The organism is Bacteroides sp., assembly GCA_036351255.1.
Classification (GTDB): Bacteria; Bacteroidota; Bacteroidia; order Bacteroidales; family UBA7960; genus UBA7960.
Genome location: JAZBOS010000021.1, coordinates 1 through 57,671, shown reverse-complemented (window position 1 = coordinate 57,671; position 57,671 = coordinate 1). Strand labels below are relative to the sequence as shown.

43 protein-coding genes (1 of these 43 running past the window's edge) are annotated in these 57,671 nt (G+C 47.1%); 19 read left to right on the top strand and 24 right to left on the bottom strand.

Going from position 1 to position 57,671, the window contains the following annotated elements:
• On the bottom strand, positions 1-658 hold the beginning of the coding sequence (locus V2I46_01905) for a BamA/TamA family outer membrane protein (protein ID MEE4176243.1). 716 nt of this gene lie to the left of the window's left edge; only the first 658 of its 1,374 coding nucleotides appear in the window; it begins with the start codon at positions 656-658; its stop codon lies beyond the left edge, outside the window.
• A 110-nt stretch (positions 659-768) separates the two neighbouring features.
• Here V2I46_01905 and V2I46_01900 point away from each other — a divergent pair, with 110 nt between their 5' ends.
• The 4 genes from V2I46_01900 to V2I46_01885 all read left to right on the top strand — a co-directional run bounded on the left by V2I46_01900 (position 769) and on the right by V2I46_01885 (position 6,183).
• The gene (locus V2I46_01900; GenBank protein ID MEE4176242.1) at positions 769-1,236 is read left to right on the top strand and encodes a hypothetical protein; all 468 of its coding nucleotides are present in this window, start codon (positions 769-771) and stop codon (positions 1,234-1,236) included.
• Between the two features lie 85 nt (positions 1,237-1,321).
• Positions 1,322-2,143, top strand: a complete 822-nt coding sequence (locus V2I46_01895; protein MEE4176241.1) for a DUF1338 domain-containing protein — start codon at positions 1,322-1,324, stop codon at positions 2,141-2,143.
• A 37-nt stretch (positions 2,144-2,180) separates the two neighbouring features.
• Positions 2,181-5,126, top strand: coding sequence for an FAD-linked oxidase C-terminal domain-containing protein (locus V2I46_01890; GenBank protein ID MEE4176240.1), 2,946 nt, complete (start codon positions 2,181-2,183; stop codon positions 5,124-5,126).
• Between the two features lie 142 nt (positions 5,127-5,268).
• Positions 5,269-6,183: a tetratricopeptide repeat protein gene (locus V2I46_01885; GenBank protein ID MEE4176239.1), complete on the top strand. Its 915-nt coding sequence runs from the start codon at positions 5,269-5,271 to the stop codon at positions 6,181-6,183.
• Between the two features lie 289 nt (positions 6,184-6,472).
• Here the strand turns inward: V2I46_01885 and rpsA are convergent, their stop codons facing one another.
• From rpsA to V2I46_01845, 8 genes are all read right to left on the bottom strand, one after another.
• Positions 6,473-8,614 carry a 30S ribosomal protein S1 gene (gene rpsA, locus V2I46_01880; GenBank protein ID MEE4176238.1) on the bottom strand — a complete coding sequence of 714 codons (2,142 nt, stop codon included), beginning with the start codon at positions 8,612-8,614 and terminating at the stop codon, positions 6,473-6,475.
• Positions 8,615-9,032: 418 nt separating this feature from the next.
• Positions 9,033-11,489 (bottom strand): endopeptidase La, encoded by a 2,457-nt coding sequence (gene lon, locus V2I46_01875; GenBank protein ID MEE4176237.1) that lies wholly within the window; start codon positions 11,487-11,489, stop codon positions 9,033-9,035.
• A 281-nt stretch (positions 11,490-11,770) separates the two neighbouring features.
• Positions 11,771-12,958, bottom strand: a complete 1,188-nt coding sequence (locus V2I46_01870) for a GlmU family protein (protein MEE4176236.1) — start codon at positions 12,956-12,958, stop codon at positions 11,771-11,773.
• 113 nt (positions 12,959-13,071) lie between these two features.
• Positions 13,072-13,338, bottom strand: coding sequence for a type B 50S ribosomal protein L31 (locus V2I46_01865; protein ID MEE4176235.1), 267 nt, complete (start codon positions 13,336-13,338; stop codon positions 13,072-13,074).
• Positions 13,339-13,812: 474 nt separating this feature from the next.
• Positions 13,813-15,057 (bottom strand): DUF1015 family protein, encoded by a 1,245-nt coding sequence (locus V2I46_01860; GenBank protein MEE4176234.1) that lies wholly within the window; start codon positions 15,055-15,057, stop codon positions 13,813-13,815.
• 190 nt (positions 15,058-15,247) lie between these two features.
• Positions 15,248-16,171: a 3-phosphoglycerate dehydrogenase gene (locus tag V2I46_01855; GenBank protein MEE4176233.1), complete on the bottom strand. Its 924-nt coding sequence runs from the start codon at positions 16,169-16,171 to the stop codon at positions 15,248-15,250.
• A 183-nt stretch (positions 16,172-16,354) separates the two neighbouring features.
• Positions 16,355-17,428 carry a 3-phosphoserine/phosphohydroxythreonine transaminase gene (serC, locus tag V2I46_01850; protein ID MEE4176232.1) on the bottom strand — a complete coding sequence of 358 codons (1,074 nt, stop codon included), beginning with the start codon at positions 17,426-17,428 and terminating at the stop codon, positions 16,355-16,357.
• A gap of 225 nt (positions 17,429-17,653) precedes the next feature.
• Positions 17,654-18,601 (bottom strand): hypothetical protein, encoded by a 948-nt coding sequence (locus V2I46_01845; GenBank protein MEE4176231.1) that lies wholly within the window; start codon positions 18,599-18,601, stop codon positions 17,654-17,656.
• Positions 18,602-18,695: 94 nt separating this feature from the next.
• On the opposite strand from V2I46_01845, the gene V2I46_01840 reads away from it, so the two are divergent.
• Positions 18,696-19,778, top strand: a complete 1,083-nt coding sequence (locus tag V2I46_01840) for a hypothetical protein (GenBank protein MEE4176230.1) — start codon at positions 18,696-18,698, stop codon at positions 19,776-19,778.
• Positions 19,779-19,782: 4 nt separating this feature from the next.
• Here the strand turns inward: V2I46_01840 and V2I46_01835 are convergent, their stop codons facing one another.
• Together V2I46_01835 and V2I46_01830 are read right to left on the bottom strand one after the other, a co-directional pair.
• A complete protein-coding gene (locus V2I46_01835) occupies positions 19,783-22,197 on the bottom strand; it encodes a TonB-dependent receptor plug domain-containing protein (protein MEE4176229.1) in 2,415 nt (804 codons plus the stop codon).
• Positions 22,198-22,429: 232 nt separating this feature from the next.
• Positions 22,430-24,817 carry a TonB-dependent receptor plug domain-containing protein gene (locus V2I46_01830; protein ID MEE4176228.1) on the bottom strand — a complete coding sequence of 796 codons (2,388 nt, stop codon included), beginning with the start codon at positions 24,815-24,817 and terminating at the stop codon, positions 22,430-22,432.
• Positions 24,818-25,061: 244 nt separating this feature from the next.
• Here V2I46_01830 and V2I46_01825 point away from each other — a divergent pair, with 244 nt between their 5' ends.
• Genes V2I46_01825 through V2I46_01815 form a run of 3 tightly spaced genes read left to right on the top strand, consistent with a single transcriptional unit; the run spans position 25,062 to position 29,024 of the window.
• Positions 25,062-25,763 (top strand): protein-L-isoaspartate(D-aspartate) O-methyltransferase, encoded by a 702-nt coding sequence (locus tag V2I46_01825; protein ID MEE4176227.1) that lies wholly within the window; start codon positions 25,062-25,064, stop codon positions 25,761-25,763.
• Positions 25,764-28,190: a hypothetical protein gene (locus tag V2I46_01820; GenBank protein MEE4176226.1), complete on the top strand. Its 2,427-nt coding sequence runs from the start codon at positions 25,764-25,766 to the stop codon at positions 28,188-28,190.
• Between the two features lie 18 nt (positions 28,191-28,208).
• On the top strand, positions 28,209-29,024 hold the full coding sequence (locus tag V2I46_01815) for an RNA methyltransferase (protein MEE4176225.1): 816 nt from the start codon (positions 28,209-28,211) through the stop codon (positions 29,022-29,024).
• An 81-nt stretch (positions 29,025-29,105) separates the two neighbouring features.
• Here V2I46_01815 and V2I46_01810 read toward each other — a convergent pair whose 3' ends face one another.
• Positions 29,106-30,275, bottom strand: a complete 1,170-nt coding sequence (locus V2I46_01810) for a proline dehydrogenase family protein (GenBank protein ID MEE4176224.1) — start codon at positions 30,273-30,275, stop codon at positions 29,106-29,108.
• Between the two features lie 133 nt (positions 30,276-30,408).
• Between V2I46_01810 and aroB the strand changes: the two genes are divergently transcribed.
• Both aroB and V2I46_01800 read left to right on the top strand, forming a co-directional pair.
• Positions 30,409-31,491 (top strand): 3-dehydroquinate synthase, encoded by a 1,083-nt coding sequence (aroB, locus tag V2I46_01805; GenBank protein MEE4176223.1) that lies wholly within the window; start codon positions 30,409-30,411, stop codon positions 31,489-31,491.
• Between the two features lie 9 nt (positions 31,492-31,500).
• Positions 31,501-32,763 (top strand): 3-phosphoshikimate 1-carboxyvinyltransferase, encoded by a 1,263-nt coding sequence (locus tag V2I46_01800; GenBank protein MEE4176222.1) that lies wholly within the window; start codon positions 31,501-31,503, stop codon positions 32,761-32,763.
• A 2-nt stretch (positions 32,764-32,765) separates the two neighbouring features.
• Here the strand turns inward: V2I46_01800 and V2I46_01795 are convergent, their stop codons facing one another.
• The 4 genes from V2I46_01795 to V2I46_01780 all read right to left on the bottom strand — a co-directional run bounded on the left by V2I46_01795 (position 32,766) and on the right by V2I46_01780 (position 36,372).
• Positions 32,766-33,662: a universal stress protein gene (locus V2I46_01795; protein ID MEE4176221.1), complete on the bottom strand. Its 897-nt coding sequence runs from the start codon at positions 33,660-33,662 to the stop codon at positions 32,766-32,768.
• A 93-nt stretch (positions 33,663-33,755) separates the two neighbouring features.
• Positions 33,756-34,688, bottom strand: a complete 933-nt coding sequence (locus tag V2I46_01790) for a universal stress protein (protein MEE4176220.1) — start codon at positions 34,686-34,688, stop codon at positions 33,756-33,758.
• Between the two features lie 127 nt (positions 34,689-34,815).
• Positions 34,816-35,385, bottom strand: coding sequence for a TIGR00730 family Rossman fold protein (locus V2I46_01785; protein ID MEE4176219.1), 570 nt, complete (start codon positions 35,383-35,385; stop codon positions 34,816-34,818).
• Between the two features lie 18 nt (positions 35,386-35,403).
• Complete coding sequence (locus V2I46_01780; GenBank protein MEE4176218.1) at positions 35,404-36,372, bottom strand: TIGR01212 family radical SAM protein; 969 nt, start codon at positions 36,370-36,372, stop codon at positions 35,404-35,406.
• Positions 36,373-36,541: 169 nt separating this feature from the next.
• Here V2I46_01780 and V2I46_01775 point away from each other — a divergent pair, with 169 nt between their 5' ends.
• Genes V2I46_01775 through V2I46_01765 form a run of 3 tightly spaced genes read left to right on the top strand, consistent with a single transcriptional unit; the run spans position 36,542 to position 39,499 of the window.
• A complete protein-coding gene (locus V2I46_01775) occupies positions 36,542-37,966 on the top strand; it encodes a sodium:solute symporter family protein (GenBank protein ID MEE4176217.1) in 1,425 nt (474 codons plus the stop codon).
• A 9-nt stretch (positions 37,967-37,975) separates the two neighbouring features.
• Positions 37,976-38,413 (top strand): GNAT family N-acetyltransferase, encoded by a 438-nt coding sequence (locus V2I46_01770; protein ID MEE4176216.1) that lies wholly within the window; start codon positions 37,976-37,978, stop codon positions 38,411-38,413.
• Positions 38,414-38,425: 12 nt separating this feature from the next.
• Positions 38,426-39,499 (top strand): alanine racemase, encoded by a 1,074-nt coding sequence (locus V2I46_01765; GenBank protein MEE4176215.1) that lies wholly within the window; start codon positions 38,426-38,428, stop codon positions 39,497-39,499.
• On the opposite strand, the gene V2I46_01760 is transcribed toward V2I46_01765, so the two are convergent.
• Positions 39,500-39,970, bottom strand: coding sequence for a DUF4293 domain-containing protein (locus V2I46_01760; protein MEE4176214.1), 471 nt, complete (start codon positions 39,968-39,970; stop codon positions 39,500-39,502).
• Between the two features lie 352 nt (positions 39,971-40,322).
• Between V2I46_01760 and rho the strand changes: the two genes are divergently transcribed.
• Positions 40,323-42,251 carry a transcription termination factor Rho gene (rho, locus tag V2I46_01755; protein ID MEE4176213.1) on the top strand — a complete coding sequence of 643 codons (1,929 nt, stop codon included), beginning with the start codon at positions 40,323-40,325 and terminating at the stop codon, positions 42,249-42,251.
• 199 nt (positions 42,252-42,450) lie between these two features.
• On the opposite strand, the gene V2I46_01750 is transcribed toward rho, so the two are convergent.
• The 3 genes from V2I46_01750 to V2I46_01740 form a co-directional block, all read right to left on the bottom strand.
• Positions 42,451-44,577, bottom strand: a complete 2,127-nt coding sequence (locus V2I46_01750; GenBank protein MEE4176212.1) for a cation-translocating P-type ATPase — start codon at positions 44,575-44,577, stop codon at positions 42,451-42,453.
• A gap of 88 nt (positions 44,578-44,665) precedes the next feature.
• Complete coding sequence (locus V2I46_01745; protein ID MEE4176211.1) at positions 44,666-45,076, bottom strand: secondary thiamine-phosphate synthase enzyme YjbQ; 411 nt, start codon at positions 45,074-45,076, stop codon at positions 44,666-44,668.
• Between the two features lie 124 nt (positions 45,077-45,200).
• Complete coding sequence (locus V2I46_01740) at positions 45,201-46,580, bottom strand: hypothetical protein (protein ID MEE4176210.1); 1,380 nt, start codon at positions 46,578-46,580, stop codon at positions 45,201-45,203.
• A 281-nt stretch (positions 46,581-46,861) separates the two neighbouring features.
• On the opposite strand from V2I46_01740, the gene V2I46_01735 reads away from it, so the two are divergent.
• The gene (locus tag V2I46_01735; GenBank protein MEE4176209.1) at positions 46,862-47,251 is read left to right on the top strand and encodes a BlaI/MecI/CopY family transcriptional regulator; all 390 of its coding nucleotides are present in this window, start codon (positions 46,862-46,864) and stop codon (positions 47,249-47,251) included.
• Positions 47,248-49,203 carry a M56 family metallopeptidase gene (locus V2I46_01730; protein MEE4176208.1) on the top strand — a complete coding sequence of 652 codons (1,956 nt, stop codon included), beginning with the start codon at positions 47,248-47,250 and terminating at the stop codon, positions 49,201-49,203. The genes V2I46_01735 and V2I46_01730 overlap by 4 nt, the downstream gene beginning before the upstream one ends.
• A gap of 112 nt (positions 49,204-49,315) precedes the next feature.
• On the opposite strand, the gene V2I46_01725 is transcribed toward V2I46_01730, so the two are convergent.
• Together V2I46_01725 and arcC are read right to left on the bottom strand one after the other, a co-directional pair.
• Complete coding sequence (locus V2I46_01725) at positions 49,316-50,317, bottom strand: ornithine carbamoyltransferase (GenBank protein MEE4176207.1); 1,002 nt, start codon at positions 50,315-50,317, stop codon at positions 49,316-49,318.
• 134 nt (positions 50,318-50,451) lie between these two features.
• Positions 50,452-51,396, bottom strand: a complete 945-nt coding sequence (gene arcC, locus V2I46_01720; protein MEE4176206.1) for a carbamate kinase — start codon at positions 51,394-51,396, stop codon at positions 50,452-50,454.
• 529 nt (positions 51,397-51,925) lie between these two features.
• Here arcC and V2I46_01715 point away from each other — a divergent pair.
• On the top strand, positions 51,926-53,698 hold the full coding sequence (locus tag V2I46_01715) for an SLC13 family permease (protein MEE4176205.1): 1,773 nt from the start codon (positions 51,926-51,928) through the stop codon (positions 53,696-53,698).
• 79 nt (positions 53,699-53,777) lie between these two features.
• Here V2I46_01715 and V2I46_01710 read toward each other — a convergent pair whose 3' ends face one another.
• Both V2I46_01710 and V2I46_01705 read right to left on the bottom strand, forming a co-directional pair.
• Positions 53,778-54,743 carry a bile acid:sodium symporter family protein gene (locus V2I46_01710; protein ID MEE4176204.1) on the bottom strand — a complete coding sequence of 322 codons (966 nt, stop codon included), beginning with the start codon at positions 54,741-54,743 and terminating at the stop codon, positions 53,778-53,780.
• A gap of 54 nt (positions 54,744-54,797) precedes the next feature.
• Positions 54,798-55,871 carry a hypothetical protein gene (locus V2I46_01705; protein ID MEE4176203.1) on the bottom strand — a complete coding sequence of 358 codons (1,074 nt, stop codon included), beginning with the start codon at positions 55,869-55,871 and terminating at the stop codon, positions 54,798-54,800.
• A 123-nt stretch (positions 55,872-55,994) separates the two neighbouring features.
• On the opposite strand from V2I46_01705, the gene V2I46_01700 reads away from it, so the two are divergent.
• Complete coding sequence (locus tag V2I46_01700) at positions 55,995-56,375, top strand: LysR family transcriptional regulator (protein ID MEE4176202.1); 381 nt, start codon at positions 55,995-55,997, stop codon at positions 56,373-56,375.
• A 131-nt stretch (positions 56,376-56,506) separates the two neighbouring features.
• Positions 56,507-57,490 (top strand): tungstate ABC transporter substrate-binding protein WtpA, encoded by a 984-nt coding sequence (gene wtpA / locus V2I46_01695; GenBank protein ID MEE4176201.1) that lies wholly within the window; start codon positions 56,507-56,509, stop codon positions 57,488-57,490.
• The last annotated feature ends 181 nt before the right edge of the window (positions 57,491-57,671 follow it).

Here is a 57,671-nt window from a genome sequence, read left to right as displayed (position 1 = left end):
ATTTGTCATATAAGGAAGGGACATCCGGCAGGAGATCTTCTTCATCCTTTCCTTTATTCAGTTTCTCCAAATCAACACTGCCCGCCGAAAAATTGTAAGCTTCAAATCCGGAGACCCAGCGAAGGTTCTCACCACTAAGCCTGCCCTGCAAGTCAATCTTGGTACGGAACATTTTTCGGTCGTGAGCATAAAAGGCCCGGCTTATGTAGTTGTCCTCATCTTCATCATCCACAAAACCGGGGTGATAAGCTGATTCGTAGCCATTAAAACCATAGAAACTCATCAATGGGTCGGTAATATAACTCAGGTCAAAAGTGGTCCTGATGCCTTTGATGAGCTGATCGGAATCATAAAAGAAGCGGTTATAGCCACTTCCCTTGGTAAAGCGTGAAACTTCAAAATACAGGGAGTGGTCATAACGGGGGAACCTGGATCCATCACCATAGTTGAACAGGTTGACCAGGGCGCCGTACTGGAAACCCAGGTCGCTGTCGAAAGTGATCGTGGGCAAAACGCCTCCCAGTTTCCAACCGGTCTTAACGGGCGTGTCAGGTTGTGTCTCCCCGCTCTGGGCTATTCCTTTAAAGCCTGTCAGCAATACAAAGCACAGGAATAAAGACAGGAGAAGCATGCTGGCAGCAGTGTTTTTCTTTCTCATACTTAGTGGTTTTTGGTGATTATTTTAAAGAAGTGGTAAACCTTTAAAACCTGTTTGCAAATTAACTTTATTTTTGAATTGAATTTACACACCTTTAGATAATATTCGAGATGTCATTGAACCCATCGCCCTTAAATCTTCCTAAAGTCCTTGAAAGTCTGATAGAAGCAGCCGTAGGTAATTCTAACAATTACCAGCTGAATTTCTGGGGACAGGGTATCATGGGGGCGATTTACTCTCTCGGTTTATTGCCCTTTGGTGCCGTTGGGCTTCTGCTGGGTTTTATCTTGCCGGGTATATGGGTGTTTTGCACTTACAGGCTTGTGCGCAACGTTTCGGAACAAGAGCCCACACTGCCTTTCCCAAAATGGATGCGAAAAGACCCCGGCAATGTAATCCTGATTCTGGTGGACCTGGTATTCCTTGCCATTATATGGACTTTTATTCTGACAGGCATTCTGGAAAAGACTTGGATTAAACTGCTGTTTACCGTGGCTTTCCCCCTGCTGACCTTGTCATTGCTAAGGAACCTCTTATTGCTGCTGCAAACAGAAAACACTGAAGAAAAGGAAGACTAAGATTATTAATGTATGCGAACCAGAAAAGCGTTGGTGTTTCACACTTTTTTTCCGACTTTTGATTCAAACTAAAAAAGACCCAGATATGGATACGCAAGAAATATTCAACCGCTTCTGGATTCCTTATTCCACCCAGAACCCTTCAGCCATGCAAATCTATGAGATCTTCACGGGTATGGGCGAAAAAGTGATTCATGACCATATAGCCCTTCGCACCTTCAATGACCCCCGTATGAACATGGATGTGATTGCACGGGTGTTCACTGACAATGGATATGAAAAACGAGGGCAATATGAGTTTAAGGCAAAAAAGGTTTTGGGGCGTCATTATGAGCACAAGACGGATCCCGAGGCCCCCAAGGTGTTTATCAGCGAGCTCCTGCTGGAACAATGCAGCGATTCCCTACAGAAAATCATACGCGAAAAACTTGATGCCATCGACCAGAAAGTTTATGAAGATCCTTTGCTGGTATACCAGGGGAGCATATGGGGAAAAATACCTTTCCAGATGTACGACACCCTTCGGCAGGAAAGCGAATATGCTGCCTGGACCCTTGTATATGGTTTCCGTGCCAACCATTTTGCCATTAAGGTCAATGCGCTAAAAAATTTCAAAACCCTCCAGCAGGTCAACCAGTTTATCAGGGATTATGGTTTTATGATGAACGTGGTTGGTGGAAGTGAGATTTATGGTGCACCCGAAGAACTGCTTGAACAAAGTTCCACGAAGGCAGAGATTATTCCTTTTGAATTTTCCGACGGGGTATTCGAGATCCCATCGTGTTTCTACGAGTTCACCCTCAGGTACAATGATGCAAATGGAAAACAATACAGCGGTTTTATCGCTGCCAATGCCGACAAGATTTTCGAAAGCACCAATTTCTATAAAAAACAACCCGGCATGTAGGGTGTACCGGAATCCTTCACACACCGCCTGACTTAGTATGGCATCCTCCAAAGACCCATTTCCTTTTGATATTCTGGCAAACCAGCTGGAAGGCGATCTGCATTACGATCCTACCTGGCGAATGCTATATGCTACAGATGCCTCGGTCTACAGGGAGTTGCCATCAGGCGTTTGCCGGCCTAAAAACACCGATGATCTCAAGAAAATCCTGGCATTCTGCCGTGAGCACACCCTGCCCATCATCCCCCGAACCGCTGGGACCTCCCTTGCCGGACAAGTGGTGGGCCACGGCCTGGTGGTGGATTTCTCCAGATACATGACCAGCATTCTGGAACTTAATGTCGAAGAGCGTTGGGTAAGGGTTGAGCCCGGAGTCATCCTGGATGATCTAAACCGGATACTGGAACCCCACGGGCTGTTTTTTGGGCCGGAAACCTCTACCTCGAACCGTTGCATGATGGGTGGCATGGTGGCCAACAATTCGTGTGGTTCGCATTCACTGGTTTATGGCAGCACTCGCGATCACACCCTTTCCATAAAAGCCTTACTCGCCGATGGCAGTGAAGCCATTTTCGAGGCGCTGGACAATGAAGCCTTCCGAAAAAAGTGCATCGGAAACAGCCTGGAAAACAAAATATACAACCAGATTCAGGCCCTGCTCTCCCATCCTGAAAATCAGGAGGAAATAAAACGGCAATATCCTAATCCCCAGATTAAAAGGCGAAATACAGGATATGCCCTCGACCTGCTTCTCGACAATGCAGTATTTGGGGAGAGCCCTGAACCATTCAACTTTTGTAAGCTGCTGTCGGGATCAGAAGGATCGCTGGCCCTTTTTACGGAAATAAAGCTGAACCTTGTTCCTTTACCACCCGCTGAAAACGCACTGGTATGCGTTCATCTGAATAGTGTGGAAGAAGCGTTACACGCCAATCTGGTTGCACTTCAATACGGGCCGGTAGCCGTTGAGCTCATTGACAATGTGGTACTTGAATGTACCAAGGCCAATATTGCCCAGGCCCGCAATCGGTTCTTTGTGCAGGGTGATCCTGGTGCCATTCTTGTTGTGGAATTTGCGGCCGAGGAGCGGGCGACTATCCTGGCAGCAGCCGAAGCAATGGAAAGTGCCTTACGTGAGAAAGGCCTGGGGTATCATTTCCCACTGGTAACAGGAAAAGACATCAACCGTGTCTGGGCTTTGCGGAAAGCCGGGCTTGGGGTTCTCTCAAATGTTCCTGGAGATGCAAAACCAGTAGCTGTAATTGAAGATGCAGCTGTAAGTGTTAAGGATTTGGCTGAGTTTATCGGTAAGCTGAACCAGATTCTGAAAAAGCTAAACCTGAGCAGTGTTTATTATGCGCATATCGGCACGGGCGAATTGCACCTTCGTCCTGTCCTCAACCTGAAAAACCCTACCGATGTAGAGCGTTTCCACAAAGTAGCCCACGAAACCGCCCTGCTGGTAAAAAAATATCGTGGCTCACTCAGCGGGGAACATGGCGACGGTCGCTTACGCGGAGAGTTTATTCCCCTGATGCTAGGCGATAAGGTGTATAACTTGTTGCATGAGGTAAAAAAAACCTGGGATCCTCAATGCTTGTTCAACCCGGGGAAGATTACCAACACCCCTTCTATTAAAACTTTCTTGCGTTACCGGCCAGGCTATCCGGAACGCAAACTGAAAACATTTTTTCACTATGGGCCTTCAGAGAGTTTCTTAAGGGCAGTTGAACAATGTAACGGCTCTGGCGACTGCCGAAAACCTGCATCCATGGGTGGGGTCATGTGCCCCTCGTACCACGCCACGCTCAATGAGACCGATACTACCCGCGGAAGAGCAAATGTGCTGCGCGAGATTGTCACCAATTCTCAGAAAAAGAACCCCTTCGATCATAAGGAACTGATCAACGTTCTTGATCTTTGCCTGTCCTGTAAGGGCTGCAAAGCCGAATGCCCATCGAATGTCGATATGGGTCGATATAAGGCAGAAGTCTTGCAGCAATACTACCTAACCAATGGAACCCCGTTCCGATCGAGGCTGGTAGCAGCCTTTGCAACCCTAAACCAATTTGTCAGTCTGGTACCAGGCTTTTACAATGCCCTGGTTAGAAACCGCCTGACGTCAGCCTTGATAAAAAGTGCAGCGGGCTTTGCACAAAAACGAAGCATGCCCTTGCTTCATAAAACAACGCTGAAAAAATGGGCGGGGAAAAACCTTGAATCCCTCAACAGGCAAATCAAGGGGGGCAAAAAAATATGGTTATTCTGTGATGAATTTACCAATTTTAACGATACTGAAACGGGGATTCACGCGATCCAATTGTTGCACGGACTTGGCTACAGGGTGGAGATCCCTGAGCACTGTGAAAGCGGGCGGGCAGCCCTTTCAAAGGGATTACTCAGGAAGGCAGCCAGCCTTGCCAATGAGAACATCTCTCTTTTATCAGGAATAGTGACCGAATCGAGACCCCTTATTGGCATTGAACCCTCTGCCATCCTGAGTTTTCGTGACGAATATCCTGACCTTTGCCTTGAAGAAAAGCGGGAAGCAGCCCTGAGACTGGCAAAAAACACCTTCACCATCGAGGAGTTCATTTTCCGCGAATACGAAGCCAGCCGTATTGATGGCAGCCGTTTTTCGGCCGAAAAGCGGGATATCCTCTTCCACGGACACTGCCATCAAAAGGCCCTGTCGAAAAACGACTTTGCCCTCGCCATGCTGCGCATCCCGGCTGGCAACAAAGTTACACCTATTGAATGCGGATGTTGTGGCATGGCAGGTTCCTTTGGTTATGAAAAGGAACATTTTGAACTGAGCATGCAGATTGCTGAAATGAACCTGCTGCCTGCCATAAGAAAAGCCCCTGCTGATACCATCATTTCGGCTTCAGGCACCAGCTGCCGCCACCAAATCCTGGATGGCACAGGCAGAAAATCCCTCCATCCGGTGGATGTTCTTTTGCTTTCCTTGCGCGAAACTTAATGAATCTTACTTTTTAAGGGTGTTTTTCGAGTCGTCAAATTATTCTTTGCCTTTACTTTTGCGGGGCCATGAAAATGCTTAACTTTGCAGAGTCAAAACCCTGAAAAACAGTCTATTTATACATCCTCTCTTAATACGTTTCATGTCCCGTTTTTTTGTATTCATCCTAACCCTGCTTATCACTTTTCCTGCATTCTCACAGACCTCGCGCGACTATCTTCTCAAGGGGCTGCAATATTTTGCTGAAAACAATTACCAAGCGGCTTCCAATGCCTTCACCAAAGCCCTTGAAATAGATCCAAAGGCTTACGAGGCATGGTTTAAACGGGGCCAGACTCACCTGGAACAGGGGAAGCTTTCCGAAGCCCATCACGATTTCAGCAAGGTAATCGAAATCCAGCCCAATCATGGAGAGGCCTATTATTACAGGGCGCTGACAGGCATCCGAAAAGGGATGGAGAGCGAAGCCCTGAGGGACCTTGACCAGGCCCTTGAGGTCGACACCACCTTGGTTGAGGCTTACCTGTTAAGAGCAGAAATAGGCTACAATGCCGGGCGAAACGGAACCGTCATGAATGACCTGAACAGGGCTGCAGGATTAGCCCCGGGAAACCCAAATGTATTTCACCTCCGCGCAAAACATTATCTTAAGTCAGGAAAGGTGATGGAAGCGCTGGAAGACCTCTCGAAGGCAGTTGCCCTCGATCCGTCACACGCTGACATCAGGCTTGAGCGCAGCCAGCTTTTCATTAAGCAGGAGCAGTTCACTGATGCTATCGAAGACCTGAGCGTTGCCATTGAAAACGGTTGCAATTACGCCCATATTTACCAGTTAAGGGCTAACGCTTATGCCCAGGCAGGGATGTCAAGCCAGGCAATTGCTGATTACACGGTGTTGATCAACACTTTTAGTCTCCGCACCGACGAGAATTATTTCCAGCGTGGACTTCTGAGAATGGAAACCAACGATCTAAGGGGCGCTTGCGAAGACTTCCACAAAGCCAGCAGTCTGGGGCATCCCGAAGCTTCAAAAAAAGCGGCAGAGATCTGCAAATAATCTTTTACCAGGAATTCTTCCGTTTAGCAAAGGTCTTAAAGGCGCTGAATTTTTTAAATTCACGGAAAGCTTTACTTTAAGCGGGGATTATAGAAACCCGTAAAGGATTCTTTGTTAACATAAAATGCCTGGATAATATCATTCAGGAATACAATAAATCTCCAGATCAGGTATTCCATTAACCTGCAATAGCAGGCTCTTCCTGGCTCTTGTCTATAGATAAGAAAAACAAATGCCGTCCTGGAAAATTCCAGGACGGCATTTTTCTATCTGCAAAAAACAAAGGATCTTATTCCTTGGTTTCCTTGCTTTCTTCGTCAGCAGGCTTTTCTTCGTCAGCAGGCTTTTCTTCCGCAGCGGGGGTTTCAGCTTCAGGAGCCTCTTCCTTTTTCTTGCGGGTAGTTTTGGCCTTGGGTTTCTCAGCTTTGGGTTCCTCCTTGGATTCTTCATCCTTAGGCTCTTCCTTGGGCTTCTCGGCTTTGGGCTCTTTTTTAGGTTCCTCAGCTTTCGCTTCTTCCTTAGCCTTTTCTTTCTCGTCCATGGCAGCCAGCTTTTCCTTCAGAGCGGATTTTTCGGTCTTCTCAATCTCTGACTTCAGGTTGGCAAGAACGCTCAGGTCACCAAGAGTGGTTTTCTCAATGTTGTCCTTGATTTTCTTCACGGCCGTCTTGGTAGACTTCTCTTTAGCCTTCCGTTCGCTGGTCTCGGCAGCCCTTTCAGATGATTTCACATCCTGGAAAACCTTGGTGTGCGATACAACGATCTTCTTGCTTTCCTTATTGAATTCAATCACTTTGAAGTCAAGGGTTTCGTCCATCTTAGCAGGACTACCATCTTCCTTCACAATGTGGCGGGTAGGCGCAAAGCCTTCCACACCGTAAGGCAGCGAAACGATCACGCCCTTATCGGAAGTCCCAACAATGGTCCCCTGATGTACGGAGTCAATGGTAAATACGCTCTCGAATACATCCCATGGATTTTCTTCAAGCTGCTTGTGGCCAAGGCTCAGGCGGCGGTTTTCCTTGTCAACATCCAGCACGACCACTTCAATGCTTTCACCGATCTTGGTGAATTCGGCAGGGTGCTTGATCTTCTTGCTCCAGGAAAGGTCACTAATATGAATCAGGCCGTCGACACCTTCTTCCAACTCAACAAAGATACCAAAGTTGGTAAAGTTGCGAACAGTAGCGGTATGCTTGGAGTTAACGGGATACTTCTCAACGATGTTTTCCCATGGATCGGGAATCAGTTGTTTGATACCCAGTGACATTTTGCGCTCTTCGCGGTCGAGCGTCAGAATTACGGCATCCACCTCATCACCAACCTTCAGGAAGTCCTGAGCGGTGCGCAGGTGCTGAGACCATGACATCTCGGAAACGTGTATAAGACCTTCTACACCAGGAGCAATCTCAATGAATGCGCCATAGTCGGCAATAACCACAACCTTACCTTTGACCTTATCACCTACCTTCATATTCGGATCGAGCGAATCCCAGGGATGGGAGGTAAGCTGCTTCAGACCAAGGGCAATACGCTTCTTGTTCTCATCGAAGTCGAGAATAACCACATTGATCTTTTCGTCAAGATTGACGATCTCTTCAGGATGGTTAATGCGTCCCCAGGATAGGTCGGTAATGTGGATAAGACCATCCACTCCGCCAAGGTCAACAAACACACCGTAGGAGGTAATATTTTTAACAGTTCCTTCCAGAATCTGTCCTTTTTCAAGTTTGGCAATAATCTCTGCCTTCTGAATTTCCAGTTCGGCTTCAATCAGGGCTTTGTGCGATACGACCACGTTTTTGTATTCGTGATTAATCTTGACCACTTTGGATTCCATGGTCTTGCCAACATAGATATCATAGTCGCGGATAGGCTTAACGTCAATCTGTGAACCGGGCAGGAAAGCCTCGATACCGAAGACGTCGACAATCAAACCGCCTTTGGTACGGCACTTCACAAAACCATTAATGATCTCGTCGTTGTCCATGGCTGCATTGATGCGTTCCCACGAGCGCAGTGTCCGGGCTTTCTTGTGCGAAAGCACCAGCTGTCCACTGGTATCTTCCTGGCTTTCTACATACACCTCGATGGCATCGCCAATCTTCAGGTCTGGGTTGTAACGCACTTCAGCGGCAGGAATAACCCCATCGGATTTGAAGCCAATGTTGACCACCACCTCACGGTTGTTCATCGAAACGACCGTACCATCGATCACTTCACCTTCGCCAATCGACTTCAGTGTCTCATCATACAGGCTTTCCATGCGCTGACGTTCAGCGGGGGAATAAGCTTCCTGCTTCTTGCCTACGGAATCCCAGTCAAATTCGCCGGGAACCTGTTGGGTGAATGCGTCGGTTTTTTTCTTGGGGGTTTCAGGTTTTTCTTCAGCTTTAGGCGCTTCCTTTACTTCCTCAGGGGAAGTCTCCACTACCTCTTCAGCAGGGGTTTCAGCGGTTTCTTCAGCAGGAGATTCAGCAACTTCTTCAGCCTTAGGCTCTTCCTTAACTTCCTCAGCAGGGGGCTCCACTACTTCTTCAGCAGGGGTTTCAACATTCTCTTCAGCAGGGGTTTCAGCAACCTCTTCTGCGGGCGTTTCTACTGCTTCGGACTGGTTTTCGGTCTGCTCAACAGGCTTTTCTGCCGGCTGCTCTTCCGAAGGGTTCAGATTTTTGTTTTCTTCTGACATTTAAAAAGGGTGATTAAATACTGTGGTTTTCCGGAGTTTCTCAATCATTCTCCGGAACAACCGGGTTAAACAATAAGTGAATTACAGGCCCTCAAAAGGGATTGCAAAGGTAGAATTTTTTCTACAAACAACAAACTATAAATCAGATTTTAAGGCCACCTTAAACCTCAAATACCAAGGGCTTCTTTACCTTTCCCTTTCCAATGGCCAGGTCAACCACCTCGATCATCTCGCGGATATATACAAAATCAAGGCCTTTGAGATATAAGGGATTGATCTCAGCCACATCCTTTCGGTTCTCTTCAGAAAGAATAACCGTCTGGATACCAGCCCGTTTTGCAGCAAGAATTTTTTCCTTGATCCCTCCCACAGGCAACACTTTTCCCCGGAGGGTGATCTCACCTGTCATGGCAACACCAGGTTTTACTTTTCTTTGCGTGAAAGCTGATGTGAGGGCAGCAAACATGGTAATTCCGGCTGAAGGCCCGTCCTTTGGGGTTGCCCCTTCCGGGATGTGCATGTGCACATTGTATTTTTCGAAAACCCTCGAGTCAATTCCCAGTGTGGGCGCCTTCGATTTCAGGTATTCGTAGGCCAGGGTAGCCGATTCCTTCATCACATCGCCCAGATTCCCTGTCAGCGTCAGTTGCCCTTTGCCCTTGCTAATGCTTACTTCAATGTAAAGGGTTTCTCCACCGGCCCAGGTCCAGGCCAATCCGGTCATCACGCCGGCCAAATCATGCAGTTGCGATTGATCGCGGGTATAGGTCGGCGCGCCAAGGATCTTTTCCACATCCTCTACCTTCAGGTTGGGATCCACCGTTTCGCCCAGCACGATCTCACGGGCTTTGGCACGAATTACCTTGGCAATGCGTTTCTCCAGTGTCCTCACCCCCGATTCGCGGGTGTAATCTTCAATGATTTTTTCGAGCACCTTCTTACTGAATTTCAGCTGATCTTTTCTCATCCCGTGTTCCGTAAGCTGCTTGGGTAAAAGATGCCTGCGGGCAATCTCAACCTTCTCCTCCACAATATACCCACTAAGCGGGATAATCTCCATTCGGTCGCGCAGGGCAGGCTGGATGTTCGACAGACTGTTGGCAGTAGCAATAAACATCACGTTCGACAGGTCGTAATCAACCTCCAGGTAATTATCGTAAAAGGCCACATTCTGTTCCGGGTCAAGTACTTCCAGCATGGCTGAGGAGGGGTCACCTGAGAAAGTCTGGTAGCCCACCTTGTCGATCTCGTCCAGCACAAACACGGGGTTACCGGTTTTGGCTTTTTTCAGGTTTTGTATGATCCTGCCCGGCATGGCCCCCACGTAAGTCTTGCGGTGCCCCCTGATCTCGGCTTCATCGCGCAAGCCCCCGAGCGACATCCGGATATACTGGCGCCCCACGGCCTCGGCAATAGATTTTCCAAGCGAGGTCTTCCCTACCCCGGGAGGGCCTACAAAGCAAAGGATCGGCGACTTCATGTTGCCTTTCAGTTTTAGCACCGCCAGGTATTCGATAATGCGCTCCTTGATCTTATCCAGACCATAATGATCACGGTCAAGAACACGCTGAGCCTTTTTCAGGTCAAATTTGTCTTTCGAGAATTCATTCCACGGCAATTCCACCAAGGTCTCAAGGTAGTTCAAATGAATGGAAAACTCCATGGCAGCCGGATTGATCCGCTGCAATTTAAGGATTTCTTTATCGAAAACATCCTTCACCTGCTTGCTCCATTTCTTGTTCCTGCCCCGCTCCTTCAATTCGGCGATCTGCTGATCATAAGGATTCCCTCCTAGCTCTTCCTGGATGGTTTTCAATTGCTGGTTCAGCAAGTAATCGCGTTGCTGCTTATCAATATCTACCTTTACCTTCGACTGAATCTGGTTTTTCAGTTCCACCATCTGCAATTCCTTCGTCAGGTACTCCAGCACCTTATTGGCCCTTTCGTTCAGGTCAAGGGTCTCCAACAACTTTTGCTTATCAGCATTTTCTATGTTAAGGTTGGAGGAGATGAAGTTTACCAGGAAAGCCGGGCTCTCTATGTTGCGTATGGCAAAGGCTGCCTCACTGGGCACATTGGGCGAAAGCTTCACAATTTGAATGGCAAGGTCCTTTATGGTGGCAATCAGGGCCTTGAACTGCTGGTTGCTTTTCACCCGAAGCTGGCTGTCGAAGCCCGCTACCCGCGCCTTAAAATAAGGTTCACTGGTTACCAGTTCCTTGATTTCCAGGCGTTTCTTGCCCTGTATAATCACCGTGGTATTCCCGTCGGGCATCTGCAGGGTTTTGATAATATTGGCATAGGTGCCAATGCGGTTAAGGTCTTCAAACTCGGGTTCCTCCACTTCAGAATCCTTCTGTGAAACGACTCCGATGACGCGGTTCTTTTTATACACCTCGCGCACCAAACGAATGGACTTGTCGCGGCTCACCGTAATAGGGATTACCACCCCGGGAAATAAAACTGTATTTTTTAAGGGAAGTATGGGTAAAATTTCAGGGATCTGCTCTGCAGCCATTTGTTCCTCCTCCTCTGCACTGAGCAGGGGAATGAATTCACTGTCGGCATCCATAATCTCTGAAAAAAACATGCTTTCTCGTTCAAAAAAATTATCCATAACAAAATTTTACGTCAAAATGTCATTTATAATGATAAAAAGGCAGCCCACCCTCAACATTCGGTGAGCCTTTTCCTTAAAGCCACCAAGCAACTCCCCTCAAACCAGCTGGTTATAAATCGAAGCAATTCCTCGGCGACATTTATTCTTTCATGCTTTATAATGGCACAACAGCCGTGCCAAGCGGCTTTTTATTGAAAAACCAATCAATTTGTCAGCCATAAAACAAAAAAGGTGCTTTGCAGGTTCAGCAAAGCACCCTGTTCTTTAATTTGAAAGTGCTACAACCTGCGGTAATTAAACGATTGATTGTAAACATTGCGCAGGATTTGTTCGTCCTGCTCGCCAAATTCAAGGCCTTTGCGGGCAAACACCCTTTGAGCAACCTGTACTGCTTTGTTTATATCGACATTGCTGAAGCCCGCCACGCTGCCCCAAGAGAACGAAGGGATAAAGTTACGCATAAACCCAGCCCCAAAGATCTGGGCGTTGATGCCCACCACCGTACCGGTGTTGAACATGGTATTGATGCCGCATTTAGAGTGGTCGCCCATAAAGGTGCCGCAAAACTGCAGGCCAGTGTTCACGAAGCTGTGCTCGGCATAATCCCATAAGCGCACCTCGTCATAATTGTTTTTCAGGTTCGATGCATTGGTATCGGCACCCAGGTTGCACCACTCGCCTATCACACTATGGCCAAGATAGCCATCGTGAGCTTTATTGGTATATCCAAAGATGACTGAATGGCTCATCTCGCCTCCTATTTTACAATAGGGGCCAATGGAAGATCCAGGATAAATCTTGGCCCCCATTCTAATCTTCGAGCCTTCGCCCACGGCTACCGGTCCCCTGAGGATAGCACCGTCCATGACCTGGGCATTCTTACCAACATAAACAGGGCCTTCCGAGGCATTGATAAAAGCCATCTCAAGCACTGCACCTTCTTCCACGAAGACCTGTTCGGGGGCGATAACGCGCACGTGCTCACCCAGTGCTTGGCTCTTACGCCCTTTGGTGATCAGGGCAAAGTCGTCGGCAATGGCCTGTTCGTTGAGCACTACAATGTCCCAAAGGTTAGTCAGTTTTTTTACCTCGGCCTTGGTCTCCATAGGGCTGACTTTTTCCAGCACCTCGGCATCCAGGTTGTCGATGTCCACATCCCGCAAACGGTGGGCGATGAGTGTATCTCCAATGACCAGGGTCTGGTTGGGTTTCAGTTTGCCGATCTCCTTCACCAGTTGCGCATCAGGCAGCACACTGGAATTGATCAGCACATTGTCCTTTTCCTTTACAAGTGGGTATTTACCGCTTAGATATTCCTCGGTCAGGGTAGAGGTTTTCGCCCCGAGATGCCTTTCCCATTTCTCGCGAATGGTCAGGATTCCCACCCTGATATCTGCCAGGGGGCGCAAAAAGGTAAAGGGTAACAGGTGTTCCCTGGTTTGGTCACCAAAGAGGATATAATTCATATTTGTTTTGGTTTAAAGTTCTTTTTTCAGGCTCAAAGACGAATAAAGGTAGAAAAAATTTTAAAAAAAAAGCCCTTAAAAAGGGCTTTCCTAAAAAGTATCGTGAAGAAACGCTAGTTTTCTTTCTGCTTGAGATGCTTCTGGTATTTGGTACGGAACTTATCCACACGGCCTGCGGTATCCACCAGCTGCTGCTTGCCAGTATAAAAAGGATGCGAGGTATGCGAAATTTCCAGTTTCACCAGAGGATACTCCTTGCCGTCTTCCCAAACGATGCTTTCCTTGGTAGCTGCCGTTGAACGCGTAATAAAGGCGTAGTCGTTCGACATGTCTTTAAAAACGACAAAACGATAATCTTTTGGATGGGTATCTTTTTTCATAACACTTGATAATTTTTTGAAGATCACCCGCTGCCTGAAGTGTTGAATCCCATGGCCCGGGTGTGACTTCAAAAGTTCTTGTTAAACAGCCCTTTTAGATGCTTTATTCTTTTTCTTTTCCTGAAAGCCTTCACGGCTTGTTTTTTCAGGACTGCAAAGATAAAAAATATTTTCTGAATAAAAAATCCCGCGAAAAAAGTTTTTTCCTTTTATATCCTGTATGCCTCGCCAGCTAATTTAAGGGATTAGATAGGTCGCTTCACCTTTATGGTTAATACGGAGTTAATACGGAGTTTATACGGTTTAAACCGTATAAACTCCGTATTAACTCCGAAGATGGTATGAATCCGATAACAAAAAAGCCAGTCGGAAAACAGGTTAATGATACTTATTATCAATTACTTACACCCGAAAACAAAAAATTGGGGCCAGCCTTAACGACCGGCCCCATAAAGGGAAAGATAATAAAAAAACTTAATCAAGGGTATGTACCACCAGACCGCTGCGTAGCTTGGGTTCGAACCAGGTGGTTTTCGGAGGCATGATGTTGCCGGTATCGGCAATGTCGAGCAATTGCTTCATGCTAACTGGGTAGAGTGCGAAGGCCACGGCCATTTCGCCGCTGTCGACGCGCCGTTTAAGTTCGCCGAGGCCGCGGATGCCGCCTACAAAATCAATACGTTTGTCGGTACGCAGGTTTTTAATGCCCAGAATCTCATCAAGCACGAGATTGGACAGGATGGTAACATCGAGTACGCCGATTGGATCGTTGTCGTTGAAGGTGCCGGGCTTGGCCTCGAGGGCATACCAATCCCCATCGAGATACATGCTGAATTCGTGCAGTTTTTCGGGTTTGTATTCGCTGGCGCCCTTGTTCGCGATCACAAAATACTTTTCGAGTTTGGCGAGGAACTCCTCTTTGGTTTGCCCGTTCAGGTCTTTCACAACGCGGTTGTAATCGATGATGGTGAGCTGGTTGTCGGGGAACACCACGGCCATAAAGAAATTGTATTCTTCCTGCCCGGTATGGTTGGCATTGTTTTTCTTGTGTTCAGCGCCCACCAAGGCGGCCGCGGCTGTACGGTGGTGACCGTCGGCCACATAAAATGCAGGCACCTCAGAAAAGAGTTCCGAGAGGGTCTGTACAGTTTCCTGATCATCAATTACCCAGAATTTATGGCCAAAGCCATCATCGGCCACAAAATCATACTCAGGAGCGTTTTTGGTGATCTCTGCCACGATGGCATCGATCTGCTGCACGGCAGGATAGGTAAAAAATACGGGCTCGGCATTGGCATTAACCACGCGCACGTGCTTCATACGATCTTCCTCCTTGTCGGGACGGGTCAGTTCGTGCTTCTTGATGTTACCGTTCAGGTAATCCTCAACGCCGGCACAGCCTACAATGCCATACTGGACCTTTTCGCCCCAGGTCTGGGCATATACATAGAAGTTACGGCTAACATCCTGCTTCAAATAGCCCTTCTCGATAAACTTCCTGAAGTTTTCAAGGGCTTTGTCATACACCTGCTGTGAATGCAGGTCGATGTCTTCGGGGAGTTCAATTTCGGGTTTCACCACACGCAGAAAGCTGTATGGATTGTTGCCTGCTTCGGCGCGTGCTTCTTCAGAGTTAAGCACATCATAAGGGCGGGACGCCAGGCCCTTAACGATCTCCTTTGGAGGGCGGTAGCCCCGGAAAGGTTTAAAAATTGCCATTAATCATTTACATTTAAGGGTTTAACAATCTTGACGCTGTTCCTGCTGATACCGCCCATAAACAATCAACTGGCGGGTTTTTCAGGCCCCTTTGCAAAGCCCGGTGAAATGGTTTTCAAACTATTCCACCGGGCTAAGCGCAGGTGTTAAAATTTTTCCGAAAGGAAAAAACGAACAGCCTTTTATTTATTTACTTATTTACCTGGAAGGTCTTGTCGCCTTTTTCAAAGAATGACACGATTTGCTTGGCAGCTGCCAGACCTGCATTGATATTGGCTTCAGCAGTCTGGGCGCCCATCTTCTTAGCCGTAAACACAACCCTTTCGGGGAATTTGGCTTCAAAATCGGCCCGTGTGTCGGGGGCGATGTCCGACACATAGCGGATATCGCCGCGTTCTTCCATCAGCTTCATCAGGCCTTCCTCGTCAATCACTTCCTTGCGGGCAGTATTGACCAGCATGCCATTTTTGGGCATTTGTTTCAGGAGGTCGTAATTGATGGATTTCCTGGTCTTGTCGTTGGCCGGAATGTGCAAGGAGACATACTGGCAGGTCTTGTACAAATCTTCGATGGTGTTCACTGCATTCACCCCATCCTTTTCGATATCTTCTTTTTTTACAAAGGGATCGAAGGCATAGATTTTCATTCCAAAACCTTTGGCGATGATTGCCACGTATTTCCCAACATTTCCATAGGCGTGGATGCCAAGGGTTTTCCCGCGGAGCTCGGTTCCCGAGGCACCATTAAAACCATTGCGAATGGCGTAAAGCATCATGCCAAAAGCCAGTTCAGCCACGGCATTGGAGTTTTGACCTGGTGTATTCATGGCCACAACGCCCTTGTCGGTACAAGCCTGAAGGTCGATGTTGTCGTAACCGGCACCTGCCCTAACGATGATCTTGATGGAAGGAGCAGCCTCAATGACCTCGCGGGTAGCCTTGTCACTGCGGATGATCATGGCATCAGCCTTAGCGGCAGCTTCTTTCAGCTGGTCAACGCTGGTATATTTCTCCAGCAGAATCAATTCATAACCCGTTTCATCCAAAACGGACTTAATACCGTTCACTGCCACGGGCGCAAAAGGCTTTTCGGTTGCAACCAGTACTTTTTTCATGTTATAAATTTTTTGGTTTATATTTCACTCAGAGGCCTTTATTCTCTCACCTTGCGTCAATCGGCGCCTTCCTTGTCATTCTGTTTGTTATGTACTTCCTGTTATTGAAGTGCAATCGTCACAGGAAAGGCAACAGCGGCGCAAAGCTTTTAAAATAAAGGTTTTAAAAGCCCTTTTCAACCATTACTTCGCGTGGATTTTTTCGAAATCCTGCATAGCCTGGACGAGGGCCTCGACGCTCTCGCGAGCCAAGGCATTATAAGTGGAAGCCCTGAAGCCCCCTACCGAGCGGTGGCCTTTCAGACCACTCATACCCCGCTGGCCGGTAAATGCCAGAAACTCGGCCTGGAGTTCTTCGTATTCGGGCTTGAATACGAAGCAGATGTTCATCACCGAACGGCTATCTTTTTCAGCCGTACCGACAAACATGGGGTTGCGTTCAATCTCGTCATACAACAGCTGGGCTTTTTCATGATTCATTTTCTGCATCACCTTAACGCCACCCAGTTTCTTGAGCCAACGAAGGGTTTCCAGGCAGGTGTATATGGGCAAGCAGGGCGGAGTATTGAACATACTGCCGTTGTCAATGTGGGTTTTGTAGTTAAGCATGGTGGGGGTCACACGCTCGACCTGGCCCAGGATGTCTTCACGAATGATGACGAAGGTAACCCCAGCAGGTCCGAGGTTTTTCTGGGCACCCCCATAAATCAGGGCATACTTTGATACATCAATCGGACGACTGAAGATGTCGGACGACATATCGGCCACCAGTGGCACCGGGCTGTCAAAATCTTCGGTGATCTCAGTTCCATAAATCGTGTTGTTGGTGGTGATGTGAAAATAATCGGCGTCAGCCGGGATCTTCCATCCCTTGGGAATATAAGTGAAGTTTTTATCAGCGGAAGAAGCAACAACCTCTGCTTCGCCGAAGAGTTTGGCTTCTTTGATGGCTTTTTTGGCCCAAACGCCGGTTTCGAGATAAGCGGCTTTTTTGCTCAGCAGGTTAAAGGGCACCATGTTGAATTGCATGCTGGCGCCGCCGCCCAAAAATAGCACGTGGTAACCTTCGGGGATATTCAGCAACTCCTTGAATAAGGCTACAGCTTCGTCCATAACAGCCTGAAAATCTTTGCTCCTATGGGAAATTTCCATAATGGACAACCCGCTTCCATTAAAGTCAAGAACAGCTTTTGCAGTGTTTTCAATCACTTCCCTTGCCAATACGGAGGGTCCTGCGCTAAAATTATGCTTCTTCATTGCGATTGGGATTTAAGAGTTATTTAAAAACAGTACTATGTTGAAATTTACCATTAATTCTTATGCTGTCCTTCTTATCCAGAGCAAAAAGGAAAACGACCGATAAAGTAAAACATCAGGAAACAGGGACAAATACGTTGTCCAAACGAACACACTATCTCCTTGGCAAAGTTGGCAAAATTATACCATACAAAAAAGAAAAACCGGCTGATTTATTGGTTTTCTTTAGGGGTTTCGTGGAGGGTTGAGGGGCACGAGTGCGGGATCGATACTGACGCGAGCGTCGACATCAGGGACCAGGCTCCAGCGGCCCTTTTGAAAGCGAAAGCCATCGAGCACATTGACCTCTGGGACGTAATACTGGAAGTTGCCCTGGAAGGTCTCGTGGGTTGGCGCCAGCCGGTCAAAGACGATCATAGGCACTTTTCGCCTTTTCCCCTGGGAAAACTCGGGCTCATATTTCAGGGTCATGCTAACCCGGGCGGAATACTCGAAAATGATCCTGAAGGGTTTGCGCTCGCTGCCATCGAACACCTGGGCACCAAAGACAGGACCTTCCTCTGTTATATGGAAAGGTTCGATCACCCTTTTTCGGGAAGCAGGATTATCGCCCTTCCAGCCCAGGAGGGTGTAATAGTCCTTGCGTCGGTGGCGCTGGTGGATCAGCTCATAATACCAGGCACCATACCATTCGTCCTGCCCCAGTTGGCGCGAGGATACCTGCGTCAGTGCATTGGTTTTATCGTGAAGCGGAAACAATTTTCCGGATTGTTTCCTGGTAGCGGAGGTTTGAATAAACCCGAAATACTGATAAGTGCCGTCGACCAGAGGCACGTACCAGGTGATGATTCTAAAGTCGCCCCTGGGATCGGTAAGGAAAGACACGGTACGGACCGAATCGAAAGGATTGGCGAGGATACTATCCATCAACAGGGCTTGTTCCAAAGCTTTCTGAAACAAAGCATTTTGTTCTAACCTAGCCTTGTCATCCGTAGGTTCGATAATTTGCATGGCCATACGATGCAGTGAATCTTCAAGCGCGAGAAAAGGATTTTCAGTTGGTGCCGGAGATTTCTGTGAAAAGGCCGGAGCAGCACCAAGGCAAAAGACTGACAATGCAAGGCCGAGCCTCAGCATACTGCGGGAAATTCTTTCAGGAGAGTGAAAAAGCATCAGAGGCCGAATTTTAAAATATTAGGATAAACGCTTATCTTCGTTTGGTTGTTGCAAAGGTAACAAGCCAAAGCCAATTTTTCAACGTACGACCATGAAACTGACCCTTGAAAGACGCATACAGGCCTTCACCTTGCTTGGTAAGGAGTTAAAGGCCATTTCCGAAGCCCTTGGGCGTAATAAGGGAGCGGCATTCAACCGTCAGGCCGTTCAAAATCTTTTTCAGGCGGCCAGTGAAACCCCGAATCATAACCCCTGGTTTAGCCGGGATAATGTCATCCGATCGTTTTCTGCCCTTGCAGAGATGCTTGACCAGGGCAAACTTGAACAGTGGATCGGAACCTACCCTGCCCTGGCATCAGCAGAACCTTTGACCAGGCGCCAAGTGGCCGTGATCATGGCAGGAAACATACCCTTGGTGGGATTTCACGATTTTCTTTGCGTATTAATGGCGGGAAACCAATTCCTGGGCAAATTATCCTCGCAGGACCCAAAACTCCCCTTGGCTGTCGGTGAGTTGCTAACGGAGATCGAACCCTTATTTCTCGAACGAATTCGCTTTTCAGAAAATCCCATCAGCGGTTTCGATGCGGTGATCGCTACAGGCAGCAACAACAGCGCCCGCTACTTTGATCATTATTTTGGCAAGCACCCCCATATCATCCGCAGGAACCGAAATTCGCTGGCTGTGCTCAATGGGAACGAAAGCCCCGAGGAGTTGAAACTGCTGGGTGAAGATGTGTTCTCATTTTTTGGGTTGGGTTGCCGAAATGTTTCCAAGCTGATGGTCACTGAAGGCTTTGACATCAGCCAGCTGGAAGAAGCCTGGTCGGATTGGAGAGTCATTTCCGATCATCACAAATATTTTAACAACTATGAATATTTCAAGGCCATCCACCTGGTAAACCGAACCCCGTTTCTTGATATGGGGTTTTGCCTGCTCAGACAAGATGCGGCCCTGGCCTCTCCTGTTTCCGTGGTCCATTATGAACACTATCCTTCAGAGGAATTACTAGAACAACACCTTGAAAGGGAGAGGGAAAATATCCAATGCATTGTTGGCAGGCCAAACACAAAAGGCACAGTTCGGGTGCCTTTTGGAAACAGCCAAAACCCTGGGCTTGGGGATTATGCCGACGGTATTGACACCATGGAGTTTCTTCTGAATCTTTCCTGAGCGGTCAGAATTGCAGAAAATTGATTTGCCCAAGACGATCCACCCCCTCAAGCCTAAAATGCAATTTATCAGGATCCTCAGAATAAGGTATCCTTACCCTGACACGTCCGTAAGAATCAGGGACCAGGTTGGGCACCCATAAAATCGTACGGGGGACTTCCTGATCGAAGTATTTGCTGGTAGAAATCCTGGAAATAAAGAAATCGCGGGTAACGTGATATCCCCTAAGTTGGTATTCATAGGAGAATTGGTGCTGATGTTCAGCCCTGCGGGTGTAGATTAAAAGGGCGCCATTGGCTCCCCGGCTGCCGAGTATAGCCGTGCTGGGTCCACGAAGCACTTCGATTCTTTCAATTTCAGAAACAGAAATGGAAAGGAAGCTATTGGCGTTGACCTGGACCTCATCAACAAAGAATATAGGTTCATTACTCAGCCTGATGCTGGAAGGGCCCCTCAGGGTGATTTCCCCATTGATAACCCTCAGGCCTGTCACCCGGTCACGAATGATATCGAAAACATTGGTATAATTTACGTTGAGGTCTTCCATGTAAATCACCTGATCGGGCGCCCCAAACATACTGGGACTGCTCATTTCTTCACCGGTGCTTGGGCGGTTGAAAAGACGGCTGAAGAATCCAGGGCGATCACGGCGTTCCCAATCAGGGCCTCTTTCAAGGGTTTCGTAAGGCCGGGTGCCGGGCCCTTTCACATAGGATGTGGTTTCACGGGTACTCCCGAAAAGATTTACTTTGTAAATACGGCCCCTACGGTCTCGTTCCACAGAGAGAAGCGCCGAAAAGTCTCCCTCATAATTCAGACCGGTAAAGGCAAAAAATCCCTGGTTGTCCGTTTTCGTTCTGAGGGTTTTACGGTCGTCGGTGTATCCCACTGAAACTTCCACGTTGAGTTCACCTGTTTCTCTGGCGGAGGAAACTGGTTTAACCTGTCCAGCCAGGGTAAGGCCATGCAATTCTTTAAAAAGTATCTCGGGTTTTTTACCATCCAGGAGGTCTTTCCAAACAAACCTTCTCCAGCCGTGTGTCAGCATCAGCAAATCAAGATCCTGCCTCCTTTCGGGGGTATCTTCTGCAAAATAATACCAGGGATCGGAAAGGGTGGAACCAAAGTCACTTGAAAGCAACAGATAGGTAGCAATATTCTGCCCATTTTCAGGAAGGGATCCAAACTTTTCAACTACCGATAACGAATAGCTGGCCTCGGATGGGGAAAGGTCGCTTGCAGTGTCAAACAGCAAATCTACAACGACAAGACTGTCACCCGAACTGAGCTCGTAATCGACTTCAGGAGTATCTTCCGAATCCAGGGATCTCCTGACGAATACAAGCCTTTCGGCCACGGGGGTATCGTTGGGGTCAAAGAGGGTAAAGTGAGCAATGCCTTCAGGAAAACGTTCTGCGGGAACTACCGTCTGGAAGCTTCCGTTTTTGGGATCCGCCTTTCCCATATAGCAAACTTGCCCACGGGTATGTCCAAGTAGCAGAAGCTCGGAGGACATATTCAGACTATTTGGATCAAAATTTGCATTCACCTGAATCTGAATATTCCCAGGGTCAGAATCGACACGCAACAAGTAGCCCTGGGTTAATGCTGCTGGTAAGGGTGAGAAAAGCGTTTGCCCATTACCAAACTCAACCTGGGCCGTATATGATAGAGCTGCATTGGGGGTAAAAGTGAAAGCCCCCATGCCATCGTGGTCTGTGACAAACTCAAGCACCTTCCTGCCCTGATCGTCAAGCAGGGTACCTTTGGCCTCCTGCCCTGCCCCCAGGGCATCTGCGGCTTTAAAAGCCAGGCGGTTTTCAAGTCCGGCCACCAGGTTGCCTCCTTCGGGGAAAAAGGCAAACTGCATGTGTTCCTTTTTTTCTTCAAGGTCAGCGTTGAAACGGGTGTTCTGACGGATCTCAGCCCTGGTGATATAATTGGGTTCATCAGGATTATGAACATAAATCTCCCTGAGAAAAATAAAATCCTTATCAAAATTATTCATCCAATTGGTGTATGCTTTCAACTGGTAACTCCCACCCTTCAGGGAATCGGGCAATTGGATATAACCACTTGAAAAGCCATTATTCAAGCGGAGTATCATAAAATCAACGACCTCATTGCGGGCACTGATCAACTCAACGAAAAGATTGGTGGTTGAAGTATCGGGCACATGGGTTTTGGCCGAAACAACATAGGCCTTCAACCAAACGACCTCCCCGGCCAGGTAGTTCGTTTTATCGGTGTCGATGTAAGCCTTCTGCTGAGGAAATGACTCATAAAAACCATTGATAACCTGATATGGGGTGTAGGCTTCATAACCAGAAGGGATTAAGGGCCCTTCAGCCATGGCCTGCTGCGGCAAAAACAATCCTGTTAAAACGGCAAGGTTGATTAAGTATATTAACGATCGCATGGTAATTCCTCCTGCATTTATGTTAATGAATTTTCCCTTCTCGCCCCCCTATCACGAAATATGCGTTTAAGTTACGAAATTTAAACCATTTTTAAAAGATTCGTTAACCTCGGCCCCTGAAAAAAAGGGCATCCAGCCTGACTATTTAAATAATTATAGTCAAAAGCCAACAATAACAACTAATCAAATGAAGAAACCAGTGATAAGAACCTTCGGGTTTTCTGGGGTGGAATTAATAATTGAGATTCACCTCAGACCAGATCAGTTTCCCACTACTATGAATGCCCTGCACGATAACCCTGGCATGTTTCCATTGTTCCCTGATTGGAAAGCCCATTCCGAAACGACCTCGTTCATCAGGCATGATTCCAGGCTCCCAAAAAAGTGTGTGCGTAATACCCCTTTCTTTTTTGTAATCAAGATGGATGCGTGAATTAAAGAACTCTCTGGGCGTGGCAAACCCAAGCAGGTTGTACTGAAACTGGGGGCCTTGGGTTGCGCCTCTTCTGGAATAGGCAATGATGACGCCATTAGCACCACGGGCTCCAAAGATGGCTGTACTGGGGCCTTTGAGGATCTCAATACGGTCTAGTTCAGTGGGCCTCAAATTCAACAATACCTCAGGGGTGACCACCACACCGTCCATCATGAAAAGAGGTTCATTGCTTGAATTAATGCTTCCTTCACCCCTAATTCTGATCTGGTTGCCAACAAAAGTGACTCCCGTTGCCTTTCCCCTGAAGACTTCAAGCACATTAGAGTAGTTCACAGAAACGTCATCCATGTATATAGTCTGGTCGGGGGTTCCATAAATGCTTTGAGTTTCCTGGGCAATTTCCCTGGCTTTGGAAGCCACGGCAAACACATTGGGATTGGAAACCCTTTCCCAGTTTTCGCCTCGCTGCAGTACCGATACGGGTCGGGTAAAGGAATTCATAGAGAAAGTACGGGTAGCCGTTTCAGTTCCATCCACCCTTAGCCTGAAGCCCCGGGGGCGACTTTCATTGGGCAGCCTGAATTCAGCTGTATAATAACCATTGTAATCCAGGCCTTCCAACTTAAAGAACCCTTTTTCGTCGGTTTGCGTTGAATAAACATCACGGCCTTCCTGCACAATGGCAATCTCAAGGAGTACCGCGGAGGGAATCTGGTCGGTATTCATAGATGTCAACTGGCCAGACAGAACCTGTCCCTGTGGTTTGGTGTATTGCGGTTGGGCAAATTCACCACTCAGAATATCCTTCCAATGAAAACGGCGCCATCCGTGTGTCATCATAATCAGGTCAAGCTTTTCAGCTGAATTGCCCTGACCCGGGAATAATGCCTGAAGGTTGGGAAGGTTGATGGATAGGTCATTTCTAAGCAATAACTCGGTAAGGATATTGGGGGCAGGCACATAAAAGGGATTTTCTGAGCCTTCCACTGCCAGGGACAGGTGAGCCCATTCCCCGCTACCTTCAACAAAATCCAGTCTAAAATCAACCTGGAGGCCATTTTCGTTACCCACCCGAACCCTGTTCAGGTCAAGATCAGGTTGCAAATGGTCGTTGTGATCCACAAAAATTAAGCGTTCGGCCACAGGGGTAGCCACTGCATCAAAAGCTGTAATCTGGGTTACTCCTGTGGGCAAGCGACTGGTTGAGAAGGTTGTGCTGAATTGTCCGTCAAGTAATTTGCCTTCTTCAATAAAATGGGCTTTCCCGCCAGATTGTGCAATGATAAAAACGTCGGCAGGCAAATTGAAGGTCGCTGGGTCAAATCCTGCCCGGACTTGAACCGAGACCTCTTCAGCATCGGCATCAACCCTTAGGGCATAAGCCTGCTGAACCACTTCGGGAAAAGAAAACATTTTTACGCCTTTGCCAGGTACCTCCAACTCTACCTTGTAAGTTTGTCCGTTTAGGGGGCTAAGCGCAAACAAACCCATTCCTAATTCATTGGTTTTGAAGGAACCCAAAATTTGTCCATCCGCATCCATCACTTTCCCCGTGGCTTGCAAGGGAGAGCCTGTCCCATCGGCAGCAAAGAAAGCTACCCGGTTTTCAACGCCGGCAACAAATTGTCCCCCTTCAGGAAACAAACCAAGTTGCACTTCCTCCTTTTTTTCTTCCAGTTCTTCATTGAAATTGCGGTTTCGCCGGATGTCTGCACGCCGGATGAAATTTTGCTCCATTGGATTATGAACAAAAATATCTTGCTCAAAAAATAATAACTCCGGGAAGTTCTGCATCCAATTGGTGTAGGATCTGAGTTTATAATTGCCTTCAGGCAAGGAATCGGGGAGGGAGATTTGCCCATACCCCAAACCGTCCTGCATCCTCACCAGGTGCAAGGCAACAGCCTGACCGTTCACATTAAACAGTTCAACATTCAGGCTGGTGCTCGAAGAATCAGGGATGTGAGAACCAGCCTGGACCAAATAGGCTTTGAACCAGATGTTCTCACCCGCAACATATTCCTTGCGATCAAGATGCAGGAAGACCTTTTGCTGTGGATATTCCAGGGTATATCTCTGGAGATTTTCAAGCACACTTCTTGTGCGGGTGCTTACCTGGGAAAAGCCCTGAAAAAAAATGAACAACAGGCTGAATAAAATCAAAAAACGACGGGAGATCATCATGGTAAATTTGTTTTTCTGGTTTTCTTAAAATATAACAAGGATTAGGTATGTTTGGTTGAATGCTTTGCAAAGGCACATCAAACATCCGATTATTTTGGCAATTTTCAAAAAGTTTTTGACTGATAAAATGCCCTGGTAAAAATCTTGCCTGGTAAGGGCTATGATAAGCAACTACTCCCGTCCTTGGATTTTGGTTTTTAAATGAATAAATTTGTGTTATCTGCACAAAAACAGGGGCTAAGCTATGTACAGGAGAAAAATCTTTTTGTTTGTCTTTTTGACCATGCTGGTGTCGGTTTCTTTCCAGAGAAGCCAGGATCCTTATGCAATAGCCCGCATGCAAATGGTTGAAGCACAGATTAAAGGCAGGGGTATCCGTCATAGGGGCACCCTTGAGGCTATGGAACGTGTTCCTCGCCACCTTTTTGTCCCTGCCGATCAGCGACCAAATGCCTATGCCGACAGGCCCCTGCCCATTGGATACGGACAAACGATTTCCCAACCCTTCATGGTGGGGTATATGACCCAGATCATTGACCCCCAACACCATTTCAAAGTACTTGAAATTGGAACAGGTTCGGGTTACCAGGCTGCGATACTGGCCGAAATGGTCGAGCAAGTGTATACCATTGAGATCATTCCTGAGTTGGGCAAGTCAGCTGGGCGGCTTTTGAATGAGTTATACAACAATGTCAGCATCAAGATTGCCGATGGATATTTCGGATGGGAAGACAACGGTCCTTTTGATGCAATCGTTGTTACGGCTGCTTCCGGAACCATCCCTCCGCCTCTCATTGAGCAGTTGAAGGATGGAGGAAAAATGGTCATCCCTGTGGGCTCACCTTATTTGACCCAGCAATTAATGCTTATCGAAAAGAAAAAACGGGGATACACCACCAGAAGCCTTATGCCGGTGCGTTTTGTACCCTTCAGAAGGAGTGAATAAATGCAAGCCGGCAACCCATTCCCAAGCAATGAAAAATGGTTGTTGATAAGCCTTGGGCTTCACTCAGCAGCCATCATTGCTTTTCAGTTGTCGCTTATGCAATTGATCTCTATCGTTCAGTGGCATCATTTTGCCTATATGGTCATTTCCATTGCCATGCTGGGTTTTGGGGCCAGCGGGACCTTATTGTCACTGACCCGCAAAAGAATCCTTCGTCATGCAAAATGGATTGTACCTTCATCGATGGCCCTAAGCGGCATCCTGATGATGCTGGTGTTTCCATTAAGTCGTGGAGAGATCCTTCGCTTTGATGTATTCCTTTTGTTTTCGGGCGGAGGAGGCTGGCTGAACCTGCTACTTACTTATCTCTGGTTTTTCCTCCCCTTCTTTTCCGGGTCGCTGGCAATTGGCATCATTTTTATTCAGAAAAGCAGCCGGATCGGAAACTTTTATTTTTCAAACCTGCTTGGTTCCTCCCTGGGCGGCATTCTGGCCCTGGTGATCATGAACTATTTCTTCCCCACCAAGGGTCCATTACTGATCGGTTTGCTGTCATTGGTTTCAGGTGCAATTCTTGCGGGGCGGATGGGGAGGTTGTTTTCAATACCCATAGCTCTCATTGGGCTTTTGCTGACAGTTTGGACACAGCCTGCTGAACCTCAAATATCAGAATATAAAGCCCTTGCCAAAACACTCCATTTGCCGGAAGCAGAGGTAAGTCTGAGCAAGCCATCCATTTACGGGCTAGTGGAAGTTGTTCATTCATCTGCCCAGCGATATGCTCCTGCGGTTAGTCTTAAATATGGAAAAGAAATCCCCGGGGGGCATTCCGTATTTGTGAACGGGAACTATTATGGACCGGTAATACCTTATGAAGTGTCCCGAACTGATCATATTCTTGACTATACCACCCAAATGCTTCCCTATCTTAACGGAAAGAAGGAGAGGGTGCTCTGTATCAATGCCGGCACAGGAGTCGTTATTTCCCATGCCCTTTCAAATGGAGCCCAACAGGTGGATGCGGTCATTGAGAATCATGCAGTGACAAAATTGATGAAGGGTGAACTCAGGGAAGAATCCGGTAATTTGTTTCATTTACCCGAAGTCGAGATCTATCGCATGCAGTCAAGGGCTTTCCTAACCAGGGAAAGCACACCAGATTATGACTTAATCGTTCTTCCTCTTTTTGAGGGATTTGGCGGAACCTCAGGGGTAAATGCCTTGCGCGAGGAATACAGCTATACTCAGGAGGCCTTTATTGAAATGCTGGAGCACTTAAAACCGGACGGGATGCTGGCCGTGTCTACCTGGCAGGATTATCCGCCCCGTACCAGCCTGAAAATCCCTGCCACCCTCGCCCAGGCAGCCATAGCAACAGGTGTAGAGAATCCCCGGGATCATTTGGCAGCCATACGGTCGTGGGGCTCCACCACTTTCGTATTGAAACAGGGTATCATCAATGCAGGTGAGCGTGAGAACATCAGGGCATTCTGCCAGGAAATGTTTTTTGACCCACTTTTGCTGCCAGACCTCAGAGAAGAAGAACGGCAGCAATACAACCTTTTGGAGGACATTCAGTATTTTGAAAATCTGGACAAAATCGTTGAGGGTGATTTTAAAGCCCTGCCAAATTACGGATTTGCCATTGAGCCTTCAACTGACGACCAACCTTATTTTTCCCAGTTTCTGAGGTTGAAAAGCCTGAAACACATTGCCGGGGTGTTTGGATGGGTGCAGATACCCTTTCTTGAACTGGGATACCTGACCCTCCTGGTAACATTGCTGCAGAGCATTATCCTTTCGGTGATTCTGATCGTTCTGCCTTTGCTTGCCCTGAAAAAAGCTACCTCAGGAAAAACCGCGACCCTGGTATATTTTGGTGCCCTGGGGATCGGGTATATGTTCGCTGAGATTATCCTGATTCAGCGATTTGTACTTTATCTTGGAGAGCCAGTATTTGCGGTAACCGCCGTAATCAGCACCATGATGCTTTTCAGCGGTCTGGGAAGCCTGCTGTCACAGAAAAGGCAAGCCAGCATTAGCCTCATCCGAAGGCTGGCCTTATTGATATCAGCCTTGTTGCTTATGGTTGGCTTTGGGCTTACGCCATTAATACGTTCAACCCTGTCTCTGGCAATGCCCTGGAAAGCATTAATCAGCGTGATGGCCATTGGAACCCCTTCCTTTTTCATGGGAATGCTTTTCCCATTGGGCATCCGGCTTCTGAGCAAGAAAGGAGAAAGCCAGATTGCCTGGGCCTGGGGCATCAATGCTTGTCTCTCCGTTATCAGCACTTCGCTGGCAACCCTCATTGCTGTTGAAAAAGGATTCCAGATAGTCCTCATGGCTGCCGGCCTGGCTTACTTTTTTGCAGCCTTAGCTTTTTCGCTGCAATTAAAAATATTTCCGAAAAAATCCGTTTCTTAGCGGCAAGAATTTATATATATGCGAACCCATATCAGCAGTCTACAGAACCCCCTGGTAAAAAGCCTCGTTAAGCTTCAGCAGAAAGCAAACGAGCGGAAAAGCACCGGTACTTTTTTGGTGGAAGGCCGCCGCGAGGTATCACTGGCCTTACGGCATGGCATTGTTGTGGAAAAGCTGATCGTATGCCCGGAACTCTATGTGCCTGATCCTAATTATCCCATTGACATTAAAAGCCTGGATGACAACCTGATTTTTGAGGTTTCCGATTCCGTTTATCGAAAAATCGCTTATCGCGAAGGGGTTGAAGGAATTCTTATGCTGGGGAAGGGTCAACCGTTGCATTTGGAAGATTATAAACCTTCAGAAAATCCCCTGATCATAATCCTTGAAGGGGTAGAAAAGCCCGGGAACCTGGGAGCAATACTCAGGACCACAGATGCTGCAGGCGTTGAGGCCATATTTTTTTGTGATTCAAGGACTGACCTTTACAATCCCAATGCCATCCGGGCTAGCCTGGGTTGTGTGTTCAGTCAGACGATTGTTGAGTGCAGCAGCAAGCAAGCCATTGAATGGCTGAAGGAAAGGGGCATTCCATATTATTCTTCATCGCCAGATACTGCCCATCTCTATTTCGATGTGGATTTCTCAGAACCTGCTGCCATTGCTTTTGGCGCAGAAGACAAAGGCCTGAGCAAAGACTGGCTCAAGGAGGCTGATCGCGTGATAAGAATCCCTATGGGAGGAATAATAGACTCACTGAACGTCTCCGCTTCTGTGGCCATTGTTACCTTTGAGGCGGTCAGGCAGAGAAGAATTAATCCCAGGCCCAACTAAGCGATTTTTGGGCCTATCGGATATTCAGAAAAATTCGATTCCTTCCTTCCCGAATTCACCCCGGGAAATGAGAGACTAATCCTATTGACTCTTTTTTCTCCTTTCCAGTTCGGTGCCCAATAACAGGAGCTCCCTTGAAGTCTGCCCGGCAACAGAGGTATTCTCTTCAGCCCGTCTGATGAGATAAGGCACCACGGTTTTGACAGGCCCATAAGGTATATACTTGGTCACATTGAAATCTTCAGCAGCCATATTATAACTGATTTGGTCGCTCATCCCCAACAGCTGGGAAAAGGAAATATGCGGATGGTTTTTGGGCACACCCAAACTGATCATTTTCTCTGCACCTTTTTGACAACTTATTTCATTATGGGTACCAATACACACGGCAACATCCTTTACATTTTCAATGCAATAAGCCACAGCATCATCATAACCCTTATCTGTACCTTGCTTATCGGAATATATTGGCGAGGGATAGCCTTTTTCAGCAGCACGTTCTCTTTCCTTTTCCATATATGCCCCACGCACCAGCTTCACTGCTGTAAACACACCTTTTTCCCTTGCACGCCTGTTCAGGTCTTTCAGGTAATCCAGGCGGTCGTGCCGGTACATCTGAAGCGTATTGTATATTAAGGGCTTTTCGCGGTTGAAACGGAAGATCATTTCCTCAACCAGTTCATCAATGATATTTTGGATCCAGGTTTCCTCAGCATCTACCATTACGGGGATTTTCGAATCATGGGAACGCTGGCAAATTTTAAGAACCCGTCCCCTGACCCGATCCCACTCCTTCTTTTCATCTTCGTTCAGGCTTTCTCCAGCCTGTACCTTTTCCAACAAGGCAAAACGGGCAACACCTGTAGGTTTGAATACTGCATAAGGAATGTAGGGATTTGTCAGTGCCTTGTCCATGGTGGCCAGAATCTGATCTCGGGTATAATCAAAGTCCTCATCCCGTTCCTTGCCCTCGGCGGAATAATCAAGTATGGTTTTTATCTTAGATCTTCCCAGTCGTTCAATGGTGGCATCACATGAATCAATGGTTTCACCCCCGCAAAAGTGGCTGAACACTGTCGGTTTAAGGGCCCAGCTTATCGGCAGTTTGGCTGAAAGAGCAAAACGGGTAAACCCTGCACCAATCTTAACCAGCCAGGGATTCCCAATCAAACGGAAAAGCCAGTAAGCTTTTTTCAGCTCCCAATTGCTCTTGTCGTGAAAAGCGACACGGGTATTATCAAATGCGAACATAGAAAAAAAATTTGCTGCAAAATTAAGGAATTCCTAAGCGGAAAAATAACACAATAAGAAAGTGTTTGAAAATAAATGTATAAATTGTAAAAGATTTGGCAGTTATAATATATTTGTTAAAAATTTGGCAGCCATGAGTCAAGAAGAACGCATGCTGAACCATCCAGTATTCTTCGAAAGCAAGGAAGAAAAGTATTTTGCAAAGTTTCTCGATTTCCATGTGAAGTCAGGGGAATCTGTTTTTGTGTTAACAGATCAGAACACACGTGAACATTGCCTTCCCTTGTTGCGCAAAAAACTCCCCGATGGGTTTCCCCTCAAGGTTATTGAAGTTCCTGCAGGAGAGAAGCACAAGAACCTGGAAACCTGTCAATCGGTTTGGGAGATTTTGACCGACAAGCTTGCCGACAGGAATTCGGTATTAATAAACCTGGGAGGTGGAGTTGTTTGCGATCTGGGCGGATTCGCCGCCTCTGTTTTTAAAAGGGGCATTCGATTTGTTCATGTCCCGACCAGCCTTATGGCCATGGCTGATGCCAGTATTGGTGGAAAAACGGGAATCGACCTCCACGGTATTAAAAATGTTATTGGCACTTTTGCACAGCCCCTGGCTGTATTTATCGACACGGAGTTCCTCCAAACCTTGCCCGAAAGGGACCTCAACAATGGCTTCTCAGAAATGCTTAAGCACGGGCTTATCTCAGAATATTCCTTTTTCAAGGAACTTGCTGAAGGCGGCCCGGAAAATGTCACCTCAGAGCAGATCAGGATCTCGGTGGAGATCAAGTCTGACATTGTCCAACGCGATCCCCTGGAACGGAATATCCGGAAATCCCTTAATTTCGGCCATACTTTAGGCCACGCCTTTGAGACTTATTCTCTGCTGAACGACGCAAATCCCCTCTTACACGGTGAAGCTGTCATCCTGGGGATGATGGGTGAAATCCTCCTGTCCGAAAGGATGAACCTCCTTGACGAGACTTATGTGGAAGAAATCCTTTCGGCTCTCTTTGATTTTGCTGTGTATTATGACTTTACTGAGGCTTCCATCCATTCAGTCATGGAATTTGTTCAGCACGATAAAAAGAGCCAGCGAGGCATTCCAGGTTTCAGCCTGTTGCGACGACCAGGACAGGTCATCACTGGTCAAGAATGCAGCGAAGAGGATATAATTAGTGTTCTGGTGGAGTTGAAAGAGATCCTTCAGGATCAGTAAGCCTGCATCATGGAAAATCTTTTGTTAGTCACAGCCCCGGAAGGGAACATTGTAAATGGCAAGGTATCTTTGCCGGCTTCAAAAAGCATTGCGAACCGGGTGCTGATCATCCGAGCATTATCCGTTCAAGGTTTCAATGTTCACAACTTATCGGATGCTGAAGATACCCTGATTCTGACCCGGGCCCTCGAATCCCTTGGCATCACACCTGACATCAATGCTGGCCATACAGGAACTGCCATGCGTTTCCTTACCGCTTTTCTTGCGACAAGACCAGGAACCTATTACCTGACAGGGTCCGAACGGATGAAAGAGCGCCCCATTGGCCCGCTGGTCAGCGCCCTGCAGCACCTGGGAGCAGATATTGAATACCAGGGAAAGGCTGGCTTCCCCCCACTCAAAATCAAAGGAAAGAGGCTCACTGGAGGTAAAGTCGACATAGATGCAGATACCAGCAGCCAGTTTATCACCAGCCTGTTGCTTATTGCCCCTACGTTTCAGGAAGGGCTGGAAATCACCCTGAAAGGCAAGCCGGTTTCCACTTCATATATTAAAATGACTTTAGGGTTAATGAGTTACTTTGGAATTGAAACACGCTGGGAACGTAACGTAATACAGGTCAGCCCTGGCCTCTACCAATCAAAGGACATCACTATTGAACCCGACTGGTCGGCCGCTTCCTATTTTTACGAGGCTTTGCTGCTGTCAGAAAAAGGGAAGATCTTCTTCCCGATGCTATCTAACGAAAGCCTTCAAGGCGATGAGGTCGTCTGGCAATGGTTCGATCATTTAGGAATTACAACTACTTTTTCGGCAGAAGGAGCAACAGCTGAGAAAACCAGGGGGCACCCCGAATTTGTTTCCTTTGGTTTCAATGAAAATCCCGATCTTGCACAGACCATGGCCATGGCATTTGCCGGCAGGAATATCCAAGCCGTGTTCAGGGGATTGGAAACCTTGCCGCTAAAGGAAACGGACCGCATCAAAGCCTTGCAGACAGAACTCGCCAAACTTGGATATATCCTTGCACCCCGTGAAGAAGGTATCTGGCAGCTTCGAAAGACCTCCTGGCCAGTGCTGCCAGGGGAGATTACCTTCCAAACCTATCACGACCACCGTATGGCAATGGCTTGCGCACCCCTTGCCCTTGTCAAAGGGCAGGTTGATATCCGGGATCCGGAAGTCGTGGGTAAATCCTTTCCAAAATTTTGGGAATGCCTGAGGTCAACAGGATTTAAACTGGTATACGAACCCAGACCAGCAAAAAAATAATGCTACCTTTTTTCGGTTAATCCCAAGGGGTCAATAAAAGAACGGACCGTGAGGGTCTTTTCATTTTCAGAATCCCCGTCATCAGGACTCGGAACAACGGTTAGAACAGGCACATCGGCCTTATCAATGATCCGTTCAGTGGAATTTGATGAAAAAATATCGGGGACCTGGATGTCTTTTTCAGCCACAATCAGAATAAGATCTGCATCAATCCCATCAGAAAAGTGCATTAATGCCTCTGCCCAGTCTCTATTAGGGTCTACACAAAGGTCTGTAGTGACCTCCACGCCGAGATCTGCAAAAGTGTCTTTCACCTTTTTCAATAAAGCTTCCTTTTGAAAAATTGTGGCCTTATTACGGGTCCCCAGAAATCCGAAGACCCGGATGGATGCTCCAAAATAATTGGAAAACCTGACGGCTTTCAGGATTTTCTGGGTGCTCTCCTGCATGAAATCAATGGGTAAAACAATATTTTTATAACCCACGTGATGATGAAGGTGTTTAACCACCATCACAGGCACATTGGCACTGCAAACCACCTTATAGGCATAACTCCCCATCAGGTGCTGAACCCCTTTCTTGCCATGGATACCCATGACAATAAACTCTGCCCTGATCCGGTCAGCTACCTCACTGATGGTGTTAAAAATGCTTCCCTCTTCTATCAGGTAGCTTACATTAAGCGCGGCGCGGCTTTGGATAAGCTTTATGTTCTCTTTAAGTTTTTGGGTGATTTGCTCTTCCTTGGGAGTCCCCAGCACATTTTTGCTCACAACGTGCAGCAAGACAATCTTATGATTGAATATTCGGGCAATTTCTGTTGCATGGTCTATGGAATAATTGGAAACCTCGGTAAGGTCTGTGGGAACAAGGATATGATAACGGGAAGAATCAGTCATCCAATTTGGGATTTGGTTTAAAAAAACTTATAAAAATAAAAAAAATGAGGGAAATCTTCAGGGCCCAGGGCAAAATAATCTAAAAAAAACAGTTTATTCCTTATCTTGCTTGGTATTCATTACGTTCAAAGGATCGATAAAGGAAGTGATTACCTTTGGATTAAATTCTGCCTTCGGAGTAATGCTCAGCACCGGTACGCAAGCCTGAAAAATGATCTCCTGGGCAATGGATCCAACAAAGAACTTCGGGAAATTCTTTTTTTGCTGGGTCATGATGATGACCATATCTGCCTCTATGCGTCTGGCAACCTGACAAATATCATGAGGAATATCTTGCCCTATCCCAATCAGGATTTCACTGGTGCATTTCACCCCGTGGCGTTCGATGGCATTCCTGACCTGGTTGATCTGGACATTTTTCTTAAGCTTCCTTATTTTTCCTTCTCCTGACATGACCGAAAGGAGGTGAATCGTTGCGCCAAAAAAGGTACCAAATTCCAATGCTTTCTGAACCTGTTTCTTCGTTTGCCCTGTGAGGTCGATGGGGACAAGGATGTTACGGAATGCCGTATAAACTTTGTCGCCCTTCAGTGTGATCACTGGGCAATTGGCTTCACGCACCACATTAAAGGTATTACTGCCCATAAAGCGACGGACGCGTTTGGTGTCACCGGCATCCCGCCCCATAATAATCAGAATGACATCCTGCTCAAGAGCGGTTTCAATGATCTTATCGTAAACTTTGCCTTTTTTTATGATATAAGAAATGGGGATACTGGTTCCTTTGCCTGAACGAGCCACCAGTTGGTCGATCTGATCAAATTGTTTTTTGGCCTGGTGCATTAAGCGGTTGAGGTATTCATCAGGAGAGATCAGCTTGCTGAATCCGGCTTCATCCTCAATAACAAATAGCATAAGGATCTCGGCATCAAACACCCGGGCAATGGGATAGGACTGTTCAAGAACGACCTCGGCCTGTTCTCCGAAGTCAACAGGAACAAGAATTTTGTTTCTCGCGTGGCTCATGATACCTCCCGCTTTAGAGACTTATCCTGCACATGGGGATGATTTTACCTCCTAAATAAGTCGTTCACCTTTACAAATATAGATATTTTTTCATTATGTTATTCTTTTTAACCACATTATTTTCTTCCTACGGAGTCCATTTATCTGCAATAAATTCTGGTTTATATTCGGAGATATATTGAAGAGATTTTGCCGGATTATCAGCAACATATATTAGATTTCTAAATCGATCGGAGGCAAAGCGCTCCTTGAACAGGCGCTCGAAAAAGACAATCAGTTCATCAAAATAACCCAGGGTATTGATGATCACCAAAGGTTTAAAATGAACCTGTAATTGTTTAAGGGTCACCAATTCAAAAAATTCCTCCAGGGTGCCAAATCCACCAGGAAGGGCAATAAAAGCATCGGAAATCCTTTCCATGGTGGCTTTCCTTTCGCGCAAATCGCGGGTAACAATAAGTTCATCAACACCATCATAAGCAATCCCCTTATTAAAAATCAGTTGGGGAATGACCCCGGTGATAAGCCCCTTCTCCTCTTTGACTGCAAGGGCAAGTGCCCCCATTAAGCCAACATGGGTACCACCATAGACTAATTTAAACTTCTCTTTCCCGATGAGGGTCCCCAGCAGGCGGGCTTCCTCATAAAACCTTTCATCCAGAAAATTACTTGAAGAGCAAAAAACGCAGATTCTCATAAGACTTCTATTTTACTATTATGTATGGCCTATTTCAACTGCCTGTTTTCCCCATAACTTCCCCTGCCAGGTATCCTTCTCTTCCAGCTTTGCCTCAATCATGGATATGATGTGGTCACTCCTGACCTTACCCCATCCGGGGCTTACCTGGAAAGGTGGGGGTACTTCGCCCGAAAGCCGCTCGAGGCTGATATCCGGCCTGAGGCGTTCAATAAACGACACGATGAATTCCACATACGATTCAAGAGAAAAAAGCTGAAAATGTTCCGGATACCCTTTATATTCATCCGCCATGGGGGTATCTCTGACGATCTGAAGCTGGTGAAACTTCAATGAATTCAGGGGCAGTGCTGAAAGGGTTTTAGCCTGCGACAGCATCTGTTCGCGCGTCTCTCCGGGAAGGCCAAATATCAGGTGCGCACCGGTATGCAAACCTTTGGAGGCAGTCATTTCAATAGCCCTTACTGAATCTTCGAAGGTATGCCCACGGTTGACCCGTTCCAATGTGGCATTATGACAGGACTCTATGCCATATTCAATAGAGATAAACCTATCGCGCGACAAGGCTGCAAAATAATCCAGTTTCTCTTCGTCAATGCAATCGGGGCGGGTACCAATAGCCAAACCCCTGATCTCTGGATGAGACAAGGCTTCCCCATATAGTGCTTTCAGATTGTCTAGCGAGGCGTGAGTATTGGTGTAGGCTTGGAAATAGGCAAGAAAAATCTCCGGGTTTTTGTAGCGTTTTTTAAGGAAAGCAAGCCCCCGATCGATCTGGGCAGTCACCGACAATCCTGTCTGGCAGTAGGACGGGCTGAAGGCTTCATTGTTGCAGAAGGCGCAACCTCCCAAACCAATGGTCCCATCCCTGTTGGGGCAACTGAAACCCGCATGAATGGAAACCCGCTGCAAACGGCTTCCATACATCTGCCGGCATTGATCGGCCCAGGAATTGAAACGCCTCCGGTTACCCCACGGAAAATCCATTGTCCTTTTTCAGGCAAAATTAAAGGAAAAAAAATCCTTTTTTTAAATAAATTATTTTTGATTATACATTTTCCTTAATTATTGTATTTCAATTATTTAGGATATTAATTTTGTTTTTTACATATATTTTTAGTACATTTGCATCCTTAATCACCTGTAAAAAAACTCAATGCATTTTATTGACATCCTGGTGTTTTCTGCATATATGCTGGTAGTCATTGGGATTGGTGTCCGGTTTCTTCTACTGAACCAGGGAGTGGAGGACTATTATGTTGGTGGCCGTAAGATCGGCAGTTGGCATATAGGTTTATCGGTGGTTGCCACCGATGTGGGCGGAGGATTCTCCATTGGATTGGGAGGCCTGGGATTTATCATGGGCCTGGCAGGCTCGTGGATGCTTTTTACCGGCTTGATAGGTGCCTGGCTGAGTGCAGTATTACTTATTCCAAGGGTCAAAAAACTTGAACAGACCCGCAAGTTCTACACCTTCCCCCAGTTCCTTGGCAGTTTTTACAACAAGCGTGTGGCGCTGGTGGCAGGAGTTATTTCTGCCATTGGATACCTTGGTTTTACCAGTTCACAGATCCTGGCAGGAGCAAAACTGGCTTCTGCCACCTTTATTCAGCTTAATATGCAAACTGCCCTGATCATCATGGGCGCTATTGTCATTCTTTATACCGCCATGGGAGGTATTAAGGCCGTGATTTACACCGACACGGTTCAATGGATTATTCTCATGGCAGGGTTAATCTTCATTGGGATTCCCATTGGTTACATCAGCGTTGGAGGGATGGAGGGAATACGGGCCGCGCTTCCGCCGCAATTCTTCAGCCTGGGAAACATTAGCTGGCAGCAATTGCTCAACTGGGGCGTGACCATCATTCCAATCTGGTTTGTGGGCATGACACTTTATCAGCGCATTTATGCTTCCCGCAACAGGCGTGAAGCTCAGAAAGCCTGGTTTGTGGCAGGGCTTTTCGAATGGCCGACTATGGCATTTATGGGCGTGCTATTGGGATTATTTGCCAGGGTGGCCATTTTACAGGGAATGTTCGAATATCTGGGCTATTCGGCCATCAGTGAAATCGATGCTGAAATGGGTTTGCCCCTGCTCCTGAGAACAGTTCTCCCTGTGGGATTGATGGGGCTAATGATGGCAGCTTATTTTTCGGCCATTATGTCAACTGCTGATAGTTGCCTGATGGCATCCTCGGGAAACTTCCAGACCGACATTCTTTCGCGCTGGACACGACATATTACAGGCAAAAAAAGTTTCCTGATCCTGTCACAGATCCTTACCCTTGTTTTGGGGGTTCTGGCCCTGTTGCTTGCATCGGTGATGCCCAACGTGCTTGAGTTAATGCTTTACAGCTATGCATTTATGGTCTCCGGACTTTTTGTACCAGTCATTGGGGCGCTGTTTATGAAAAATCCCTCCAGCAGGGCCGCTTTCTGGGCCATGCTTTTAGGCGGCGGGACTACCATTACCCTCATAGCCGGTAACTGGGATCTGCCACTTGGGCTGGATGCCAACATTTTTGGAATCAGTATTTCACTGGTCACTTTTTTAATTCTTAACTTGCATAAAAAATAAAACGGTATTATGGACTATTCAATTTACACTCCAAAAGATCAGATCACTTACGAACAGAAAAAAGAAGTCGCTGATTTCCTTTTCGAACATCTCGACGAATTTGGCGATGAGCACGATGCCATCATGCGTTGCATTGACTTTGCCATGGATGAAAAAACCAAGTTTGGCGGTTTTATCGTCCTTTCCAGGGACAAGGGCCAAATTACTGGCGCTGTGATAATCAACAAAACCGGCATGGCAGGTTATATTCCCGAAAACATCCTTGTTTATATTGCCGTTCATAAGGATTACCGGGGTCAAGGCTTGGGTAAAACCCTCATGAAGAAGACTTTTGATCAGGCCGAAGGAAGTATCAAACTGCATGTTGAGCCCAACAACCCGGCCCGCTTCCTTTATGAGAAACTCGGATTCACCAGCAAATATCTTGAAATGCGCTTAATGCGCTAACAACAAAGAATCATGGCAGAATTAAGTTTAAGCCGAAGCAAACTCCGGCACAATTTTGAATTCCTGCAAAACCTGCTGGAAGAAAATAATATTGAATGGGGTATTGTTTCTAAACTGCTCTGCGGAAACAAAATCTTTCTCAAAGAACTGATTGATATGGGTGCCAGGGAGTTGCATGATTCCCGCATCAGCAATCTCAAGCACATCAAGCAAATCGACCCCACTGTACAGACGGTGTATATAAAACCCCCTCCCCGCCGAAGTATCCGCAGCCTGGTCAAATATGCAGACATTAGCTTCAACACTGACTTTCACACCCTGGAGCTGATATCTCAGGAAGCAGTGAAGCAAAACAAAAAGCACAAGGCCTTAATCATGGTTGAGATGGGCGACCTGCGCGAAGGGGTGCTGGGTGAAAAACTGGTCGAGTTTTATGAAAAGGTCTTCCGTCTGCCAAACCTCGAGATCATCGGGCTGGGCACCAACCTCAATTGTTTGTATGGGGTCATGCCCTCGCACGACAAACTGGTGCAGTTGAGCCTTTACAGACAAATCATTGAATTGCGGTTTAACAGGAAGATGCAGTGGATCTCAGGGGGTTCCAGCGTCACCATTCCCCTGGTCTTTAAAAAACAGATTCCAGCGGGTGTCAACCACCTCCGGGTGGGCGAAACCCTCTATTTCGGTGCCAATCTCTTTACCGGAAAAACCATCAAGGGGATGAAAGATGACGTCATTACCCTGAAGGCAGAGATCATCGAACTTCAGGAAAAGCCCAAGGTGCCTGAAGGCGTGATGCAGGAAAATCCTTCCGGTGAAACGTATGAAATAAAAAACGAAGATTACGGAAAGACCTCGTTCAGGGCCTTGCTCGATATTGGACTACTCGATATTTCGCCTGACTTTCTGATCCCGATGGACAAAAACCTTCAGATTGCCGGTGCCAGTTCTGATATTCTGGTCATTGATCTGGGCACCAACCCCAAAAAATACAGAATGGGCGACTTTGTTCACTTCAAGCTGAAATATATGGGGGCTTTGGCCCTCTTTAACTCCGATTATGTAATCAAAAAAGTGGAGGACTGATCAGCGAATCCTGTCAGCCGAACGAACCAGTTCATCATCCTTCTTTATGGCGCGATTGGCCAAGAGGATCAGCACCATCGAAACCAGTGGCAGAAAAATGCCTGCACCATAACGGAAAGTCCCGCTGGTTAAACTCCCTGACAATTGATCAATAAAAAGGAAGGCTGTGACAATAAGGCCCATGTGAAGCAGGGTATTGAATTTCCCCAGCTGAATCTGATAACGGCGGCGTTTATACTGAAAAATGGTATAAAAGGTTAAAACCAGAATAACCAGCACCAGTGCCAGCAAAACAAAAGCCTGCCAATGGCCGGGAAGTTCTCCTGGAAAACCCGGGGCATAACCCAGCCCCAGAATGCCGAGAGACACGCGTACTTCCTCAGAAGAAAAACTTCCCAAGGGAAGAAAAATCAATAAGATGGCAAAAATGCCCACCAGCAATAAGTACAGGGTTTGAATGCGTTGCAGCATAGGTTTAAGGTTTTAAGGGGTTTCTGCAAATGCAAAATTAAAAAATTGATTAACATAAGGCCCCTGTTCCTGTCAAAACAAGAAAATTAAGCTCAGCGGCCAGGAAAAACGTTTATTATTTTTTTGTTATTACAATAATATTTATATTTGCACTTCAATTCCTGCATTCGTTTCAGAATTTTTCTTTTATATAATACCAATTGCCTTTGTTTAAATCAGGTTGCAGCCCAAGGCTGATGCACATCAAGTGTGCATGGCCAGTTTTCCTGCTAAGCCCATTTTCATATAAATAGTCGGATTGAAGGTTTCGGGCAATCCTGAACAAGGCAAAAACAACTTATTTATTCATATGATGTACGACATTGTTGCATTAAACAGTAAGCTGCTCACTGAGCTCCGAGAAATCGCCAAAGAACTGAAGATCAAACGAGTAGAGTCTTACAAAAAGCAAGACCTTATTTACAAGATCCTGGACGCCCAGGCGGTGATCCCTTCCGGGGAACCCCCCCAGGAAGATAAAAAACCCGGGAATTCAGGTCAGCGTCCCCGCAAACGTATCCCTGCTGGTTCCTCCACTGCTGAAAGGCGCGAGGAAAAAGACAAGCGTGAACAGCGCGAGCCGAAGGAAAAGGCTGAAAAGCCTGAACAACGTGACAAACAGCCCCCCCAAGCCAAAGCTGATCAGCCCGGCAAGCGTGACCAGCGCCAGCCGTCACGCGATCAACGGGATCAGCGCGAACAGCCCAACCGGGAAAACAAGCCCCGCGAAAACCAAACCCGCGAGCAGCGACCCGATCAACGCAGTCAGCGCCCACACTGGGAAAAACGCGATCAGCAAAAACCACGTGACCCGCAACGTAGCGGTGACCAGAAACCCGGGACGCCTTTTCAAAAGCGCGACCAGCGCCCCGGCGATCAGGATAAACACAACAAAGTCCGTCTGGAGGACGAGCTGACCAAGGAACCCACAACCCTGCTGGAAGAAGGGGAACAGAATAACGAACCCCGTGAAAAAGAAACCCGGGAGACACCACAGGAAGTGGAAAACCAACAACCGCAAAAGGAAGAACGCAAGCCTGAAAACGGTGAAAACCAGCAACAGGAAAAAGAAGTTTACAGACCCAAAGGATTTGACCGCCGCACGGGTGAACCCATTTATGAGTTCGATGGCATCATCATTGCCGAAGGCGTGCTCGAAATCATGCCCGATGGTTATGGTTTCCTCCGTTCCTCCGACTACAACTACCTGAACTCGCCTGATGATATTTATGTTTCTCAAAGCCAAATCAAACTCTTTGGGCTAAAAACCGGCGACACCGTTCGCGGAGGCATTCGCCCCCCGAAGGAAAATGAGAAATATTTCCCGCTGATCAAGGTTGAGAAAATCAACGGCCGCGATCCTGCCGAGGTACGCGACAGGGTGCCCTTCGACTTTCTGACGCCCCTGTTCCCCGATGAGAAGTTCAACCTTACAGGCCACTCCTCCGAGACGCTATCCTGCCGGGTAATTGACATGTTTTCACCCCTGGGCAAAGGACAACGCGGCCTCATTGTGGCACAGCCCAAAACCGGTAAAACAATCCTGCTTCAGGATGTGGCCAACGCCATTGCTGCTAACCATCCCGAAGTTTACCTTATTGTCCTGCTTATCGACGAGCGCCCGGAAGAGGTAACTGAAATGGCCCGCAACGTAAAAGCCGAGGTAATTTCTTCCACCTTCGACGAGCCCGCCGAAAGGCACGTAAAGGTTGCCAGCATCGTCCTGGAGAAAGCCAAGCGTATGGTGGAATGCGGCCATGACGTCGTAATCCTGCTTGACAGCATTACTCGTCTGGCACGCGCCTTTAACACGGTGGCCCCAGCCTCGGGCAAGGTACTTTCTGGGGGTGTGGATGCCAATGCCCTGCACAAGCCCAAGCGCTTCTTTGGCGCCGCACGTAACATTGAAAATGGCGGCTCGCTGTCAATCATTGCCACGGCCCTGATCGACACCGGATCGAAAATGGACGAGGTAATCTTCGAAGAATTCAAGGGTACCGGTAATATGGAGCTTCAGCTCGATCGCCGACTGTCGAATAAGCGCATCTTCCCCTCTATAGATATCGTTTCATCGGGTACCCGCCGCGAAGATCTGCTCCTGGACAGGGATATGATGAACCGCATCTGGGTATTGCGCAAATTCATCAACGACATGACCCCCATGGAAGCCATGGAGTTCCTGCTCGACCGCATCAAACACACTCAGAACAACGAAGAGTTCCTGATGTCGATGAACGGATAAAACAACCCCATCCAAACAAAACCATACCGCCCCGGGAAGCATCCCGGGGCGGTATTTTTTTATTGCAAGCCCTGACCAGGTTCATGGTTAATACGGAGTTCGAACGGAGTTTATACGGTTTAAACCGTATAAACCACGACCATGGTACCTCCCTGGTACGAGAATGTTATGAGATCACTGGAAGAAAAACAAGAAATAATTATTTAAGCTTACGCTTCTTTAAACGAAGGGAGTTCCCCACAACCACAATATCGGAGAAGGCCATGGCAGCCGCAGCCACGATGGGTGTGAGCAACCCGGCCATGGCAAGCGGGATAGCAGCTACATTGTAGAAGAAAGCCCAGAACAGGTTTTCCTTTATGGTCCGCAAGGTGGTTCGCGAACCTGTAAAAGCACGGGCCAGCAGGTCGAGGTTGCCCTTAAGCAGCACCACCTCGGCCGATTTCACAGCCACCTGTGTGGCATCGCTCATACTGATACCCACATCAGCGCGCGCCAGGGCCGGGGCATCGTTGATACCATCACCAACCATTCCCACGCGTGCTTTTTTGGATAAGGCCGTGATGACCTCCAGTTTCTGGTCGGGCAGTTGCTCGGCATAGATTTCTTCGATACCCAAAGCACTGGCTACTTCTTCGCATCGCTTGCGGCGGTCGCCACTGAGCAATACGGGATGTACACCTTTTTCCTTGAGGGTCCGAATGACTTCGGCGGCACCCGGTTTGATCTCATCCTCAATATCAATCCAGGCTGCAAGTTTATCATTGACCAGCAGGTAAACGTTGTGTTCATCCTCTTCGGTGACACCGGCGGCAATGGCATAGGATCCGGCCTGGAAGGTGGTGCCATCCTCAGCGGTGGCTTTCATTCCAAGCCCTTTCTCCTCTTTAACCGATGAAAAGGCGATCTCACCATTGTTACCAAAATGCGCCACCAGGGCTTCTGCAATGGGATGTGAGGAATGCTTCTCAAGGCTGTACAGAATTATGGCTGCTTCCTTTTGGCTGATGCCAAAAGTTTCCATTTTCTTAACAGAGAATTTCCCGGTGGTAAGGGTACCCGTCTTGTCAAAAACGATTGTTTCTATTCCGGCAAACTTATCAATGGATGCCCCCCCCTTCACAAGGATCCCGTTTTTTGCCAGTCGCCCCAAACCTACTACGACTGCAGTAGGTATGGCCAGTCCGAGGGCACAGGGACAAGCAATGACCAGGACAGCTACGCCACGCATCAGGGCATCACGGAAAGGCAGGTCGCTGAAAATCAGCCATCCTCCCATGGTCAACAGGGCAAGCACAACGACGGTGGGAACAAAAATGGCGCTGATCTTGTCGGCGAGGTTCTGCAATTTTGGCTTGTCCTGCTGGGCATTGCGCACCATTTCGATGATCTGCGAAAGCACCGTGTCCTTACCGGTGGCGGTGGTTCTGACCTTGATGTTTCCTGACACCAGGATGGTTCCTCCCACCACCTTGTCCCCTTCCGACTTATCCACGGGAAGGCTCTCACCCGAAATCATCCCTTCGTCAATACTTCCGTGACCCCAGTAAATCTCCCCATCCACCGGAACCTTATCGCCTGAGTTGACCAGCACTTGCTGTCCGGTCTCAATGAGCGAAGCATCCACTTCTTCTATCACTTCCCCGGATCCGTTGCCACCCATAACGATGCGCTTAGCGGTGTTTTTTTGCAGGCGCACCAGTTCATCCACTGCACTTGTGGTTTTCTTTACCGAGCGATGTTCGAGCATATTACCCAAAAGTACAATGGTAATGATGGATGCCGAAGTTTCGTAAAACATATAATCGTGGCCAAGGCCGTTAATGGTCCCGATCAGGCTGTACACAAATGCAGCGCTACTTCCAAGGAATATCAGCACATCCATATTGGTCACGCCTGCACGCAGGCTATTGAAGGCACTTCGCCCGAAATGCCAGGACCCCACGGCAAAAACCGGAAGAGTGAGGGCAAGTTGAAACAAGTCATTGTGCAGGATAGGCACAGGGATGAACATCGCCAAGATCAGTGGTACGGTAAAAATAAGGCTGAACCAGAATTTTTTTTCAATAGAGGAAAGTCCGTCTTTTTTCTTTTCTTCTCCTTCCTTTGGGCGCACCACAGAGTAGCCCAATGATTCAATCCTTCTGACTGCCAGCGGCAACCGGCCTTCATCAGGGAGTTCAAAGCGGACGGTATCGGTGGTGAAATCGGCCGACACATTGGCAAAGCCTTCCTTCTCAAGAGACTTCTTGATTCCGAGGGCACAATTGGTGCAGCTCATGCCTTCGACCTTCAGTTCGATATTTTTAAAAAGTTGTTCAGCCATACAGGTATTGAAATAAGGAGATATATGAATATAGAACAAGCCCAAAAGCTTATTGTTTGTTTACCGTATTTACAGATAAGGCCAGTTGTTAACTGTAAACGGTCAGGGTCAGCCGTCGCGGGCCACCGTGATTGCGGAATTCAGCAAGGCAGATGCCCTGCCAGGTGCCAAGCTTCAGGCGTCCGCCGCTGATGGGGATGGTCAGGGATACCCCGGTTAGGGCCGACTTCACATGAGCGGGCATATCGTCATCGCCTTCCAACGTATGGGTAAGGAAAGGCAAACCTTCGGGTACGATATGATTAAAAGTGGTCTCCAGGTCATCCATTACGGAAGGGTCGGCATTTTCATTGATACAAAGGCCTGCAGAAGTATGGTGGATAAAAACATTGAGCAAGCCGGTTTCAGGCATCGTGTCAAGGGCATTGACAATATGGCGGGTAATCAGATGAAAGCCCCTGGGATATCCAGGAAGCTGCATTTCTATTTGCTTGATCATTTTTTCAGGTTTATGGGATCTGATAACTCAAATTTCGAAAAAAATGCCGATGAATCAAAGCAATGCAGGACATAAAAAAAGGCACCCGGAAAAGGTGCCTTTGAAATTATACTTTAAAGACCAATTAACGAACGGGGATTTTAAGATCGAGGCCAATAGCAAACACCATATTGTTTCTTGCATAGGACTCAGTATGACTGCCAATTCCTTCGCCGTAATTGATGCTGATCTCGTCATCTTCGTACATGGTGTAAAGGAAGCCCAGGTTGATGTCGAGGTTGGGGGTAATGGAATACATTCCGCCAAGACCAACAGAATTGGTATTGAGGCTATGGCTCAGATCGTTCTGGTACAGCTCGTTCACACCGGTTTGTGTGCGCAGGTATCCAATGCTGAAAAGAAGCTCAGGGGTGATGTTGTATTCGGCACCCAGGGCAAACTCCATATAGTTATTGTCCATCAGCTCTTCGTTAGGCAGTGCCCTTCCATAGTCGGCATCTTTATCAAAATAATAATGTACGCCCCCGGTTAGGTTAAGGCCATCAACAGGCCGGAAACCAGCTCCAACGGAAAGCATAGCAGGCATATCGCTGCGGGTTTTTTCGCCATCGGGAAACATTCCGGTTCCATCTACCGCGGTTTCGTTTTCAAGTTCCAGTTTGGTTTTGAATTCATACTTGATTCCAATGTTGAAGCGCTCACTGGGGATCAGGCTGAATCCAATGACCGGGGTGAATCCGTTGCCGGTTTGCTTGGCATCCACTTCTGCATCGGCCGTTTGTGAATCCAGTACACTGGCAGTACCGATTACAATAGGTTGCTGTGCAGGTGGCAGGGTCGGGGCAATGGCGCGAAGGTAATCTCCAGGCTTCATCCAGCCAATGGGTGTATTGACCTCGATGTTTTTAAGATAGCCATTGTAAGTATTGTTGGCCATCACATAACGTCCACCACCAAAAACTGAAATCATATCGGTGAGAGCAAAGGAAACGCCCAATTGACCAGCAAAGAAAATAGAGCTCCCTTCAAAATAAATGTCATTCCGGTAACCCGTCACCCCAAAGGGCTGAAGAAGCGGAACCAGGGAGGCCACAGGAGCCTCAAAAGAAGGCAGGCCATTCTCGTATTCGGCACCGCCGCCACCACCAACAGGATTAAAGCCAAAGGAAAAAGCAAGCCTGTCGTATTTATACACAGCATAAACGCTGGGAAACAGGGGAGCCATTACTTTCCCTTCGTAAACAGAAGAATTTAACAAAGGATTCTCATTGGTAATTTCACGATTTTGCATAACTGTCTGGTTGCTCAGCGACAGGTAGAAACCATTGTTGAAGCTGGTGAGGCCGGCCGGGTTGAAATAAACAGCGTCAATTCCAAGGGAGGCATCACGGGCAAGCAAGCGTACGTAAGAAGCACTCTGGTTGGTATTGGTCATAATACCACCGGCAAGAGCCGTGCTTGAAAAAAGCACAACGGCCATCAACATGACAAGGATCTTTCTCATAGTTTTAATGTCTTTTGGTTTTTATTAAAACGGAGCGCTAAATTAGGACATTTTTCTGCATTAAACACGACAACAAAGACAATTTTAAAACAAATGTTGAATTTAAAAGTATCCATGATCGCTAATTCATTCAATAAATTTAAGTTTCGTTGATAAATACCAAATGCATAGCAAGGAATTTATTGCGTTTATTGTAATATTTTAAAAAAATAAAAAAAAGAACAAAAAATTTGCATTACGAAAACTTTCGTATTACATTTGTCTACGAAAACAATCGTACTATGACCCTTGAAAAGAAATTTCAACCAACAGAAAGTGAGCTGGAAATCCTGCAGGTGTTATGGGAAAAAGGAGAAGCTACCGTTCGGGAGGTGTATGAGGTGCTCGAGCAAACCCGTGACATTGGATATACCACCACACTGAAAACTATGCAAATCATGACTGAAAAGGGATTGCTTGGGCGCAACACCAGCAGCCGGACCCATGTTTATATCCCATTGATCACTCGTGAGAATACCCAACGGCAGTTTCTGAATAAAATGATCGACGGCCTTTTCCATGGGTCTGCCAGTCGCCTTGTGATTGGGGCGCTAGACGGAAGCAAGTTATCTACGAAAGAATTACGAGAAATACAAGACTATTTGAAGCAATTTGAAAACGGTGAAAAATGAGCCTGGTTGAAAACTTATCCCATCCGCTGATCAGTGCCCTTGGGTGGACCCTGTTTCATGCCCTCTGGCAGATTTTGCTCATTGCCCTTTTGTGGCGCAGTGCACTATTTATTGCACGCAGAGCATCAGCCAGCATTCGTTACAACATAAGCCTGATCGCCCTATTAAGCATCCCGGTGATCTGTGGTTTCACATTTTTTCGTCAATACGAGATTTATCAGGCCGCCTCACCCATTGTTTCCCTCGAATTTACGGATGGTGTTTATGCGGCCTCCAGCACAAACAATAATTATTTTTACCTGGTTCAGAAAAACTACCCTGGTTTTCTTTCTGGGCTTGATAACATCACCCCTTTTCTGGTATGGTTTTATTTTGCCGGGTTACTGGTCCTTTCGTTTTACACCATGGCAAGCTATGCCCGAATAAACCAGTTAAAAACCCGACAAATCAGCCCTATACCTAAGCAATTGCAGCTAAAGGCACAGTCGTTCAAAGCGCGGATGGGCTTAAAGCGAAGGGTGAAAATCTTTCAAAGCAGCAAGGTCAGTGTGCCGATGATGGTAGGATTATTCAAACCAGTCATCCTCTTACCCCTGGCTATGCTCAGCTCACTAAGCACTGCGCAGGTTGAGAGCATCCTGCTGCATGAATTGTATCACCTAAGGCGTAACGACCATTTTGTAAACATGCTACAAAACATCCTGGAGATCCTGTTCTTTTTCCACCCGGCCACCTGGTGGATCAGCCACCGGCTTAGGGAAGAAAGGGAGAATTGTGTGGATGAATGGGTGGTGGAATTTACCTCCACCCCACTGACATATGCCCAGGCCCTGATGACACTTGAAGAAAACCGCAGCACGACTATGCAACCGGTCGTTGCTGCGACTCAATCCAAAACCCTTTTATTAACAAGAATTAAAAACATTATGACCATGAAAACAAGAAACTTCAACCCAGGCCAAAAACTGGCCGCATTTTTGGTAATCCTGACTGCTGTCTTTTCGGTGGCTTGGATCAACCCTGGAATGAGCATTAATTACGGACAGCCGGGTATCGATTATGATCCGGACACTTCCATGGTACCTTACTACAGCAACATTGGCAGCATGGCACCCCAGGAAGAAGCCCCCGACACCCCCCCTGTCCTGAACACAGGCACAGAAGAGGCTAAAACATCGACGGATAACACTCAACCACGAAGGATTTACACAGAGGATGGCCAAGTTATAAGTTGGAATGAACTTTCTGAAAAAGACCGGGAAAAGATTCAGGTCGCCATGACAGAAGTCAGGCTTGCCATGCAGGAAGTGAACCAGGAATTGGTTGAGAAATTCAATTCCGGGGAATTCCAGCAACAAATGTTAAAGGTCCAGCAAGAACTGATAGCCAACCGGGATGTCTGGCGCCAGGCCATGGGAGAGGCAAATCTGGATACTAACGTTTACTTTAACCACGAAGAATTTAAGAAAGAGATGGAGCTTGCCCGTGAGGAAATCAAAAAAGCCATGGAAGAGGTAGGGCGTGAAATGGAATATATCGACTCGGAGGAGTTCCGTCAAGAGATGGAGAAAGCCCGCGAGGAGATCAGGAAAGCCATGGAGGATGTAGGGCGTGAAATGGAATATTTCAACTCGGAAGAATTCAGGCAGGAGATGGGAAAAGCCCGTGAAGAAATGAAGAAAGCCATAGAAGAAGGAAATATTGAAATGGAGTATTTTAACTCTGAGGAGTTTCGTCGTGAAATGGAAACCGTTCGGGAAGAAATAAAAAAGGCCCTCAAAGAAGTTAATCGCGAGATGGAATATTTTAATTCGGAAGAATTCCACCAGCAAATAAACTCCGAAGAATTCCGCCAGCAAATGGAGAAAGTCCGCGAAGAGATCAGGAAAGCCATGGAAGAAATTGAACGTGAGCAAAAAGAGAAAGAAGCCGAAGGGGAAAATAACGGATAATCCTTAAGCGAGTGTCACAAGGAAAGCCCGCCAAAAGTATCTGACCCATTTTAAAATAAAGAAGAGCCAACCCCTGACGGGTTGGCTCTTCCAATTTCAATGAAAAGATCTATCAGCTACCAAGGGTAGCCACCATTACAGCTTTTATGGTATGCAGTCGATTTTCGGCCTGGTCAAATACGACTGAATGCTCTGATTCAAACACATCCTCAACCACTTCCATTCCATCGAGGCCGAACTTCTGGAAAATCTGTTCGCCAATGGTGGTTTCACGGTTATGGAATGCAGGCAGACAGTGGAGGAACTTCACCTTGGGATTTCCGGTTTTCTTGATCACATCCATATTCACCTGGTAAGGCTTCAGCATTTTGATGCGTTCTTCCCACACATGATCTGGTTCGCCCATTGAAACCCACACGTCAGTATAAAGGAAATCACAGTCTTTAACGGCTTCTGCAACATCTTCAGTGATGGTGATCTTCGCACCGGTTTCCTTGGCAATCTCACGGCATTGTGCAACCAGATCTTCAGCGGGCTGAACGGCCCTGGGAGCAGCTGCGCGGAAGTCCATTCCCACCTTGGCTGCACCTACCAGCAAGGAGTTGCCCATATTGTTGCGGGCATCGCCCAGGTAGCAGAACTTGATCTGGTGCAAGGGCTTGTCGCTGTGTTCCATCATGGTGAGGAAGTCCGCCAGAATCTGTGTGGGGTGGAACTCATTGGTGAGACCGTTCCATACAGGTACGCCGGAATAAGCTGCCAGCTCTTCCACGGTGGTCTGGGCAAAGCCACGGTATTCAATGCCGTCGTACATACGGCCCAATACCCGGGCAGTATCTTTCATCGATTCTTTTTTTCCGATCTGGCTACCGCTGGGCCCAAGATAAGTGACCCTTGCACCCTGATCGTAGGCTGCCGTTTCAAAAGCGCAACGTGTGCGGGTGCTGTCCTTCTCGAAAATCAGGGCAATGTTCTTGCCTGAAAGACGCTGTTGCTCATAACCGCCGTATTTGGCCTTTTTCAAATCAAGCGAAAGATCCAGCAAGAATTTAATCTCTTTGGGGTTGAAATCGAGCAACTTCAAAAAACTTCTGTTTCTAAGGTTGTAAGCCATGGATGTCCTCCTTTTTTTTGTTTAAAATTAAATAATATTTTGTTGTCAAGGATTTTTGCGGATCCCTGTTCCCATAACAAAACTATGGAATTCCGATACAGTAAAGAACCCAGTCCTTGCTTCCGGCCTTCTCATTACCCGAAAATTACGGTTCCTGCATCCGGGTTTTCCAGCTGTGATGCCTCGGTAATGATTGCTTCCTTGCCACCGTTTTCAACAAATTCAATACAAGCCCTGACCTTGGGGGCCATACTGCCTTCCGTGAATTGCCCGTCAGCCAGATGTTTCTTAATTTCAGGGATGGATACCCGTTCAAGCTTCTGTTCGCCAGGCTTGTGAAAGTTAATGAACACATTGGGCACATCGGTCAGGATGCGGAACTCATCGGCTTTGATCTTATTGGCCAATAGTGAAGATGCCAGATCTTTATCGATCACGGCATCTATCCCGATCATCTTCCCTTTCTCGTCGACATATGCAGGGATACCACCTCCACCCACGGTGATCACAATGGTGCCTGTGCGGGCCAGCTTCTCCACGGCTTCCCAATTCGGGATGCCAATAGGCCTTGGCGATGCCACTACCCTTCTCCAGCCACGCTTGCGCGGATCTTCATGAAAAACCCATTCGGGCTGCTTGGCTTTTAATCCTTCCATTTCTTCCAGCGTATAAAAAGGACCCACGGGTTTGGTGGGGTTCTGGAATGCAGGATCATTTTTGTCGACCATCACCTGTGTCACCAGTGTAACGATGTTTCGCTTAATGCCATGCTCGGCCATCACATTCCGCAGCTGCTGCTCAATCATAAAACCAATAGAGCCCTGGGTCTCGGCAACGCAAAAATCAATGGGTTGTTTAGGAAGGCCGAATATGCGATGGCCAGCTTCGTGCTGCAACAGGACATTGCCCACCTGGGGGCCGTTGCCATGTCCGATCACAATATCATATCCAGTTTTGATCAGCCCCACCAGGTTCTGGCAGGTTTCATAAACGTTTTGCTCCTGCTCTTCAATAGTACCGATCTGGTCGCCACGCAGCAGGGCATTTCCTCCAAATGCTATTACCGATAGTTTTTTCATTATCAAAAATTTATTTAGCAAAAATTATTTCAAAAAAAATAAACCGGGATCCCTTTTTCGGGTGCCGGTTTAATGCTGGAATTAAATAACCAGACAAAAACCTGTTCATGCATCCCCTGGATAGTTCAAAACGATTTCTACATTAGCGTTCCCAATAACATCAGCCTTAATCGGGAATGCCGGCCATCGCCTCGAAGAAAATCAGGATACGTAAAACAGCCCTTTTCATCCAGCCTAATTCACTTTATATTAAGTGTTTATAAATAACATTGCAAAGCTATAAATTTTCAGTGAATTCCCTAAAGCAATTCATGCAAAAAAAGAGCATAAAAAAACCAGTTTTTCCTGTGGGTATCTCGCCAGATATTTTTTCGGAAAGCACAGATCATAATTATTTAATAATCCACAAAAACATAGGTCTGTTACAGCACCGGAGGGAAAGGTTCAAAATGCCATTCACCAGGTCATGGCTTTGTGAAAAACAATCCCTAATTTTAATCATTCAAACAAAACATTATTATACCTATAAATGACAAATCAAATCCTTGTATTTGCAAGCCTGGGAATAGCACTTTTGCTCTTTGCGTGGGGAAAAATACGCCATGATTTTGTGGCCCTTATTACTTTGTTTTTGCTGATTATAGCTGGTATCACAAAACCTTCGGAGGCATTTAATGGTTTTGGGCATCCAGCAGTCATAACAGTAGCTGCAGTGCTCATAATTGGGAAGGGCCTGGAATATTCAGGGCTGATCGATCTGCTTGGGAAATGGGTCAAGAAGATTGGATCCAGTTTATTGTTGCAGATCCTATTGCTTTCCTTATTGGTTGCAATTGCCTCGGCCTTTATGAATAATGTTGGAGCTTTGGCCATCATGATGCCCATTGCAATTCATTTGGCCCGAAAAAGCGGCAACCCTCCTTCTTACATTCTTATGCCCATTGCCTTTGCATCCCTTCTGGGAGGCATGACGACTTTGATTGGGACACCCCCAAACATTATCATCGCCACTTTCCGGGCCGAAAATTATGGGGAGCCTTTTGGCATGTTCAGTTTTACACCTGTTGGCCTGGTCATTATGATTGCTGGCATCGCCTTTATTACGCTCATTGGCTGGAGATTGCTACCAAGAAGAGCTGCAAAAAAGTCGGAAAAAGAATTGTTTGATGTGGATGATTACATTTCAGAAGTGGAAGTACCCAATGATTCTGACTTTGCTGGTAAACCCATTTCAGAGCTGTATGCCAAAACAACTGCAGACGTGCAGCTTCTTGGTATTGTGCGCGATAAGAAACGCATCCACGCGCCAAGCGATGACACTTTAATCTTTGGAAAAGATATCCTTATTCTTGAATCAGATGCCGATGAACTGGAAAGCTTTTTAAAAGACACCAAGTTAAAAATTGTTGGTGACAAAAAATTCAGAAAAGACGCCGAAGGTTCGGAAAAAATTGCCTTTGCAGAGGCTGTTGTGATGGCTGACTCAATCCTTATTGGACGCACAGCAGCCGATTTACACATGCGAAGCAGATATGGAGTTAACCTGCTCGCCGTTGCCCGCAGAGAGAAAAATATCCGTAAGCGTATTGACCATGTGATTTTCCGCAGCGGTGATGTACTTTTGTTTCAGGGTCGCGAACATTTATTGAATGACACAATTACCTCAATCGGCTGCCTGCCTTTGGCACAAAGGGGTCTGCGATTGGGCTATCAAACCAGGATTCCATTAGCCCTTGGGATTTTCTTCACTTCCATTGGTCTTATCATTGCAGGATTGCTTCCGGTTCAGGTAGCTTTTTCTATGGCAGCATTAGCAATGGTTCTAAGTGGGTTGTTGCCTGTTAAGGAAGTTTACCGTAGCGTTGATTGGCCGGTGATTGTATTGCTTGGGGCTATGCTTCCTGTGGGAGCAGCCCTGGAGGCTACCGGAGGCGCTGCCCTGATTGCATCGATGATCCTGGATTTAGGCGGGAGCATTCCAAACTGGGCCATCCTGACCCTTATCCTGGTCATCACCATGTTTCTTTCCGACATCATTAACAATGCTGCCACTGTGGTCCTGATGGCCCCCATTGCCATTGGTGTAGCCCATGGAATCGGGGCATCTATTGATCCATTCCTTATGGCGGTCGCAGTGGGGGGATCCTGTGCATTCCTCACCCCTATCGGGCACCAGTCAAACACCCTGGTCATGGGCCCAGGCGGCTATAAATTCACCGATTACTGGCGCATGGGGCTTCCCCTGGAAATCATTATCGTGGCGCTGGGAGTTCCTGCCATTATGTATTTCTGGCCGCTCTAGGTAAAGAGTTTTAGGGTTTTTGAATTACTGAAGGGGCGTAATTTGTCTTCTTTTTAATCTTCTTCCTTTTAAGCCCCTTCTAAGATTCCTCCACTTGGGTGCCATACCGTGTTGCAATGACACTCACAGTCAGAATCTGGAAGGCGTGAAAGATCATTAGAGGCAGTAGCATGATCCCAGCTGAAGCTGCATTCCCAAAAAGAACATTTGAGAATACCGTACCATGCACCAGTGATTTTTTGGTGCCGCAGAATACAGCAGTAATGCGGTCCTCCCGGTTAAACTGCAATAAGGTGGCCAAAAAGTAGATGGTACCATAAACCACGAAGAAAAGAATAATCACCAAAGCAGTGAGCAAACCCAGTTCACCCCATCCCAAATCCTTAAAGAGACCGGCGTAAAAGGATTCAGCAAAACTCTTGTACACAATCAGTAAAATGACACTTTTATCGAATAGGGTCAGTTGGCGGGAATATTTACTGGCCAAGGCGTGCCATCGGGGCTGAAGCAGCAGGCCAAGAGCCACCGGCAGGATGATCTCAAGAAACAGCTTCAGGTAGATCTGGGTGAAGTCATAATCACCCTGCTGGGACTGCATAAAAAGCCCCATCCAAAGCGGGGTCACTGCAATACCGATGATTCCCGACAGGCTGGCATTGAAAATGGCTGCCGGAACATTCCCCTTGGCAAGGGATACCATCACCACCGAAGAAGATACGGTGCTGGGCAAAGCAGCGAGAAAAAACACCGCAAGCCAGAGGGTATGCTGGTATTCATTCCGCATCAGGGGAAAAAACACCATAATGATCAGGGGAAACAACAGGAAAGTGGAAAGCTGAATCAACAGGTGAAGGCGTAAATTGCGCAGGCCACTGCGAATCTTTTCCCGACTGAGCTTTAACCCGTAAAAGAAGAAAATCATTGAAATGCCAATACTGCCAATGGTCTTGAGCGGTATACGGCTATCGGGTGACCCTGGCTCAGGGAACAGATAAGCCAGCAAAACCATCAGCAAAAGAAAGAAAATGAATTTGTTGTCTTTCATATACGTTAGGCCGGAAATACCATTGAAAGCAACAAAATTAAACTTCTTCCGCTACTATTCAGTAAAAATGTACATTTCTGCCAGCGATTTCACTGAGCGGTCGGCATAAAAATCGGAGGGATTGAAGATACGGTAACGCCCACCATCTTCCAGTTCATCCGTGATCTGAAGCAAGGGAACGCTGAAATCGGCCCTGTTAAACAACTCGGAGAAGCTGTAAATGGTGCGGTAGCCATCCATTCCTGCAAAGCACACCAAACCATTCCTGATCCAGGAGGTGGGATAGTTTCCTACATAACGGTCCATCACCTTGTCCAGAGAAATGCCCAGGAAGCCGGGGTTGGGATGATGGCCCATACCCATGCCATAAAAAATGGTTTTGTATTCCAGTTCACGATCAGCCGCCAACAGGTCATTGACAGGAATGGCCAGGGTATCGGCCAGGTTGATTAAAAGCTCGGGGGAATACAAAGGCTCCAGGTCACGGTCAATAGCGTAACCTTTTTTGTCGAACGACTTCACGGTGATCTTCACCGGGTTGATCAACTGCCTGTTTGAATAGAGATCACTGGCGACTACAAGTTTCCATTGTTTTTCAACCGGGTAATCCACCTCAATCTTATAGGGTTCAACCGGGGCCGACTCGGTAGCGATCAGAATCTGATGCGGGTTGATGGTATAGAAGATCTCTCCCCAGCTCAGGGAAACGGTTTCCCCCTTATCGTTCTCAACCACAACATATAGATCAATGACCGGAGGGAATTCCTCCTTATTTTTTTTCTGATGATTGAATGGGTGCAGCAGGTCGAACAGGGAATAACCCAGGTAGCGGTATGCCCCAGCAAATTCGTATTCACCATTGTCCAGCAATTTGGCTTCTCGCAATACTACCTCGCGTTTGTAGAACTGGGATAGGTCAACCACCCCGGTTTCTTCCACTTCACCCAGGACCTCAAGGGTATTGGGTTGCATGGCCGTTTCATCTGATTGATGATACATGCTGTTGCCATCGGGATCAAAGGGAAGGGAAGCCCCAGTGATTCCATCAAAAGAAAAACTCTTGCAGCCTGAAAAGAAAAGTCCGGCAGCCAGCAAGGCAGGAATGAAGAGACATCTTTTATAGTTCATCTGAAAGCGTTTTTAAGTATTCCGATATGAATGATTTTGCAATTCGGTGAGGCAAAATTAAGCTTATTTTGAAATCATACACCTTTTTTGACTATCATTGTACAAATATTCCATTGAATTGCGATGGCAAGAAATTATCGTCAATTAAAGCTGAACTACAAGATCTGGATCGAAACCGATTCTCACATCAGCATTCTTGGCGAGGGGAAATGGAAACTCCTTAAGGCCATCCGGGAAACGGGCTCCCTGAAGGCGGCAGTGGAAAGCATGGGCCTATCCTATAGGCAGACCTGGACCAATTTAAAGAAGATCGAAGAGCGCCTGGGATTTCCCATCCTTGAAAAAAGTCGCGGGGGCGCAGAAGGCGGCCATACCGCCCTGACGCCCCAGGGAGAAAAGATCGTTGACTTTTTCGACAAGGTATACAATGAATTTGAGCCTTCCGTAAAGGAAATATTCAGCCACTTGCTGGCTGAACTCAATGCCATCCATAAATCCAGGTAAATTTTTTAACTATTCGTTATGCCTTAATTTTCTGACACGAAACATGCCTGCCGATATGTATTTTTTTCAACTCCCTAAATGAATAACCGAAATTGTACCTCAATTTGAAAAATAAATAAATTAACAAGAATATGCGAAAATGGGTCATAATAATATCAATTCTTGCTGGATTATTTGTTTCCTGTCAGGAAAATAAGCGTAAAGAGGATAAAAGAGCAAGTCAGGATTCTCTTACCCTTCACATCATTCACGCGGGGAGCCTGACTTACCCCGTGCAACGCATTGCAGAAGCCTTTAAAGCGGAGCGCCCAGGTATAGAAATCCTCACTGAAGCCTGGGGCAGTAAAGCCGGCGCCCGGCGTATCATGGAAGTTGACACCCCTTGTGACCTCTTCCTATCGGCCGATTATATGGTTATTGAGCACATGCTGATTCCGGACCATGCCAGTTGGAACATCAAATTTGCTGCCAATGAAATGGCCATCGTTTACACCCAAAAGTCACTTTACGCCAATGAGATCAACCCCAGCAATTGGCATGAGATCCTGCTGCGCCCTGACGTACAAATTGGCCGCAGCGACCCCGACCAGGACCCCTGCGGGGTAAGGGCAGTATTTACTTCCAAACTCGCTGGCATCTATTATGAGGATGAGACCCTGCCCGACAAGCTCCTGCAAAAGGATGTCCGGAACATACGCCCTAAGGAAACCGATTTAATCGCCCTGCTTGAAACCGGGCAAGTTGATTATATCTTCCTTTACCGGAGCGTTGCCCAGCAGCACAACTTTCCATATTTGGTTCTTCCTCCTGAATTAAGCCTGGGTGACCCCGACCTGGAAGAATGGTATGCACAGGTTTCCACCCAGACCCTTGGAAGCAGCCCCGGAAGTACCATTACCGAAACCGGACAGCCGATGGTGTATGGAATGACCATCCCTGCCAAAGCGGAGAACATTGCCCTCGCAGAATCTTTTTCTGCCTTTTTGCTGGATCCTGATAAAGGTGGGAAAATACTTGAGGAACTTGGGCAGCCCAGTGTTGTTCCAGCTCCAAACCCATACTATGCCAGGCTGCCCGAAAGCCTGAAGGTTTTTGCCCTGCCGCCCAAAGAATAGAAAAAAGAAAAGTGATAAAGGGATGGCTGTAGCAGTTCTTGTGCTTGCAAAATCCTAGCCAATCTTGATTGAAAAACCTGCTGGAATGTTCAAACTTTGTAGTGGCTCCCGATGATGCGGAAAAATAACCTGGAAGGCAGAATTTTACTCAGAACAACGGCCAGCTTCTGATCCAACGAAG

Bases quoted from the DNA above. Each gene is read 5' to 3' on its own strand.
- V2I46_01785 (MEE4176219.1), bottom strand. From the start codon at position 35,385: ATGAGAATCTGCGTTTTTTGCTCTTCAAGTAATTTTCTGGATGAAAGG.
- aroB (MEE4176223.1), top strand. From the start codon at position 30,409: ATGAGTCAAGAAGAACGCATGCTGAACCATCCAGTATTCTTCGAAAGC.
- V2I46_01725 (MEE4176207.1), bottom strand. From the start codon at position 50,317: ATGGCTTACAACCTTAGAAACAGAAGTTTTTTGAAGTTGCTCGATTTC.
- V2I46_01765 (MEE4176215.1), top strand. From the start codon at position 38,426: ATGGCAGAATTAAGTTTAAGCCGAAGCAAACTCCGGCACAATTTTGAA.
- V2I46_01810 (MEE4176224.1), bottom strand. From the start codon at position 30,275: ATGTTCGCATTTGATAATACCCGTGTCGCTTTTCACGACAAGAGCAAT.
- V2I46_01745 (MEE4176211.1), bottom strand. From the start codon at position 45,076: ATGATCAAGCAAATAGAAATGCAGCTTCCTGGATATCCCAGGGGCTTT.
- V2I46_01865 (MEE4176235.1), bottom strand. From the start codon at position 13,338: ATGAAAAAAGATACCCATCCAAAAGATTATCGTTTTGTCGTTTTTAAA.
- V2I46_01885 (MEE4176239.1), top strand. From the start codon at position 5,269: ATGTCCCGTTTTTTTGTATTCATCCTAACCCTGCTTATCACTTTTCCT.
- serC (MEE4176232.1), bottom strand. From the start codon at position 17,428: ATGAAGAAGCATAATTTTAGCGCAGGACCCTCCGTATTGGCAAGGGAA.
- rho (MEE4176213.1), top strand. From the start codon at position 40,323: ATGTACGACATTGTTGCATTAAACAGTAAGCTGCTCACTGAGCTCCGA.
- V2I46_01835 (MEE4176229.1), bottom strand. From the start codon at position 22,197: ATGCGATCGTTAATATACTTAATCAACCTTGCCGTTTTAACAGGATTG.
- V2I46_01740 (MEE4176210.1), bottom strand. From the start codon at position 46,580: ATGAGAAAGATCCTTGTCATGTTGATGGCCGTTGTGCTTTTTTCAAGC.
- V2I46_01795 (MEE4176221.1), bottom strand. From the start codon at position 33,662: ATGACTGATTCTTCCCGTTATCATATCCTTGTTCCCACAGACCTTACC.
- lon (MEE4176237.1), bottom strand. From the start codon at position 11,489: ATGGATAATTTTTTTGAACGAGAAAGCATGTTTTTTTCAGAGATTATG.
- V2I46_01730 (MEE4176208.1), top strand. From the start codon at position 47,248: ATGAGCCTGGTTGAAAACTTATCCCATCCGCTGATCAGTGCCCTTGGG.
- V2I46_01750 (MEE4176212.1), bottom strand. From the start codon at position 44,577: ATGGCTGAACAACTTTTTAAAAATATCGAACTGAAGGTCGAAGGCATG.
- V2I46_01780 (MEE4176218.1), bottom strand. From the start codon at position 36,372: ATGGATTTTCCGTGGGGTAACCGGAGGCGTTTCAATTCCTGGGCCGAT.
- V2I46_01855 (MEE4176233.1), bottom strand. From the start codon at position 16,171: ATGAAAAAAGTACTGGTTGCAACCGAAAAGCCTTTTGCGCCCGTGGCA.
- V2I46_01895 (MEE4176241.1), top strand. From the start codon at position 1,322: ATGGATACGCAAGAAATATTCAACCGCTTCTGGATTCCTTATTCCACC.
- V2I46_01800 (MEE4176222.1), top strand. From the start codon at position 31,501: ATGGAAAATCTTTTGTTAGTCACAGCCCCGGAAGGGAACATTGTAAAT.
- V2I46_01700 (MEE4176202.1), top strand. From the start codon at position 55,995: ATGGCAAGAAATTATCGTCAATTAAAGCTGAACTACAAGATCTGGATC.
- wtpA (MEE4176201.1), top strand. From the start codon at position 56,507: ATGCGAAAATGGGTCATAATAATATCAATTCTTGCTGGATTATTTGTT.
- V2I46_01870 (MEE4176236.1), bottom strand. From the start codon at position 12,958: ATGAATTATATCCTCTTTGGTGACCAAACCAGGGAACACCTGTTACCC.
- V2I46_01735 (MEE4176209.1), top strand. From the start codon at position 46,862: ATGACCCTTGAAAAGAAATTTCAACCAACAGAAAGTGAGCTGGAAATC.
- V2I46_01860 (MEE4176234.1), bottom strand. From the start codon at position 15,057: ATGGCAATTTTTAAACCTTTCCGGGGCTACCGCCCTCCAAAGGAGATC.
- V2I46_01790 (MEE4176220.1), bottom strand. From the start codon at position 34,688: ATGAGCCACGCGAGAAACAAAATTCTTGTTCCTGTTGACTTCGGAGAA.
- V2I46_01775 (MEE4176217.1), top strand. From the start codon at position 36,542: ATGCATTTTATTGACATCCTGGTGTTTTCTGCATATATGCTGGTAGTC.
- V2I46_01715 (MEE4176205.1), top strand. From the start codon at position 51,926: ATGACAAATCAAATCCTTGTATTTGCAAGCCTGGGAATAGCACTTTTG.
- arcC (MEE4176206.1), bottom strand. From the start codon at position 51,396: ATGAAAAAACTATCGGTAATAGCATTTGGAGGAAATGCCCTGCTGCGT.
- V2I46_01770 (MEE4176216.1), top strand. From the start codon at position 37,976: ATGGACTATTCAATTTACACTCCAAAAGATCAGATCACTTACGAACAG.
- V2I46_01705 (MEE4176203.1), bottom strand. From the start codon at position 55,871: ATGAACTATAAAAGATGTCTCTTCATTCCTGCCTTGCTGGCTGCCGGA.
- V2I46_01815 (MEE4176225.1), top strand. From the start codon at position 28,209: ATGCGAACCCATATCAGCAGTCTACAGAACCCCCTGGTAAAAAGCCTC.
- V2I46_01840 (MEE4176230.1), top strand. From the start codon at position 18,696: ATGAAACTGACCCTTGAAAGACGCATACAGGCCTTCACCTTGCTTGGT.
- V2I46_01900 (MEE4176242.1), top strand. From the start codon at position 769: ATGTCATTGAACCCATCGCCCTTAAATCTTCCTAAAGTCCTTGAAAGT.
- V2I46_01820 (MEE4176226.1), top strand. From the start codon at position 25,764: ATGCAAGCCGGCAACCCATTCCCAAGCAATGAAAAATGGTTGTTGATA.
- V2I46_01890 (MEE4176240.1), top strand. From the start codon at position 2,181: ATGGCATCCTCCAAAGACCCATTTCCTTTTGATATTCTGGCAAACCAG.
- V2I46_01825 (MEE4176227.1), top strand. From the start codon at position 25,062: ATGTACAGGAGAAAAATCTTTTTGTTTGTCTTTTTGACCATGCTGGTG.
- V2I46_01760 (MEE4176214.1), bottom strand. From the start codon at position 39,970: ATGCTGCAACGCATTCAAACCCTGTACTTATTGCTGGTGGGCATTTTT.
- V2I46_01830 (MEE4176228.1), bottom strand. From the start codon at position 24,817: ATGATGATCTCCCGTCGTTTTTTGATTTTATTCAGCCTGTTGTTCATT.
- V2I46_01845 (MEE4176231.1), bottom strand. From the start codon at position 18,601: ATGCTTTTTCACTCTCCTGAAAGAATTTCCCGCAGTATGCTGAGGCTC.
- V2I46_01710 (MEE4176204.1), bottom strand. From the start codon at position 54,743: ATGAAAGACAACAAATTCATTTTCTTTCTTTTGCTGATGGTTTTGCTG.